At 70.5% G+C, this 54,747-nt stretch carries 58 protein-coding genes, 1 pseudogene and 1 riboswitch (2 of these 60 running past the window's edge); of the genes and pseudogenes, 20 read left to right on the top strand and 39 right to left on the bottom strand.

The window, feature by feature from the left end; all coding sequences use genetic code 11:
* Together ACFUN8_RS06170 and ACFUN8_RS06165 are read right to left on the bottom strand one after the other, a co-directional pair.
* Positions 1-549, bottom strand: partial view of a 3-hydroxyacyl-CoA dehydrogenase NAD-binding domain-containing protein gene (locus ACFUN8_RS06170; RefSeq protein ID WP_383632198.1) — the 5' portion only. It extends 441 nt beyond the left edge of the window; 549 of the gene's 990 nt are visible here — the first part of the coding sequence; the start codon lies at positions 547-549; the stop codon falls past the left edge of the window.
* 437 nt (positions 550-986) lie between these two features.
* Positions 987-1,382, bottom strand: coding sequence for a winged helix-turn-helix transcriptional regulator (locus tag ACFUN8_RS06165; RefSeq protein ID WP_383632195.1), 396 nt, complete (start codon positions 1,380-1,382; stop codon positions 987-989).
* Between the two features lie 435 nt (positions 1,383-1,817).
* Between ACFUN8_RS06165 and ACFUN8_RS06160 the strand changes: the two genes are divergently transcribed.
* The 3 genes from ACFUN8_RS06160 to ACFUN8_RS06150 all read left to right on the top strand — a co-directional run bounded on the left by ACFUN8_RS06160 (position 1,818) and on the right by ACFUN8_RS06150 (position 4,688).
* Positions 1,818-2,693 (top strand): ABC transporter permease, encoded by an 876-nt coding sequence (locus ACFUN8_RS06160; RefSeq protein WP_383632192.1) that lies wholly within the window; start codon positions 1,818-1,820, stop codon positions 2,691-2,693.
* 95 nt (positions 2,694-2,788) lie between these two features.
* Positions 2,789-3,844: an ABC transporter substrate-binding protein gene (locus ACFUN8_RS06155; RefSeq protein ID WP_383632189.1), complete on the top strand. Its 1,056-nt coding sequence runs from the start codon at positions 2,789-2,791 to the stop codon at positions 3,842-3,844.
* Positions 3,828-4,688 (top strand): ABC transporter ATP-binding protein, encoded by an 861-nt coding sequence (locus tag ACFUN8_RS06150; protein ID WP_383632186.1) that lies wholly within the window; start codon positions 3,828-3,830, stop codon positions 4,686-4,688. The genes ACFUN8_RS06155 and ACFUN8_RS06150 overlap by 17 nt, the downstream gene beginning before the upstream one ends.
* Positions 4,689-4,753: 65 nt before the next feature.
* On the opposite strand, the gene ACFUN8_RS06145 is transcribed toward ACFUN8_RS06150, so the two are convergent.
* Positions 4,754-5,554, bottom strand: a complete 801-nt coding sequence (locus ACFUN8_RS06145; protein ID WP_383632183.1) for a GNAT family N-acetyltransferase — start codon at positions 5,552-5,554, stop codon at positions 4,754-4,756.
* 128 nt (positions 5,555-5,682) lie between these two features.
* Positions 5,683-6,645 carry a threo-3-hydroxy-L-aspartate ammonia-lyase gene (locus ACFUN8_RS06140; RefSeq protein ID WP_383632180.1) on the bottom strand — a complete coding sequence of 321 codons (963 nt, stop codon included), beginning with the start codon at positions 6,643-6,645 and terminating at the stop codon, positions 5,683-5,685.
* 135 nt (positions 6,646-6,780) lie between these two features.
* On the opposite strand from ACFUN8_RS06140, the gene ACFUN8_RS06135 reads away from it, so the two are divergent.
* Positions 6,781-7,434, top strand: a complete 654-nt coding sequence (locus ACFUN8_RS06135; protein WP_383632177.1) for a transcriptional regulator — start codon at positions 6,781-6,783, stop codon at positions 7,432-7,434.
* Between the two features lie 210 nt (positions 7,435-7,644).
* Here the strand turns inward: ACFUN8_RS06135 and ACFUN8_RS06130 are convergent, their stop codons facing one another.
* From ACFUN8_RS06130 to ACFUN8_RS06115, 4 genes are all read right to left on the bottom strand, one after another.
* On the bottom strand, positions 7,645-8,019 hold the full coding sequence (locus tag ACFUN8_RS06130) for an ArsR/SmtB family transcription factor (RefSeq protein ID WP_383632174.1): 375 nt from the start codon (positions 8,017-8,019) through the stop codon (positions 7,645-7,647).
* Positions 8,016-8,462 carry an SRPBCC domain-containing protein gene (locus tag ACFUN8_RS06125; protein WP_383632171.1) on the bottom strand — a complete coding sequence of 149 codons (447 nt, stop codon included), beginning with the start codon at positions 8,460-8,462 and terminating at the stop codon, positions 8,016-8,018. The genes ACFUN8_RS06130 and ACFUN8_RS06125 overlap by 4 nt, the downstream gene beginning before the upstream one ends.
* Positions 8,459-8,923 carry a MerR family transcriptional regulator gene (locus ACFUN8_RS06120; protein WP_383632263.1) on the bottom strand — a complete coding sequence of 155 codons (465 nt, stop codon included), beginning with the start codon at positions 8,921-8,923 and terminating at the stop codon, positions 8,459-8,461. Before ACFUN8_RS06120 ends, ACFUN8_RS06125 begins: the two co-directional genes overlap by 4 nt.
* 117 nt (positions 8,924-9,040) lie before the next feature.
* On the bottom strand, positions 9,041-9,838 hold the full coding sequence (locus ACFUN8_RS06115; protein ID WP_383632168.1) for an SAM-dependent methyltransferase: 798 nt from the start codon (positions 9,836-9,838) through the stop codon (positions 9,041-9,043).
* Between the two features lie 139 nt (positions 9,839-9,977).
* Here ACFUN8_RS06115 and ACFUN8_RS06110 point away from each other — a divergent pair, with 139 nt between their 5' ends.
* The gene (locus ACFUN8_RS06110) at positions 9,978-10,796 is read left to right on the top strand and encodes an alpha/beta hydrolase (RefSeq protein WP_383632166.1); all 819 of its coding nucleotides are present in this window, start codon (positions 9,978-9,980) and stop codon (positions 10,794-10,796) included.
* A 30-nt stretch (positions 10,797-10,826) separates the two neighbouring features.
* Here the strand turns inward: ACFUN8_RS06110 and ACFUN8_RS06105 are convergent, their stop codons facing one another.
* A complete protein-coding gene (locus ACFUN8_RS06105) occupies positions 10,827-11,735 on the bottom strand; it encodes an NmrA/HSCARG family protein (protein ID WP_383632164.1) in 909 nt (302 codons plus the stop codon).
* Between the two features lie 105 nt (positions 11,736-11,840).
* Between ACFUN8_RS06105 and ACFUN8_RS06100 the strand changes: the two genes are divergently transcribed.
* The gene (locus ACFUN8_RS06100; protein WP_383632161.1) at positions 11,841-12,404 is read left to right on the top strand and encodes a TetR/AcrR family transcriptional regulator; all 564 of its coding nucleotides are present in this window, start codon (positions 11,841-11,843) and stop codon (positions 12,402-12,404) included.
* Positions 12,405-12,458: 54 nt separating this feature from the next.
* Here ACFUN8_RS06100 and ACFUN8_RS06095 read toward each other — a convergent pair whose 3' ends face one another.
* From ACFUN8_RS06095 to metF, 4 genes are all read right to left on the bottom strand, one after another.
* Positions 12,459-13,007 carry a TetR/AcrR family transcriptional regulator gene (locus tag ACFUN8_RS06095; RefSeq protein ID WP_383632158.1) on the bottom strand — a complete coding sequence of 183 codons (549 nt, stop codon included), beginning with the start codon at positions 13,005-13,007 and terminating at the stop codon, positions 12,459-12,461.
* Between the two features lie 155 nt (positions 13,008-13,162).
* The gene (locus ACFUN8_RS06090; protein ID WP_383632155.1) at positions 13,163-14,425 is read right to left on the bottom strand and encodes an MFS transporter; all 1,263 of its coding nucleotides are present in this window, start codon (positions 14,423-14,425) and stop codon (positions 13,163-13,165) included.
* Between the two features lie 249 nt (positions 14,426-14,674).
* Positions 14,675-15,142, bottom strand: a complete 468-nt coding sequence (locus ACFUN8_RS06085; RefSeq protein ID WP_383632152.1) for a GNAT family N-acetyltransferase — start codon at positions 15,140-15,142, stop codon at positions 14,675-14,677.
* Positions 15,139-16,065 carry a methylenetetrahydrofolate reductase [NAD(P)H] gene (gene metF, locus ACFUN8_RS06080; protein ID WP_383632149.1) on the bottom strand — a complete coding sequence of 309 codons (927 nt, stop codon included), beginning with the start codon at positions 16,063-16,065 and terminating at the stop codon, positions 15,139-15,141. The genes ACFUN8_RS06085 and metF overlap by 4 nt, the downstream gene beginning before the upstream one ends.
* Positions 16,066-16,206: 141 nt before the next feature.
* Positions 16,207-16,428: riboswitch (cobalamin riboswitch) on the top strand.
* Between the two features lie 159 nt (positions 16,429-16,587).
* On the opposite strand from metF, the gene metE reads away from it, so the two are divergent.
* Positions 16,588-18,912: a 5-methyltetrahydropteroyltriglutamate--homocysteine S-methyltransferase gene (gene metE / locus ACFUN8_RS06075; protein WP_383632146.1), complete on the top strand. Its 2,325-nt coding sequence runs from the start codon at positions 16,588-16,590 to the stop codon at positions 18,910-18,912.
* Positions 18,913-18,953: 41 nt separating this feature from the next.
* Here metE and ACFUN8_RS06070 read toward each other — a convergent pair whose 3' ends face one another.
* From ACFUN8_RS06070 to ACFUN8_RS06055, 4 genes are all read right to left on the bottom strand, one after another.
* Entirely contained in the window at positions 18,954-20,291 is a 1,338-nt protein-coding gene (locus tag ACFUN8_RS06070) for an enolase C-terminal domain-like protein (protein ID WP_383632143.1), read from the bottom strand.
* Between the two features lie 53 nt (positions 20,292-20,344).
* A complete protein-coding gene (locus ACFUN8_RS06065; protein ID WP_383632140.1) occupies positions 20,345-20,503 on the bottom strand; it encodes a hypothetical protein in 159 nt (52 codons plus the stop codon).
* Between the two features lie 59 nt (positions 20,504-20,562).
* Positions 20,563-21,522, bottom strand: coding sequence for a 5-dehydro-4-deoxyglucarate dehydratase (locus ACFUN8_RS06060; protein WP_383632138.1), 960 nt, complete (start codon positions 21,520-21,522; stop codon positions 20,563-20,565).
* Positions 21,523-21,704: 182 nt separating this feature from the next.
* Entirely contained in the window at positions 21,705-22,448 is a 744-nt protein-coding gene (locus tag ACFUN8_RS06055; RefSeq protein ID WP_383632135.1) for a GntR family transcriptional regulator, read from the bottom strand.
* Positions 22,449-22,635: 187 nt separating this feature from the next.
* Between ACFUN8_RS06055 and ACFUN8_RS06050 the strand changes: the two genes are divergently transcribed.
* The 3 genes from ACFUN8_RS06050 (at position 22,636) to ACFUN8_RS06040 (ending at position 25,752) form a co-directional block, all read left to right on the top strand.
* A complete protein-coding gene (locus tag ACFUN8_RS06050) occupies positions 22,636-23,925 on the top strand; it encodes an MFS transporter (RefSeq protein ID WP_383632132.1) in 1,290 nt (429 codons plus the stop codon).
* A gap of 109 nt (positions 23,926-24,034) precedes the next feature.
* Positions 24,035-25,414 (top strand): acyclic terpene utilization AtuA family protein, encoded by a 1,380-nt coding sequence (locus ACFUN8_RS06045; protein ID WP_383632129.1) that lies wholly within the window; start codon positions 24,035-24,037, stop codon positions 25,412-25,414.
* Positions 25,411-25,752 (top strand): DUF4387 domain-containing protein, encoded by a 342-nt coding sequence (locus tag ACFUN8_RS06040; protein ID WP_383632126.1) that lies wholly within the window; start codon positions 25,411-25,413, stop codon positions 25,750-25,752. Before ACFUN8_RS06045 ends, ACFUN8_RS06040 begins: the two co-directional genes overlap by 4 nt.
* A gap of 55 nt (positions 25,753-25,807) precedes the next feature.
* Here the strand turns inward: ACFUN8_RS06040 and ACFUN8_RS06035 are convergent, their stop codons facing one another.
* From ACFUN8_RS06035 to ACFUN8_RS05990, 10 genes are all read right to left on the bottom strand, one after another.
* Entirely contained in the window at positions 25,808-26,641 is an 834-nt protein-coding gene (locus ACFUN8_RS06035; protein ID WP_383632123.1) for a hypothetical protein, read from the bottom strand.
* Between the two features lie 162 nt (positions 26,642-26,803).
* The gene (locus tag ACFUN8_RS06030; protein WP_383632120.1) at positions 26,804-27,049 is read right to left on the bottom strand and encodes a hypothetical protein; all 246 of its coding nucleotides are present in this window, start codon (positions 27,047-27,049) and stop codon (positions 26,804-26,806) included.
* 8 nt (positions 27,050-27,057) lie between these two features.
* Entirely contained in the window at positions 27,058-27,903 is an 846-nt protein-coding gene (locus ACFUN8_RS06025; RefSeq protein ID WP_383632117.1) for a ribokinase, read from the bottom strand.
* Positions 27,900-28,778 (bottom strand): carbohydrate ABC transporter permease, encoded by an 879-nt coding sequence (locus ACFUN8_RS06020; protein ID WP_383632114.1) that lies wholly within the window; start codon positions 28,776-28,778, stop codon positions 27,900-27,902. Before ACFUN8_RS06020 ends, ACFUN8_RS06025 begins: the two co-directional genes overlap by 4 nt.
* 2 nt (positions 28,779-28,780) lie before the next feature.
* Positions 28,781-29,728, bottom strand: coding sequence for a carbohydrate ABC transporter permease (locus tag ACFUN8_RS06015; protein WP_383632111.1), 948 nt, complete (start codon positions 29,726-29,728; stop codon positions 28,781-28,783).
* A gap of 64 nt (positions 29,729-29,792) precedes the next feature.
* Entirely contained in the window at positions 29,793-31,154 is a 1,362-nt protein-coding gene (locus ACFUN8_RS06010) for an ABC transporter substrate-binding protein (protein ID WP_383632108.1), read from the bottom strand.
* A 33-nt stretch (positions 31,155-31,187) separates the two neighbouring features.
* Entirely contained in the window at positions 31,188-32,243 is a 1,056-nt protein-coding gene (locus ACFUN8_RS06005) for a nucleoside hydrolase (RefSeq protein ID WP_383632104.1), read from the bottom strand.
* Positions 32,240-33,559, bottom strand: coding sequence for an ADP-ribosylglycohydrolase family protein (locus ACFUN8_RS06000; RefSeq protein ID WP_383632101.1), 1,320 nt, complete (start codon positions 33,557-33,559; stop codon positions 32,240-32,242). Before ACFUN8_RS06000 ends, ACFUN8_RS06005 begins: the two co-directional genes overlap by 4 nt.
* Positions 33,560-33,573: 14 nt before the next feature.
* Entirely contained in the window at positions 33,574-34,635 is a 1,062-nt protein-coding gene (locus ACFUN8_RS05995; protein WP_383632098.1) for a LacI family DNA-binding transcriptional regulator, read from the bottom strand.
* A gap of 289 nt (positions 34,636-34,924) precedes the next feature.
* The gene (locus tag ACFUN8_RS05990) at positions 34,925-35,686 is read right to left on the bottom strand and encodes a DeoR/GlpR family DNA-binding transcription regulator (protein WP_383632095.1); all 762 of its coding nucleotides are present in this window, start codon (positions 35,684-35,686) and stop codon (positions 34,925-34,927) included.
* Between the two features lie 91 nt (positions 35,687-35,777).
* Between ACFUN8_RS05990 and ACFUN8_RS05985 the strand changes: the two genes are divergently transcribed.
* From ACFUN8_RS05985 to ACFUN8_RS05975, 3 genes are all read left to right on the top strand, one after another.
* Positions 35,778-37,040 carry an MFS transporter gene (locus ACFUN8_RS05985; RefSeq protein WP_383632092.1) on the top strand — a complete coding sequence of 421 codons (1,263 nt, stop codon included), beginning with the start codon at positions 35,778-35,780 and terminating at the stop codon, positions 37,038-37,040.
* Positions 37,041-37,131: 91 nt separating this feature from the next.
* A complete protein-coding gene (locus tag ACFUN8_RS05980; RefSeq protein WP_383632089.1) occupies positions 37,132-38,130 on the top strand; it encodes an LLM class flavin-dependent oxidoreductase in 999 nt (332 codons plus the stop codon).
* 54 nt (positions 38,131-38,184) lie between these two features.
* Entirely contained in the window at positions 38,185-38,838 is a 654-nt protein-coding gene (locus tag ACFUN8_RS05975; protein ID WP_383632086.1) for an HAD-IA family hydrolase, read from the top strand.
* Positions 38,839-38,893: 55 nt separating this feature from the next.
* On the opposite strand, the gene ACFUN8_RS05970 is transcribed toward ACFUN8_RS05975, so the two are convergent.
* Positions 38,894-39,370 (bottom strand): nuclear transport factor 2 family protein, encoded by a 477-nt coding sequence (locus ACFUN8_RS05970; RefSeq protein WP_383632083.1) that lies wholly within the window; start codon positions 39,368-39,370, stop codon positions 38,894-38,896.
* Positions 39,371-39,587: 217 nt separating this feature from the next.
* Here ACFUN8_RS05970 and ACFUN8_RS05965 point away from each other — a divergent pair, with 217 nt between their 5' ends.
* On the top strand, positions 39,588-40,067 hold the full coding sequence (locus ACFUN8_RS05965; RefSeq protein WP_383632080.1) for an RrF2 family transcriptional regulator: 480 nt from the start codon (positions 39,588-39,590) through the stop codon (positions 40,065-40,067).
* 150 nt (positions 40,068-40,217) lie between these two features.
* Here the strand turns inward: ACFUN8_RS05965 and ACFUN8_RS05960 are convergent, their stop codons facing one another.
* From ACFUN8_RS05960 to ACFUN8_RS05940, 5 genes are all read right to left on the bottom strand, one after another.
* Positions 40,218-40,655, bottom strand: a complete 438-nt coding sequence (locus ACFUN8_RS05960; protein ID WP_383632077.1) for an SgcJ/EcaC family oxidoreductase — start codon at positions 40,653-40,655, stop codon at positions 40,218-40,220.
* A 27-nt stretch (positions 40,656-40,682) separates the two neighbouring features.
* Positions 40,683-41,627, bottom strand: coding sequence for a helix-turn-helix domain-containing protein (locus tag ACFUN8_RS05955; protein WP_383632074.1), 945 nt, complete (start codon positions 41,625-41,627; stop codon positions 40,683-40,685).
* Complete coding sequence (locus tag ACFUN8_RS05950; RefSeq protein ID WP_383632071.1) at positions 41,624-41,875, bottom strand: hypothetical protein; 252 nt, start codon at positions 41,873-41,875, stop codon at positions 41,624-41,626. Before ACFUN8_RS05950 ends, ACFUN8_RS05955 begins: the two co-directional genes overlap by 4 nt.
* A gap of 43 nt (positions 41,876-41,918) precedes the next feature.
* Positions 41,919-42,539, bottom strand: coding sequence for a hypothetical protein (locus tag ACFUN8_RS05945; protein WP_383632068.1), 621 nt, complete (start codon positions 42,537-42,539; stop codon positions 41,919-41,921).
* 115 nt (positions 42,540-42,654) lie between these two features.
* Entirely contained in the window at positions 42,655-43,527 is an 873-nt protein-coding gene (locus ACFUN8_RS05940) for a helix-turn-helix domain-containing protein (RefSeq protein WP_383632065.1), read from the bottom strand.
* Between the two features lie 187 nt (positions 43,528-43,714).
* On the opposite strand from ACFUN8_RS05940, the gene ACFUN8_RS05935 reads away from it, so the two are divergent.
* Positions 43,715-44,620 carry an NAD(P)H-binding protein gene (locus tag ACFUN8_RS05935; RefSeq protein WP_383632061.1) on the top strand — a complete coding sequence of 302 codons (906 nt, stop codon included), beginning with the start codon at positions 43,715-43,717 and terminating at the stop codon, positions 44,618-44,620.
* Between the two features lie 164 nt (positions 44,621-44,784).
* On the opposite strand, the gene ACFUN8_RS05930 is transcribed toward ACFUN8_RS05935, so the two are convergent.
* Positions 44,785-45,540, bottom strand: coding sequence for an alpha/beta fold hydrolase (locus tag ACFUN8_RS05930; protein WP_383632058.1), 756 nt, complete (start codon positions 45,538-45,540; stop codon positions 44,785-44,787).
* A gap of 123 nt (positions 45,541-45,663) precedes the next feature.
* Here ACFUN8_RS05930 and ACFUN8_RS05925 point away from each other — a divergent pair, with 123 nt between their 5' ends.
* Positions 45,664-46,209, top strand: coding sequence for a TetR/AcrR family transcriptional regulator (locus ACFUN8_RS05925; protein ID WP_383632055.1), 546 nt, complete (start codon positions 45,664-45,666; stop codon positions 46,207-46,209).
* A 145-nt stretch (positions 46,210-46,354) separates the two neighbouring features.
* Here the strand turns inward: ACFUN8_RS05925 and ACFUN8_RS05920 are convergent, their stop codons facing one another.
* The gene (locus tag ACFUN8_RS05920) at positions 46,355-46,672 is read right to left on the bottom strand and encodes a hypothetical protein (RefSeq protein WP_383632052.1); all 318 of its coding nucleotides are present in this window, start codon (positions 46,670-46,672) and stop codon (positions 46,355-46,357) included.
* Between the two features lie 70 nt (positions 46,673-46,742).
* Here ACFUN8_RS05920 and ACFUN8_RS05915 point away from each other — a divergent pair, with 70 nt between their 5' ends.
* On the top strand, positions 46,743-47,609 hold the full coding sequence (locus ACFUN8_RS05915) for a LysR family transcriptional regulator (RefSeq protein ID WP_383632049.1): 867 nt from the start codon (positions 46,743-46,745) through the stop codon (positions 47,607-47,609).
* A gap of 9 nt (positions 47,610-47,618) precedes the next feature.
* Here the strand turns inward: ACFUN8_RS05915 and ACFUN8_RS05910 are convergent, their stop codons facing one another.
* Positions 47,619-47,999, bottom strand: coding sequence for a MerR family transcriptional regulator (locus ACFUN8_RS05910; protein WP_383632046.1), 381 nt, complete (start codon positions 47,997-47,999; stop codon positions 47,619-47,621).
* Between the two features lie 195 nt (positions 48,000-48,194).
* Here ACFUN8_RS05910 and ACFUN8_RS05905 point away from each other — a divergent pair, with 195 nt between their 5' ends.
* From ACFUN8_RS05905 to ACFUN8_RS05895, 3 genes are all read left to right on the top strand, one after another.
* The gene (locus tag ACFUN8_RS05905) at positions 48,195-49,133 is read left to right on the top strand and encodes an alpha/beta hydrolase family protein (protein WP_383632043.1); all 939 of its coding nucleotides are present in this window, start codon (positions 48,195-48,197) and stop codon (positions 49,131-49,133) included.
* Positions 49,134-49,408: 275 nt separating this feature from the next.
* Positions 49,409-50,569 carry an epoxide hydrolase family protein gene (locus ACFUN8_RS05900; protein WP_383632040.1) on the top strand — a complete coding sequence of 387 codons (1,161 nt, stop codon included), beginning with the start codon at positions 49,409-49,411 and terminating at the stop codon, positions 50,567-50,569.
* A 122-nt stretch (positions 50,570-50,691) separates the two neighbouring features.
* Positions 50,692-51,864, top strand: coding sequence for an epoxide hydrolase family protein (locus tag ACFUN8_RS05895; RefSeq protein ID WP_383632037.1), 1,173 nt, complete (start codon positions 50,692-50,694; stop codon positions 51,862-51,864).
* Positions 51,865-52,042: 178 nt separating this feature from the next.
* Here ACFUN8_RS05895 and ACFUN8_RS05890 read toward each other — a convergent pair.
* The 3 genes and pseudogenes from ACFUN8_RS05890 to cseB form a co-directional block, all read right to left on the bottom strand.
* Positions 52,043-52,792, bottom strand: a pseudogene (locus ACFUN8_RS05890) (D-alanyl-D-alanine carboxypeptidase family protein); the annotation flags it as partial.
* Positions 52,793-53,034: 242 nt separating this feature from the next.
* A complete protein-coding gene (locus ACFUN8_RS05885; protein WP_383632034.1) occupies positions 53,035-54,423 on the bottom strand; it encodes an ATP-binding protein in 1,389 nt (462 codons plus the stop codon).
* 1 nt (position 54,424) lies between these two features.
* Positions 54,425-54,747 carry the 3' portion of a two-component system response regulator CseB gene (gene cseB, locus ACFUN8_RS05880; RefSeq protein WP_383632031.1) on the bottom strand. The gene runs 412 nt beyond the window's last position, so the window shows 323 of its 735 coding nt (coding positions 413-735); its start codon lies beyond the right edge, outside the window; the stop codon is at positions 54,425-54,427.

The raw sequence follows: 54,747 nt of genomic DNA, 5'->3' as shown, positions 1-54,747 counted from the left end.
GCGGCGCAGTACCACGGGGTGCTTGCCGAGGCCCCGGTAGAAGTCGACGGCGCGGGCCACGAGCGCCGGGTCGGCCCCGCGGGCGCCGACGACTTCGACGAGCGGCACGATGTGCGGCGGGTTGAAGGGGTGACCGACGACGACCCGGCCCGGCTCGGCCAGTTCGGCACCCAGTTGGTCGGGCAGGAGCGTCGAGGTGGACGACAGGAGGAGCGCTCCGGGCGGCGCGGCGTCGGCCACGCGTGCGAACAGTTTCTGTTTCAGCGCGAGATCCTCGGGCGCGTTCTCCTGAACCAGGTCGGCATCGGCCACCGCGTCCCGTAGGTCGGCCACGAAGCTGATCCTGTCGAGCAGCGTCGCGGGGTCCAGCGCCCCGTCGGGCAGGGTGGCCGCGTATCCCGGGAGCGCCTCGGTGACGTACTCCGCCGCGTCGGGGCGGGTGCTGCTGACCCGCACCCGAAGGCCGCGGGCGGCGAACAGGGCGATCCAGCCCAGCGCGATCGTGCCGGTGCCGATCACCGCCGCCGTCGGGGGTTTCTGCGTGCTCATTCTCTGCTCCCGCCTCACTGAGGACCTGCCGGTCGGACAGAGCATCGGGAGGCGGACTCGAAAGCGGCTCAAGTGTGGGTGGAAGAGAGCCGCTGGAGGCGGATTCGACCGGCGCTCCAGCACCGGGGGCCAGGCTCGGCGGTGCACGGTGTCCTGCCGTGCGCGCCAGGAGCGGACGACGGGACGGGAGTTGGCCATGCGAGGAGACCGGACACGGCGGACGGCGACGAGACGCGCCCCCGGGGCGCAGGCACACCCGGTAGGTCGTCCGGACCTCGCCCTGCGGCTCGCGGGGGCTCTGCTGGGCGGCCATGATCCCGCAGTCCTGTGCGGGCTGCTGGGTCTCGACCCCGAGCCCCCGGACCGCACGCCCGAGTCGGACAACCTCGGAGGCTCACCGGGGTGGGAGAACGACAGGCCCTAGGAGGGCTGTCCGGTCAGGAAGCCGTGTCGTGGGCGCGCTGTGCCTCGACGATCGCGGGCGTGCGGGCCGAGATCCAGTCGATCAGGCTCTGGAGCGGATGAGCCAGCTCCTGGCCCAGGGGTGTCAGGGAGTAACTGACCTTGGGCGGCAGCGCGGGCTCCACCTCACGGGCGACCAGCCCGTCACGGCCCAGGATCCGCAGGTTCTGCGAGAGCATCTTCTCGCTGATCCCACCGATCCGGTCCCGCACCTCGTAGAACCGCAGCGGCCTCTCGCGCAGCGAGGCGAGGATCAACACGCCCCAGCGGCTGGTCACATGGTCGAGCACGGTACGCCCCGGGCAGTCCTCCCGGAACGCGTCGCCCGCGCCGTCGGGAAGTCGGGACGTCGTGGGTTTCTCTACGGCCATGAAGCGAGCTTAACCGCCGACCGGCTGACGGGGTCTCAGTTATCTTGCACGCTCGCCCCGTTCCGTACCAGGTCGCGGACACCCTCTGGTACCGGCCATGGCGCTGTGCTAGAAATCCTGCCGTGACCAGCGATCAGTATCTCGTGGAGTGTCTCCACATCGATCTCTGCCGTGTGACCAGCTGCTCCTGTTGAGCCTGGCCCGGCGGCGCTGAGCGCTTCCCGAATCGTGCGGCCCTGTCCGCGCGTCGGCACGGGCTGAATCCCTCCGTGTACGGCGTGCCGACCCCGCACCTCGCACATCCCGCATCTTCTCGGTGGCAACTCCCTTTCCCGCAGGCGCCGTTCGCGCCCGGCGGGAGGGCCTGCCCGTCTCCTTGTCCCCCCTCCCGGACGCGATCGTCCGCCTGGCCGCGCCCTTTCGACGGAGTCCGCCATGACCACATCCACCGCCACGGCGAAAGAGCCGTCGGGCCCGGCGCTCTCCACCGAGACCGCCCCCGCGCCGCGCCGCTCGTCGGAGAGGACCGCGCGGCTGCGCAGGGTGGGGCTCCGGCTGATCGCCTTGGCCGTCCTGCTGGCCCTCTGGCAGCTCGTGACCGCCCTGCGGTTGTGGTCACCGTTGCTCGTACCACCGCCCTCGGCGGTCTGGGACGCGCTCGTCACGACGTCCGGCACCCACGACGGCGTACGCGGCTACCAGGGCCACACCCTGATCGAGCATGTGGGCATCAGCCTGCGCCGGATCGGGATCGGAGCGGGCGCCGGCGTTCTGGCCGGGCTCGTGGCCGGGGTGCTGATGGGCACGCTGCCGTGGGTGCGGGTCGTGTTCGAACCGGCGGTCGCCTTTCTCCGTACCCTGCCGCCGCTCGCCTACTTCAGCCTGCTGATCATCTGGTTCGGCATCGACGAGGCGCCCAAACTGTGGCTGCTGGCGATCGCCGCCATGCCGCCCGTGGCCGTGGCCACCGCGTCCGCCGTCGCCTCCGCGCCCGCCTCGCTGGTGGAGGCCGCGCGGGCCATCGGGGCACGCCGCTCGCAGGTGGTCGCCTCCGTCGTCCTGCCGTCGGCGCTGCCGGAGATCCTGGTCGGCGTACGGCTGGCGTTCGGGATCGCGTACTCCTCCGTCGTCGCCGCCGAGACCGTCAACGGGCTGCCGGGCATCGGCGGGATGATCCGCGACGCCCAGCGCTACAACCAGTCCGACGTGGTGATCCTCGGCCTCTTCGCGATCGGCGTCTCGGGCCTGCTGATCGACGGCCTGCTACGGAGCGCGGAGAACCGGCTCGCGCCCTGGCGCCGACTGTCCTGACGCCGCGCGCCCTCCCCCGCCGTACCGGCCACCCCCGCCGTACGCCTCCCCGTTGCACCTCTGTACTCACCGCCCGCCGAATGAAGGACTACGCCATGCCCGCAACACGCGGTCCGCGCCGCACCACCACGCTCGTCGCGGCCCTGGGAGCGCTGATCGCCGTCACCGCCTGCAGTACCGGCGACGCCGGGGGCAGTGATTCCGAGGGCGGCGGCAAGACGATCCGGATCGCCTACCAGGCGTTCCCCAGCGGCGACTTGATCGTGAAGGAGAACGGCTGGCTGGAGAAGGCGCTGCCCGACCACACCATCAAGTGGATCAAGTTCGACTCCGGCGCGACCATCAACACCGCTTTCGTCTCGGGCTCGGTGGATCTGGCCGCGATCGGTTCCAGCCCGGTGGCACGCGGTCTGTCCGAGCCGCTGAACATTCCGTACCAGGTCACCTGGGTGCTGGATGTCGCGGGCGACAACGAGGCGCTCGTCGCCCGTGACGGTTCGGGCATCAAGGACGTCAAGGATCTAGCGGGCCGCAAGGTCGCGACACCGTTCAGCTCAACCTCGCACTACAGCCTGCTCGCCGCACTCGACGGCGCGGGCGTGGACGCCTCGAAGGTCAAGCTGCTCGACCTCGAACCGCAGGACATCGTCGCCGCCTGGTCGCGCGGCGACATCGACGCGGCCTACGTCTGGCTCCCCACGCTCGACGAACTCGGGAAGAGCGGGAAGACCCTCATCACCAGCCGTGAACTGGCCGCGGCCGACAAGCCCACGCTCGACCTCGGGGTGGCGTCGACCAGCTTCATCAAGGCGCAGCCCGAGGTGATCACCGCCTGGCGCAAGGCCCAGGCACAGGCGCTGAATGTGATCCATGACGATCCGTCGGCCGCCGCCGAGGCCGTCGGCAAGCAGCTCGGTATCAACTCCGAGGACGCCGCCGCCCAGCTCAAGCAGGGGATCTTCCTCAAGCCGGCCGAACAGGCCGACGCCAAGTGGCTCGGCCGGCCGGGCCAGGTCGGCGGGCTGGCCCAGAACCTGCGGAGCGCGGCGGAGTTCCTGGCCGGACAGAAGCAGATTCCGGCCGCCCCGGAGCTGTCGGAGCTGGAGAAGGCCGTGTACGTGGAAGGGCTCAGCGATGCCGTCACCGAATGAGCACCCCGCCGGCGCGGTCCGGCAGCACGACGGGGCGGCCGGCTCTCCGGAGGACGCCACGGCGGCCGTCACGCCGCCCGCCGTGACCGTACGCGATGTCCATCACCGGTACGGGCGCGGCGCCGACGCCGTCTCCGCGCTCGGCCCGCTGTCCCTGGACATCCCGGCCGGCGAGTTCCTGGTACTCGTCGGCCCGTCCGGGTGCGGGAAGACCACGCTGCTCCGGCTGATCGCCGGCTTCGAACAGGCCTCGTCGGGCGAGGTCGCCGTACACGGCCGGCCGCCGGAGCCGGGGCGTCAGGCGGGAGTCGTCTTCCAGCAGCCACGGCTGTTCCCCTGGCACACGGTCGGGGACAACATCTCCCTGGCCCTGCGCTACGCCGGGGTCCCCCGGGCCGAACGCCCCGCACGCGTCGAGGAGTTGCTGGAACGGGTGGGGCTGGCCGGCACCGCGCGCCGCAGGACCTGGCAGATATCGGGCGGCCAGCAGCAGCGGGTGGCGATCGCCAGGGCCCTGGCCGGCGGCAAGGATCTGCTGCTGCTGGACGAGCCGTTCGCGGCGCTGGACGCGCTCACCCGCGAGCGCCTCCAGGAGGACCTGCGCACGGTGAGCGCCGAGACGGGGACCACGTCGGTCTTCGTGACGCACAGTGTGGACGAGGCTGTCTTCCTCGGCACCCGGGCGGTCGTTCTGACCGCCCGTCCGGGGACCGTGGCGCTGGACGCCCCCATCGCCCTGCCCCGTAACGGGAGCGCCGACGACCCGGACGAGCTGCGGGGTCTGCCCGAGTACGCCGCGCTGCGCGCGGAGATCGGCGCCGCGGTACGGGACGCGGCCCGCTGACCCCGCCCCCCTCCCCAGGACCGGCGGGTCAGGGGGCAGCCCGGATCGGACCGGATCGGCCCGGGTCAGCCCTTCAAGCTGTAGAAGCGCATCGGTGAGTTCGGCACGAAGCCGATACGCGGGTACACGGGCGACCCGGCGACTGTCGCGTGCAGGGTCGCCCGGGTCAGTCCGGTGGCCCGGGCCCCCTCGTACAGCGCCTTGCGTGTCACCGCCTCGCCGTAGCCTCTGCGCTCCCACTCCGGGTCCGTGGCGACGAGTACGACGAAGAGGCGGCCGTCCGCCTCCACCGTCCCGGCGCAGGTCACCGGAGTCCCGTCCCGCATGCCCAGGTAGGCGTACACCTCGTTCTTCCACAGCGCGGAGCCGGCCAGTCCGTCGCGGCCGTCCTCCGGGGTGAAGCCGTACGCGCGCGAGTTGAGGTCCGCGTAGGCCAGCAACTGCTCGTCGGTGCGCACGCGCACGAACTCCAGGTCGGGGTGGTCCGGTTCGGGAATGGGGAGCAGGTCTCCGGCCATGCCCGTGCCGGGGAAGGCGTGTTCGAGGAGCGCCTGTCCCGCCACCGTCTCCAGCGCCGCGCGTGCCCCGTCGTCGAGGAGATCGTCGAAGACCCACAGAAAGCCCGGACGCCGCTTCGAGCGCATGATGTCCGCCGCCTGTCGCAGCCGTTGTTCGACAAGCGCGGTGTCCGCGCCGACATCGGTCAGCGTGACGCAGTTCCAGAAGGGGAACCGGCAGTCCGCCCAACGCACGGCGAGGCCGGGAAGGTCTCGTACATCCGCGTCCGCGTCACGGTCGAGCACCATGGCGCGCCAGACCGTGGCGAGTTGCCGCATCGATTCGATCGAGTCCGCAAGACCGGCCACTGAGACCCCTCAACGTGTCGCGTCCGTCATGTCTGTCGGGTCTGTCGCGTACGTAGGACCTACCCAACTGGACAACGACCCCTGTTCACGATGGTTCCGGCGGTCGTACGGTCGCGCCGGTCAGGAGGTCAGGAGGTCAGCAGTGACGCGTAGCGGCCGAGGTCGATGTTGCCGCCGCTGATGATCACGCCGACCCGTTGCCCGCGCAGTCGGGTGGCCAGGCCGCGGACGGCGGCGAAGCCGAGGCATCCGGTGGGCTCGACCACGATCTTCATGAAGGTCGCGAAGGCCCGCATGGCTTCGACGAGTTCGGCGTCCTCGACGGCGTGGAAGTCGGTGACGTCACGGCGGATGATGTCGAACGTGTAGGCGCCCAGATGCTGGTTCTGCGCACCGTCGGCGATGGTCTTCGGGGTGTCGATATGGACGACGGAGCCCTGCCGGACGGACCGCGCGCCCTTGTCGCCGACCGCCGGTTCGACGCCGTACACCCGGCAGTTCGGCGACAGGGCCTTGGCCGACAGAGCCGAACCGGACAGCAGACCGCCACCGCCGAGGGGAACGAACAGGGCCTCCAGGTCGCCGACCTCTTCGAACAGTTCCTTCGCCGCGGTGCCCTGGCCCGCGATCACATGCGGGTGGTCGTACGGCGGGATCAGCGTCAGACCTCGTTCGGCCGCCAGCGCGCGGCCGATCTCCTCCCGGTCCTCGGTGTAGCGGTCGTACGCGACGACCTGCCCGCCGTACCCCTTGGTCGCGGCCACCTTCGCGGCGGGCGCGTCGTGCGGCATCACGATCGTGGCCGGCATGTCGAGCAGCCGGGCGGACAGCGCGACCGCCTGGGCGTGGTTGCCCGAGGAGTAGGCGACCACCCCGGCACGGCGCTGGTCGGGAGTGAACCGCGACAGCGCGTTGAACGCGCCGCGGAACTTGAAGGCACCCATGCGCTGGAAGTTCTCGCACTTGAACACCACCTGGACACCGAGCCGCTCGTCGATGAGACGTGAGCGCAGCACCGGGGTGCGATGGGCGTACGACGCGATACGCGCGGCGGCGCCCTGGACGTCCTCGTAGGTCGGCGACTGAGGCATCTGCTGCTTCCCTTCCTGGGCCGGATCGACCGGACATGACTCTGGACTATACGTCCATGCCCTAGACTTTGAGTCCAGAATGCCGCATCGCCGCCGCGGCCCGGGGATCACCCCCGGAAAGAGAAGAGGTGTCAGGTGTCCGATACATCGGCCGACGCGATCCTGGCCGCGCTGATGCCGGTCGTCGACGGCCTGGCTGCCACCTTCGGCCCGTCGTGCGAGGTCGTCCTGCACGACTACCGTCAGGGTGATCAGTCGGTGGTGGCGGTCGCCGGGCAGGTGACCGGGCGCCGGGTCGGCGGGGCACTGAGCGAGATCGGGCTCTCCGTGCTCGCCCAGGGCGAAGACGCGACGAACGATCTGAACTACCTGTCGCGCGGGCCGGACGGCCGTGTCCTCAAGTCGTCGACGATGCCGCTGCGCGACGGGAACGGCCAGGTGCTCGGCGCCTTGTGCGTCAACATCGACGTGACAGCTCTGCGCGACGCGGCCGACGTCCTGTCCGCGCTCGCCGGCACGGCGCCGGTGGAGCTTCCGGCCACCACCTTCACCAACGACTTCGAAGAGGTCGTCGACGCCGTCGTACGCACCGAACAACTGGCCCGGGGCAAGCCGTTCGACGCGCTCACCCGCACCGAACGGCTCGGCCTGGTCCAAGCCCTCGACCGGCGCGGCGTGTTCAAGATGCGCAACGCGGTGCCCCGCGTCGCGGAACGGCTGGGGGTGTCCCGATCGGGCCTGTACGCGGACCTCGCCGCGTGCCGCGACGCGACACCGGACAGGGCTTAGGGCGTGTTCGCAAGGTAGCGCCGCCCGCCCGTAGGGAGCCGCTGATGTCTCGTTGGTGCGGTGCATCGCAAGGCGGAGGATCGGCCTCGCACTGGGCGCACTCGCACGATTCCGACCAGGCGGGGGGCCACCTCCCGTGGCCCCCCGGGGCCCACGGGCGAGAGGCGCCGTCCAGGCGTCGCGGGCCGGGCGTGACTTTGCGAACAGGACTCAGGCCCCGTCCGGCGGATCTGCGGGGGATTCCCGTTCCGCCGCCTCCGCGATGCGCTTGATGTTCGCCAGCCGCCGGTCCCAGTCGGCGGCCAGCGTGGCCATCCAGCGCGCCGTCGCGTCCAGCACCGCCGGCCGCACCGCGTAGCGCACCTCGCGGCCGACCCGGCGGCCGGAGACCAGTCCGGCGGCGTCCAGGACGGCCAGATGCTTGACCACCGCCTGCCGTGACACGGGCAGGCCGTCGGCGAGGGTCGTCGCGGTGACCTCTCCCCCGGCGGCCAGCAGGTCGAGCAGCTTGCGTCGCGTGGGGTCCGCCAGGGCGACGAAGACGCTGTCGACCACCGCGTCCAGGCCGCGAGGTTCGTCCGTCACGCGGACGGCTGTTCGGCGCGCTTCTTGAACGCGTCGAGCACCTGCGGCCAGCCGCCGGTGTTGTCCTTCACCGCCTGGCTGCGCAGTTCCTCGGACCCGGCCAGCACCTCGAATCCGCTCTCGACGACGCGGAGCCGTGTCGTGTCACCTTCGCGGGTCAGCGTGAACTCCACGAGCGTGCTGTTGTTCTCGCGCAGTTCCTGCCCGGGGAACGCGCTGGCCCAGCGGTACGCGAGGTACGTCGGCGGCTCGACCTTCACCACCCGCACCGGGAAGTCCCCGTACTCGGCGCTCCGCGCCACGCTCACCTCGCCCTCCTTCGCCACGGCTCCGGTCAGATTCGCCTCGTCGGTCACCCAGAAACCCGGTTCGGACACCAGTGACCAGACCCTTTCCAGGGAGGCTTCGATGGTGATCTCGCGTTCGATTCGGTTCTCGCTCATGGGGAAACTCCTTCATCGCCGCCATTGGACGCAACATGCGACCGTGCAACCCCAGAGTTGCACATGGCCCACCCCAGGTGCAACCCACAGGTTGCATGTCGCTCTCGTGGCGACGTGACCTCAGCCAGCCGGTCGCGGAGTTGGTCCCGGACTCCCGCGAGGTCATTGATACGGCGCTGGATCAAGGCGAGACGCTGCTCGAACAGCTCGGCCTTGGGTGTGGAGTCGGCGCAGGCGTGTTCGCCGACGAGTTCGTCGCGCAGGCAGCCGTCGATGAGGAGCAGGTCCTCGGTGGTGAGTCCGGCCACGAGAAGCGGCCGGATGTTCTCGACGACGCGGACCGCGTCGTCTCCGTACGCGCGACAGCCGTTGGCGGCGCGCACGGGGCGGAGCAGGCCCTGCTCCTCGTAGTAACGCGGCGCCCGGGTGGTGGTGCCGGTGGCGTGGGCGAGTTCCCCGATGCGCGTGGCACTCCCTCCCGGCCGTGGCCTGGACGTGGCCGTTCAGGGGGAGCGCAAACCTTGCCGCCCACGTGAAGGTCAAGCCCACGGCTCGACCCGCCTTCTACGGAGGGTCGTTCACCCGGTCTTGCGTGCCACGCCGCCGAAGAAGCCGATCGTCTCGGAACCCGCCGGCGGCGGAGCGTCCGGACGCCAGAAGGGGACCTGGGCCAGGCCGGGCTCGATCAGGTCGAAGCCGTCGAAGAACCGCTCGACCCTGGCGCGGGAACGGAGGTTCAGCGTCGCCGTGGCCTTGGCGTAGACGGCCTGGGCATCGCTGCGATCGGCGAAGTCACCCGTGGCGTGCGAGAGCACCAGGAAACTGCCGGCCGGGAGCGCGTCGCGCAGAGTCGCGACGATCTGCTCGGGCTTCTCCGCGTCGGTGACGAAGTGGAGTATGGCGACGAGGAGCAGGGCGACCGGCTCGTCGAAGTCGATGACCCGGCGGACGTCGGGGTGGTCCAGGACGGCCCGGGGGTCGCGCAGGTCGGCGAGCACGATGCTGGTCTCGCCGGAGCGGCTGAGCAGCGCGTTGGCGTGCGCGTTCACGATGGGGTCGTTGTCGACGTACGCGATGCGCACGTCCGGCGCCACTTCCTGGGCGGTCTCGTGCACGTTCGGCGAGGTGGGCAGCCCGGTGCCCACGTCGAGTATCTGCCGGACGCCGCTGCCGACCACGTACCGTACGGCGCGCTGCAGGAAGGCACGGTTGGCCCGCACGCCGATCCGCACCTCGGGCGCCGCGGCGGCCAGTTCGTCGCCGGCCCGCTGGTCGACCTCGTAGTTGTCCTTGCCGTCCAGCAAGTAGTCGTAGATCCGGGCAGGATGGGGCCTGCTGGTGTCGATCCGCTCGGCACGGAAGGCGTTCTGTCCCACGCTGCTGCGCTCCTCACTGCTCGCTGCTCGCCGCTTGCGGCGACCGCTCCGGATCTTCCACCTTCGAACGAGTGCCGCCAGCTTCCCACATCAACTTCGCGGCGTGCGAAGGTAGTTCCTCCTCATCATCGGAAGGCACATGTCCCACACCGAGACCGGGATACGCGATCTGACCTACCTGCCCGGGGACGGTGCGCAGCCGCCCCGGCGCCTGGATGCCTACCGCCCCGCGGCGGCCGGGCCGGTGGGCCCGAGTGTGCTGCTGTGGCACGGCATCGGCCCGGACGAGAAGGATGTTCTCGCGACGCTGGCCCGTGAGATCGCGTCCCACGGCGTGCCGGTCTTCGTCCCCGACTGGCGCTCGGACGCGCCCGACGGCGGCCGGTCGCACCTCATGGCATCGCTGCGGTACGTCCGCGACCACGCCGTCGAATTCGGCGGCGACGGGGAGCGCGTCGTACTCGCCGGCTGGTCGGCCGGAGCCGGAGCCGCCGTGGCCTTCGCACTGCGACCGGCTCTGGCCGAGGGTGTGCGACTCGCGGCCGCCGTCGGTATCGCGGGCCGCTACGACCTGCCCGCCCGCTCCACCGGCACCACCCCGCTGGACGACCTCACCCCGGCTGGCGCCGATGCCGTCCCGGTCACGCTGGTGCACGGCACGGCCGACTCCGTACTCGACGGCGGTCACTCGCGTGATTTCGACGTCGCCCTGCGCGCGAGGCGGTGGCCGGTGACCTTGCGGGAACTCGCCACGGATCACGCCGGGGTCATCATGTCGGAGTTCGACCCGGTGCTCGGACGCTGTGTTCCTTCGACCGCCGAGCACGCTGTTCGCGCGGGCGGGGACACCGCGGCGATAATCGCGGCCGCGGCGGTTCCGGCGTCGGGATCCGCGTCGCGATCGGCGTCGGGATCGGCGTCGGGATCGGCGTCGGGATCGGCGTCCCGACGGGTGTGATCGTCGGGCCGTATCGGGCCCCGGGCGAGGTCAGGCCGTGGGCCGCAGGTATGTCCGCGCCCATTCCTCGAAGGTCGTGAGCGGGATACCGAGAGCCTGCGCGAATTCGGGGCGGGCGGGCTGCGGGTACTCGTTGATGTGCGACTGCCCGAAGCCCATGTCGGGCATACCCGCGGCGGTCGCCTCCTCCTTTGTCAGGTCGGGCGCGGTCAACTCGGCGCCCAGAGTGCGGGAGAGGACCTCGGCGATGTCCGTCATCGTCAAGTAGTCGCTCGCCAGCTCCAGTTCGACCCCGTCGAACCGCTCCGGATCGGCGATGGCCGCGGCGGCCGCCTTGCCGATGTCGTCGACCGCGACGAGGGACAGCCGGGTGGTGGGCTTGAGGAGGGTCACCAGGCCGCCCTCGACACCACGGGGAAACAGAATTTCCACGGAGGGGCGGAAGTTCTCCATGAAGAAGCCCGGCTTGATGAGCGTCCAGTGCGTGAAGCCCGCCGCACGCACCCGGTCCTGGATCCCGGCCTTCGCGGCGTAGTACGGCTCCATCCAGGCCCAGTCGCCCCTGACCCAGCCGGTGTGCAGGCCGGCGCCGGAGACGGAGGTGTGCACGAACTGCGGCACTCCCGCGGCCCGCGCGCCCTCGATCAGATTGACGGCCTGGTCGACCTCGCCCTCGAAGGCGCGTCCGTTCACGTCGGGCATCTGGACCGAGAAGACGGCGCGGGCGCCCTCGGCGGCCCGCGTCAGCGAGTCACGGTCGTCCAGGTCGCCGGTGACCAGTTCGGCGCCGAGCGCTTCGACGGCCTTCGCCCGGTCGGTCGCCGGGTCGCGGACCAGCGCCCGGACCGGAACGCCCGAGGCCAGCAGGGCGCGGGCGGTGGCCCCGCCCTGCAGACCGGTGGCGCCGACGACCAGGACGGGTGCGGAATCTGTAGTCATGGGTGTTCCTCGAATAATGGCCAACAGCTAAGTGGCGAGGCCCGCCACTTAGTTTTCGGTACGATACGGAGGACCCCGCCACTTAGCAAGCTCGGAGATCACGCCATGACCGTCCAGCGCGCGGACGCCCGTCGTAACTACGCGCGGATTCTCGCCGTGGCCGAGGAGGAGGTCGCCGCGCACGGCGTCGACGCCTCCTTGGAGCAGATCGCCCGCACCGCGGGCGTCGGCTCGGCCACCGTGCGGCGGCACTTCCCCAGCCGCGCCGCGCTGCTGAACGCGGTGTTCAGCGAGCGGATCGAGGCCCTGTGCACCCGTGCGCGCGAACTGACGGGGTCGGCCGACCCACGGGCCGCGCTGCTGGAGTGGCTGGGCGCGCTCACCACGTACGCCGCCTCCGCACGGGGCCTGGCCGACGCGCTGGTCCAGGACGGGAGGCCGGACGACCCGGATCACGCGAACGCCTGCTCCGCGAAGCTCGGCGGGGCGGTCGAACCGTTGCTGGAGCACGCCGCGCGGGCCGGCGCGGTGGCGCCGGGCGTGACCGTCTCCGACCTGGTCACGCTGGTCACGGGCATCGCCCTGGCCACGGAACACCACCCGGATCCCACCGCCGAGGCGCACCGGCTGCTCGGCCTGACCGTGGCGGGGGTCAGCCCGCGGGGGTGAGAGCCCGCTGTCGTACTGACGGTGCCCGGCCGGCGTAGGAGGAGGCCCCTGTGCTCAGGAGGCCCGTGTGGTGATGCGGGTGATGGCCTCAAGCGTCAGGTCGCGGTCGTGCGGTTCGCGGGCCAGGGCGCGGTGGAGTGCCAACCCCTCGATGAGCGCGTCGAGTTGGCGGGCGGTGTCCGGGTCGAAGTGCTTTTCCAGGTGGATACGGCTGCGGCGCATCCACTCGTGGGTGAGTGCCCGGTACTCCGGCCGGCGGGCGGCGAGGGTGTACAGCTCCTGGGTGAGGACCAGCTCGCGCTGCGGTCCCTCGGACAGGGTGTGGACGAGGTCGGCCACAGCCTGTCTTGCCTGGTCACGATCGGTCGGGGCGGAGAGGTAGGTGTCGAAGACCGCGACGATGTGGTCGGTGAAGCGGCCGAACGCTTCGTGAAGCAGTTCGTCGATGCCGCTGAAGTGGTACGTCATCGAGCCCAGCGGCACGCCGGCTCGCGCCGCGATCTTGCGGTGCGAGACGCGGGGAAGGCCCTCTTCGGCGATGAGGTCGAGGGTGGCGGCGATGATGCGTTCGCGGCGCTGCGGGTCGGTGTGTCCGGTGGCCATGTCGGTGCGCTCAGAGGCTGTGGACCGGGCGGGCGGGGTCGCCGCGGAGGTCCCCGGCGGGCTTGCGTTCCACGTGTGTGCGCGGGCCTCGCCCGAAGCAGTCCATCGGCATACGTGCGAACGTACACGCTCGGTCGCCGTCCGGGGGGCGCCGCTCAACGGCGCCGGGGCCGCAGCACCCCCGCCAGCAGCATCACCATCAGCCCGGCGAGGGGCACCACCAACAGGCCCACCCGAAGGCTGGTCGTGTCCGCGACGAGTCCGACGATCGGCGGCGAGAGCAGGAAGCCGAGCCGCATGAGCCAGGAGACGATCGTGAGCCCCGATCCGGGCTTGAGACCGGGCAGCTCATCGGCCTCGTGCATCGCCGCGGGCACCAGGGTCGCCACCCCGAACCCGGCCGTGGCGAAACCGAGGATCGTGCCGGTCGCCGTGGGCATGGCCAGGGCCAGGCCCATGCCGACGGCGGCGATGAGCCCGCCGAAGCGCGCGACCGTACGCTGGCCGAACCGGTCGACGAGCCTGTCGCCGATCAGACGGCCGACGAACTGGGCTCCGACCAGGGCGATGTAGCCGGAGGCCGCGAGGGTTCCCGAGGCATGCAGCGAGTCGGAGAGGTAGAGAGCGGCCCAGGAGCTGCCCGCGTCCTCGACGAGGGCGCCGCCCGCGGCGATGAGGACGAGTGCGGCGAGCACGTACCGGGTGCGCAGGCGCGCCCTCCGACGCTCCCCTGGCGCTCGGCCTCCGGCGTCCGCCTCTTCCCTTGTCTCGGCTGCCGCAGCCGCCTCCTCGGCCACCTTCGCTCCCTCCGCTTCCTCCGCGACCGGCTCGGTGTCGGGCCCGGTCAGACAGAACCGCAGGGCGACGCAGGCGGCGATCCCGAACACCACCGCCGAGATCAGCAGGTGCTGCCCCAGCGACAGGCCGAGCGCGATGGCGCCGGCGGCCATCGAGCCACCGACGACCGCGCCGATGGACCAGATGGCGTGGAAGGAGTTGATGATCGACCGACCGTATCGACGCTGCACACGCAGGCCGTGGGCGTTCTGCGCGACGTCGGTGATCGCGTCCATCGCCCCGGCCAGGAACAGCGCCGTCGCGAACAGCACCACGGAGCCGGACAGCCCCGCGGCCAGGACACCTATGCCTGTCAGCACGGTGCCGGCCACCGCCACGCGCCCCGACCCGAACCGGCGGATGAGCACCCCGGCCGCCAGGCCGGCCGCGATGGCACCCGTCGGGAACGCCGCGACGGCCAGGCCGTAGGCGGCGTTCCCGATGCCGAGATCCGCCTTGATCTGCGGAAAGCGCGGCAGAAGGTTGGCGAACAACGCGCCGTTGGTGAAGAAGAGCACGGCGACGGCCGTGCGCGCCTGCCGTTCTGCCAGGGCAGGCGGGCGCATTACGTCAACAGTCATGGAGGGGAGCCTACAATCAGAGCGTACGAACGTACACTCCTCCCCGTGAGCTGCCGCGGCACACCGCGACGCGACAACGGCCGCCCCAGGACCCGCAGGGGTGGACGGCGAGGAATCGGCCGTGTATCCACCGCTGTTGCGGAGCGACGTCGATGAAGCGACGCGAGGACGCGAGGGAACCACGACACTCCCGGGCGATCACGGTTCACGCGAATGATCTCCACGCCCGGGAGTTGAACCCCGAGGATTTCAGCTCAAGGTGAGGAGGACTTCGTCGATCTCGCCGTCGCGGGCCTGGGCGAAGCCCCTTCCCTGTCCGGTGACGACGAAGCCGCACTTCTCCAGTACGCGGATCGAACCCGTGTTGTCCGCCGCCGCGTGGGCGTACAACGGCCGCGTTCCGGCGAGTTCGATCAGTGCCGCGAGCGCCGCCGTGGCCGTCCCCCGGCCCCAGTGCGCCCGGTCGATCCAGTACGTGACCTCGCGTTCGTCCGGAGGCCCGTACACCGCGACATGGCCGACCACCTCCTCGTCGGCGAGCACGGTACGCATCAGCACATCCGGGCGGGCCCGGATCCTCGCCCAGTGGTCGTCGAAGTGCCCCCGGTCGTAGTGGTACTTCCTGGTGACGGCGGCCACGTGCTGCGCCGCGGGGTCGGACAGGTGCTCCCAGAAGATGTTCAAGTCGCTGTCGCGCACTTCACGGAGAGAGATCATCTCTTCGGTTGCTCCCGCCGCAGGTCGAGATTCTGGTAGATCTCCGTCGTCACCTTGGAGAAGTTCATGGTCATGAAGTGCAGACCCGGAGCCTCCTCGCCGATCAGCCGACGGCACATCTCGGTGGCGTGGTCGATCCCGAGCGCCCTGACCGCCTTGGGGTCGTCCTCGACGTCGAGCATCCGCTCGGCGAGCCCCGCCGGGAAGACCGCGGTGCTGAGGCTCGGGATGCGGCGCAGTGAGCGGATCGTGGTGACCGGCATGATCTCCGGGATGATCGGCGTCGGGCACCCGGCGGCCGCGACCCGGTCGCGGAAGCGCAGGTAGTCGTCGACGTCGAAGAACATCTGGGTGATCGCGTAGTCGGCTCCGGCGCGGCACTTGTCGACGAAGTGGCGGATGTCGCTGTCCCAGTCGGGTGAGCGCGGGTGCATCTCGGGGAAGGCGGCGACGCCGACACAGAAGTTGCCGGATTCCTTGATCAGCTCGACCAGTTCCGACGCGTACTCGACCCCCTGCGGGTGCTTCGTCCAGGAGCCGAGCGGGTCGCCGGGCGGGTCGCCGCGCAACGCGAGGATGTTGCGGACGCCTTGGTCGGCGTAGTGGCCGAGGATGTTGCGCAGCTCCGCGACGCTGTGGTCGACCGCCGTGAGGTGGGCGACCGGGGTGAGCGTCGTCTCCTGGGCGATCCGTCCGGTCATGCCGATGGTGCGGCCGCGCGTCGAACCGCCCGCGCCGTATGTCACCGAGACGAAGTCCGGTGAGAGTGCTTCCAGCCTTCGGATCGCCGTCCACAGCCCGGCTTCGGCCGCCGCGCTGCGTGGCGGCATGAACTCGAAGGAGTAGCTACGGCCCCCTGCGGCGAGGAGGTCGCGGATGGACAGGGCGTGGTCCGCCCTTGTGCTGGGAATACCGAGAGCCATGAGCGCAGGTTAATGGCTGCCACTTGCGATCCGACCGTCGTCCGATTGCTGATACCCGATACGCGATACCCGCTTCCGGCAGCACGCCGGCCCCACGTCCGGATGGTGAGCAGGGGTGTGTGGGCGCCGTCCGTCCCCCGTAGGCTGTTCAGTGCAGCTGGTTCGCTCCTGTCCGCCAGGCAGGACGTCGCAAGAGGGAACCCGGTGGGAATCCGGGACTGCCCCGCAGCGGTGAGTGGGAACGACCGCCGTCATACGCACTGGGCCCGGCCGGGTCTGGGAAGCGACGGCCAGTAGGTGTCTCGTAAGCGATACGGGACGGGCCCACGAGTCCGAAGACCTGCCCGTTGCCCGTGCGCGACCGATCGCGCGCGGTCATTCCGGTGACCTCGTGGGCGGGTCGGCGTACATATCGAGCGGCACGCGTGGCATTCGCGCGAGGCGTCCGCACGATCGGTCGTCCCTTCGCGTCCGCGTCCCGTCTCCGGGATGTTCAGGACACATCTCGCGAAGGAGAGTTCCGTGACAGCGCAGTCCGCAGCCGCGGCAGCACGGGCCACCGTGTACGGCTACCCCCGCCAGGGACAGAACCGCGAACTGAAGAAGGCCGTCGAGGGCTACTGGAAGGGCCGCGTCGACGCCGACGCCCTCCGCGGCACCGCCGCCGAGCTTCGCCGTTCGAACTGGCGGCAGCTGGCCGACGCCGGTATCCACGAAGTGCCGTCCGGTGACTTCTCGTACTACGACCATGTGCTGGACACCAGCGTCATGGTGGGCGCCGTTCCCGCGCGGCACCGTGCGGCGGTCGACGCCGACGCGCTGGAGGGGTACTTCGCGATGGCGCGCGGCACGCAGGACGTGGCGCCGCTGGAGATGACGAAGTGGTTCGACACCAACTACCACTACCTCGTACCGGAGTTGGGGCCGGACACGGACTTCGCCGCGGACTCCGCCAAGCAGGTCGCCGAGTTGAAGGAAGCCCTCGCGCTCGGTCTCACCGCCCGGCCCGTGCTCCTCGGCCCCGTCACGTATCTCCTGCTGGCCAAGCCCGCTCCGGGCGTGGCGGCGGACTTCGAGCCGTTGACGCTGCTGGACCGGCTGCTGCCGGTGTACGCGGAGGTCCTGGCCGATCTGCGTGCCGCCGGCGCCGACTGGGTGCAGCTGGACGAACCCGCGCTGGTCGAGGACCGGACGCCGGCGGAGCTGAACGCCGCCACCCGCGCCTACCGCGATCTGGGCGGTGCCACCGACCGGCCGAAGCTGCTCGTCGCCTCCTACTTCGGGCGGCTCGGCGACGCGCTTCCGGTGCTCGCCAAGGCCCCGATCGAAGGTCTGGCCCTGGACTTCACCGGATCGGGTGCCGCGAATCTCGAAAGCCTCGCGGCCGTGGGCGGGTTGACCGGCAAGCGTCTGGTCGCGGGTGTCGTCGACGGACGCAACATCTGGATCAACGACTTCGAGAAGTCCCTCGCCACTCTCGGCACGCTGCTCGGCCTCGCCGACCGGGTGGACGTCTCGGCGTCCTGCTCCCTCCTGCATGTCCCGCTCGACGCCACCGCCGAGAGCGACATCGCGCCGGAGGTCGCCCGCTGGCTGGCGTTCGCCCGCCAGAAGAGCACCGAGGTGGCGACGCTGGCCCGCGCCCTGGCCGAGGGCACCGGCGCGATCACCGCCGAACTCGCCGCCAACCGCGCCGCTCTCGACTCCCGCGCGGGCTCGGCGCTCACCCGTGACCCGGCCGTGCGCGCCCGCGTCGCGGCCGTCACCGACGCGGACGGCCGGCGTTCGCAGCCGTACGCCGAGCGCACCGTCGCCCAGCGGGCGCACCTCAACCTGCCGCTTCTGCCGACGACCACCATCGGGTCCTTCCCGCAGACCACCGAACTGCGCACCGCGCGCGCCGACTTGCGCAAGGGGCTGATCGACACCGCCGGATACGAGGAGCGGATCAAGGAAGAGATCCGCGACGTCCTCTCCTTCCAGGAGAAGACGGGAATCGACGTCCTGGTGCACGGCGAGCCCGAACGCAACGACATGGTGCAGTACTTCGCCGAGCAGCTGACCGGCTATGTCGCCACGCGGCACGGGTGGGTGCAGTCGTACGGCACGCGTTACGTACGCCCGCCGGTCCTCGCCGGAGACATCTCGCGCCCGGAGCCGATGACGGTGCGCTGGACGTCGTACGCGCAGTCACTCACCGACCGGCCGGTCAAGGGCATGCTCACCGGGCCGGTCACGATGCTCGCCTGGTCCTTCGTCCGTGACGACCAGCCGCTCGGCGACACCGCCCGCCAGGTCGCGCTCGCCCTGCGCGACGAGGTCGACGACCTTGAGGCGGCAGGCACTTCGGTGATCCAGGTCGACGAGCCCGCGCTGCGCGAAACGCTGCCGCTGCGCTCCACGGACCACGCCGACTACCTGGCCTGGGCGACCGAGTCGTTCCGCCTCACCACCGCCGGCGTCCGTCCGGAGACACAGATCCACACCCACATGTGCTACGCGGAGTTCGGCGACATCGTGCAGGCCATCGACGACCTGGACGCCGACGTCATCAGCCTCGAAGCGGCCCGCTCCCATATGCAGGTCGCGGGCGAACTCGCCGCACACGGCTACCCGCGTGAGGCGGGGCCCGGCGTCTACGACATCCACTCCCCCCGCATCCCCAGCGCCGAAGAGGCAACCGCCCTTCTCCGCAAGGGACTTGAGGCGATCCCCGCCGACCGGCTCTGGGTGAACCCGGACTGCGGGCTCAAGACCCGTGGCTGGCCGGAGACCAGGGCCTCCCTGGAGAACCTCGTCACCGCCGCCCGTGAGATCCGCGCGGAGCTGGCCGCCGACGGTTCCTGACCCGACGGGCCCGGGGGCACGCGTCGCGTGCCCCCGGGCGTTCAGCGCACCAGACAGGGGCGCTTCGCGTCGAACTTCCAGTCGGGGACCAGGTAGCGCATCCCGGCGGCGTCGTCGCGGGCGCCGAGTGCCTTCTCCCGGTAGAGGTCGTGGGCCGCGAGGAGCCGGTCCATGTCGAGCCGGACGCCCAGCCCGGGAGCGTCCGGGACGGCGATCTCGCCGTCGACGATGCGCGGCGGGGCCGTGGTGAGCCGCTCCAGGCCCTCCTGCCAGATCCAGTGGGTGTCGAGGGCGTTGTAGTCGCCGGGAGCCGCGGCCCCGCAGTGGGTCACCATGGCCAGGGAGATGTCGAAGTGGTTGTTGGAGTGGCAGCCCCAGGTCAGTCCGGCCGCGTGACAGAGCTGGGCGACGCGCACCGACCCCTGCATGGTCCAGAAGTGCGGGTCGGCGAGCGGGATGGAGACCGACTGCAGGGCCAGGGCGTGGGTCAGTTGCCGCCAGTCGGTGGCGACCATGTTGGTGGCCGTGGGGAGCCCGGTGGCGCGGCGGAACTCGGCCAGGATCTCCCGGCCCGAGTAGCCGTCCTCGGCTCCGCACGGGTCCTCCGCGTAGGCGAGCGTGTCGACCAGCGGCCGGCACAGCTCGACCGCCTCGCGCAGCGACCAGGCGCCGTTCGGGTCGAGGGTGATCCGGGCCTCGGGGAAGCGGTCCTTGAGGGCGCGTACGGCCCTGACCTCCTCGGCGCCGTCCAGGACACCGCCCTTGAGCTTGAAGTCCCGGAAGCCGTACAGCTCGTGGGTGGCCTCGGCCTGGCGCACGACGGCCTCCGGTGTCAGGGCCTCCTCGTGCCGGACGCGGTACCAGTCCTCGGCCGCGCCGGGTTCGCGTACGTACTCCAGGTCGGTCCGGTCGGGGTCACCGACGTAGAAGAGGTAGCCGAGCACGCGTACGGAGTCGCGCTGCTGTCCGTCGCCGAGGAGTGCCGCGACGGGCACGTCCAGGTGCTGTCCGAGAAGGTCGAGGAGCGCCGACTCGACGGCGGTGACGGCGTGGACCGTCGTCCGCAGGTCGAAGGTCTGCCCGCCCCTGCCTCCCGAGTCCCGGCCCGCGAACCGGTCCCCGATCTCGCGCAGGACCCGCTTGTAGTCGCCGACCTTCGCGCCGAGCACGAGGGACTCGGCGTCCCGCAGCGTCTGCGTGATCTTCTCCCCGCCGGGCACCTCGCCGAGTCCGGTGCGTCCTTCGGAGTCCTGGAGGACCACCACGTTGCGGGTGAAGTAGGGCCCGTGCGCGCCGGAGAGGTTCAGCTCCATGCTGTCCCGGCCGGCGACCGGGTAGACGGAGAGCACGGTGACGGTCGGCTGGCTGCTGATGCTCATCAGGGAAACCTTACGGACGAGGGTGTACGGGGGTGGGAGGCCGCTCGGGGACTTCAGAGGTTGAGGACGTCGGGGATCCTCTCCGGCGGAATGCCCTGGACGATGCCGACGCCGACCGCCACGAGGAGAAGGGCCGCGAAGCCGTTCAGTCGCAGCCTGGTCATGAGAAGCAGCGGGATCAGGACACTGATCCCGGCGACGACGAGAGGCATGGCGGTTCCCCTTCGAACTGTGCGTCGCACTGTGGTTCGTGACGGCGCCGGCGCGTGGCTCAGGCGCGTCGTCGTACGGCGCCGACCAGGTCCAGGCCGTCGTCGAGGAGCTTCGCCAGGTCGGCGAGGTCGGCCGGGCCGGGGTCGATGAGGGGGGCGCGTACGGGACCGACGGCCAGGCCGCGCAGCCGGGCGGCGGCCTTGACCAGCGCGACGGCGTAGCCCGGCACCCGGTCGCGCAGTTCGACGAACGGGACGTAGAAGTCGCGCAGGAGCTTGTTCACGGTCGCGTCGTCACCGTCGCGCAGCGCGGCGAAGAAGGTGTTGGCGATCTCGGGGGCGAAGGCGTGGACGGCTGAGGAGTAGGCGGGGACACCGACCGTGGCGTACGCGCGTGCCTGGATCTCGGCGGTGGCGGCGCCGTTGAAGAAGAGGAAGCCGTCGGGCGCCGCCAGGGTGAGGCGCTGGAGCCGGTCGAGGTCGCTGTGGCCGTCCTTGAGGCCGATGACGGTGGGGATGTCCGCGATCCGGCGCAGCCCCTCCGGAGTGAAGGTGACCGGCCCGCGCTGGTAGGCGATGAGCGGCAGCCGGGTGCCGTCGGCTATCCGGCGCAACTGCTCCACCAGGCCGTCCTGCGGGGCCTCGACCAGATAGTGGGGCATGACCAGCAGGGCGTCGGCGCCCGCCTGTTCCGCGATCCGGGCGAACCGCAGTGCCTGCGCCCAGCCGTAGCCGACGCCGGCGACGACGGGCAGCCGGCCGTCGGCGACCTCGACGGTGGCCGTCACGACCGCACGGTACTCATCCTCGTTCAGCCCGCTGAACTCGCCGGTTCCACAGGCGGGGAACACCGCACCCGGCGTGGAGGCCAGTTGGGCGGCCAGGTATCCCCGGTAGCCCTCCAGGTCGAGCGCGCCGTCCTCGTGAAAACTCGTCACCGGGAAGGACAGCACTCCGCTCGCCATCGCATCGCGCAGTCGCTGCGCCACATCTTCGGTCCCCACGCTCAGCCCTGCCATCGATCCGGCCCTGCTTTCCCCTGTAGCTGATGTCTACGTATGAGAATGCAGGCTAGAACCATGAACAGGGCAGGTCAATGGGCGGCCCGGCACGGAGTCAATGGGGCGCCCGGTACAGACCCACGGGCCCACGACCCCACGGCGTGGTTCACCGGCCCCGGGGGCGGACCGGGCCCGGCGCGTTACGCGGTGGGGCCCGCCCGGTGCCGGAGAAGGTCCGGCTCGTGCCGCAGATCGTGGAGCCCGCCACGGGCGTCGTCGATGGCGAGTTGTTCGGAGGCGGCGGAGTCTCCCGCGCGGAGCGCGCGTACGAGGGCCCGATGGCTGTTGTACCGGTCGAGTCCGAACTGATCGTTGACGGCGACGTGCCGCAGCAGCCGGGTCCTGCGCTCACCGCGCGAGAACACCCTTGACTGGTCGAGGAGTTGGACAAGGACCGGATTACCGGCGCACGCCTCGACGCCGTCGTTGAAGTGCTGGATGACATCGAGCAGCGAGTTCAGATGCTTGTCCGTCTCGCGGCCGTCGGCATGACGTTGCTTGATGACGATGAGCAGGTCGTCCGCCCGGTCCAGAAGCTCGTCGAGCGCGTCGAGTTGACGGGGCGTCGCGTGGCGGGCCGCGAACCGTGCCACCAGACCGCGCAGCGCCACCTCGACCTCGGCGAGGTCCTGGACGGCGGCGCCGCCGATGTTCGCGACGACGACGGTACGGGGGCCGACCCGGTCGATCAGGCCGTTCTGCTCCAGTCGGCGCATGGCCTCCCGGACCGGCGTGGGGCTCATCGACAACCGTTCGGCCAGGCCACGCTCGGTGATCTTCTCGCCGGGCCGGAGTTCACCGCCGGAGATCGCGCCCTGGACGGCGAGGTAGGCGCGTTGGGCGAGCGTCTCGCGCGGCGCGGAGCCGGCTCGGTCGGTAGTCACCCGCGCATTCTATGGCCCCACAGCAAATCCCTGCACTACAGCTTGACCTCGATGCTATAGCAAAATACTCTCCTCGCAGCCCGAGCACGGCAGAGCCCCACCGGGCCCTGCCTGCCCCAACCCCGCCCCGCCCCGCCCTGCCCTGCCCTGCCCCGCCTGACGACACCGTGGTCGATGGAGGTTCGTGATGACGTCAGTGGACACGCCGCCCGATCGGCACACCGCCACCGGCCGGATCACGTTCTTCATCGCGCTGACCGTCTTCGCCCAGGAGTCCACGTGGAACTTCTACGACGCCCAGGTGCCCCCGATGCTGCGCGAGCACATCGCCAGCGCGGCGGTCGTCGGGCTGGTGATGGGCATGGACAACCTGCTGGGCATCTTCATCCAGCCCTGGATGGGCAACCGGTCCGACAACGCCCGGACCCGATGGGGCCGCCGCATACCCTTCCTGGCCGTGGGCATGCCGGTCGCCGCCCTGGTGTTCGCGGTGATCCCCCTCGCGTCCGCCCTGCCCACGCTGATCGCCGTCATCTTCCTCTACGCGGTGATCGCGAACAGCTTCAAACCGATCGGCGAGGCGCTGCTGCCCGACTTCATCGAGCCGGAGCGGCGGAGCAGGGCGAGTGCGGCGGTCAAGAGCGCCGCCGGCCTGACCGTGATCGTCTCCGCGCTGCTCAGCGCGCTGCTGGTGGACGACCATCCGACGCTGGCGTTCTCGGTGCCGTCCGCGCTGATGCTGACCAGCGCCGCGGTTCTCGTCTGGCGCGTACGGGACAACCGCTCCCGCGGCTATCAACTCGCCCTGGCCGAGGACAGGAAGCCCAACTCCGCGCCTGCCACCCGGATGCCCGACATCATCCGGGACATCCTGCGCGACAGGGACCGCAGCCGGCTGCTCACGATCGTGGCGATCCTGCTTTTCGGCGGGGCGTGGGCGGCCTCCCGCGCGCTCATCACCCCGTACGGCATGGAGACCCTCGGGCTCTCCCGAGGCGACGCCGGCGCACTGACCCTGCCGAGCGGAATCGCCTTCCTCCTCGCGGCCTACCCCGCCGCCTTCCTGGCCGAGCGCGTGGGCCGGATCCGCACCATGGCACTGGGCGTGACACTCTTCGGCGCCGCCCTCGTCGGCGGCGCACTCGTACCGACACCGACCGGCACCGTCGTCGCCCTGTCGGTGGGCGCGGTCGGCGCCGCCGGCTTCATCATCAACGCCTCGGTGGTCCTGTGGAACCTGGCGCCGTCCTCCCAGGTACTGGGGACCTACACCGGCCTCTACACAGTCGGTTGGGCCTCCGGCGGGTTCATCGGCCCCGCGCTGGTCGGGGCGATGGTCGATGTGACCGGCTGGCAGTTCCTGCTGGCGGACGTGGCGGTGCTGACGGCCCTGGCCGTCGCCGCGGTCCTGCGGGTCGCCACCCTCCGACGCCACCACGACACCCCCGCCACCGCCCCCACCACGGCCCCTCTCTGAGCCGGCCACGAGCGGAGACCGGCGGCCACGGCGGCGGCCGGGCCGCGTCGTCACCGGTCCGCGTCGTCGCCGCGCCACCTTCTCGACCGCACAACCGGAAGGACCATCTGTGAGCAGTTCCATCGACGCCGTACGCATCCTGGTACCGGCAGGCATGCTGGGCGCCGGATTCGCGCCGGCCACCGTCGACCGCGGCATCGCACTCGGTGCCGACGTCATCGCCGTCGACGGGGGATCGACCGACTCGGGCCCCTTCTACCTCGGATCCGGCACGGCCAAAACGAGCGCGGCCGCGGTCGCACGCGACCTGCGTATCCTGCTGCGCGCCTCGTCCCGGGCCGGCATCCCGCTGATCGTCGGCTCCTGCGGCACCTCCGGTACGGACTCCGGCGTCGACTGGGTCGCCCGCATCGTCGCCGGCATCCTCGACGAGGAGCGCCTCGGCCTCACCGTGGCCACGATCTACAGCGAGCAGGACACCGCTTTCCTCCTCGACCGCCTGGAGTCACGGGCGATCCACCCGCTGGCCCCCGCGAACCCGCTCGACGCGGCCACCCTCCGGGACTGCCGCCACATCGTCGGGATGATGGGGCACGAGCCGATCGAGGAGGCCCTGCGCGGCGGGGCGGACGTCGTACTCGCCGGCCGCGCCACCGACACCGCCGTCGCGGCCGCGTACCCCCTGATGAAGGGCATGCCTCCCGGCCCCACCTGGCACGCCGCGAAGATCGTCGAATGCGGTGGCCAGTGCACCACGAACCCCCGCGCGGGCGGGGTGTTCGCCGTCGTGGACCGCGACGGCTTCACCATCGAGCCGCTTGATCCGGACGCCGCCTGCACTCCCCTCTCGGTCGCCGCCCACATGCTCTACGAGACGGTCGACCCCTTCCGTATGAGAGAACCCGCGGGCGAGCTGGACGTCGCCGGAGCCTCGTACACGGCCCTGGACCACCGGCGCGTACGGGTCGAGGGATCGCTGTTCCACCCCGCCGAGCAGCACACGATCAAGCTGGAGGGAGCCCGGCTCGTCGGCCACGAGACCATGTCCTTCACCGCGATCCGTGACGACCACATCCTCGCCAACATCGAGGAGTGGGCGGCCTTTCTGCGCAAGATCCTCACCGAGCGCGTCGCCGACACCCTCGGACTCGACGCCACCGAGTACGACTTCGACATCCGGCTCTACGGCCACAACGCCGTCCTCGAAGACCTCGACCCGGCCGACCGGCCACCCCGCGAGGTCGGCGTCATGCTGCTGGTGCGCGCCCCCGCGCAGGCCACGGCGACGGCCGTCGCGAAGATCGCCAACCCGCTCATGCTGCACCTGCCGCTGCCCGACATGCCGTACCTGCCGAGCCTGGCCTTCGCCACCTCCCCCGCCGAGACCGAGCGTGGACCCGTGTACGAGTTCGCTCTCCAGCACGTCGTCGACACCGACTCCCCCACCAGCATGTTCCGCACCGTGTTCCGGAAGGGCAGCCCGGCATGACCCACGCCCCCGTCCCGACCTTCGGCGATCTCGCCATCGAGGTCCGTTCCAAGAACGCCGGCCCGTTCTGGGTCACGTTGGAGCTGTTCATGCGTGACGCCGACGGCTACGCCCTCGCGGCCGACCCCTCGATCGTCGACGAGGAGACCATCGCCTCCCTGTACGGGATCCGCGCCGATCACGTACGGATCTTCCGTATCCCGTCCCTGAACGTCGTCAAGGTCTCCTACCCACGCCCCGTCAGCCAGGGCAGCCTCCGGGATCGTGACATCCACGCGGGTCAACACCACGTTCCCCTGGCCTCGTTGGCCGCCAGGCCGCGCCGCCCGGCGCGGTGACACGGCGGGCCCGGTGGCGAGGCCGCCGGGCCCCCGGCGCTCGGACCTCTGGCGCTCAGACCTCGGCCGCGTCCTCGAAGACCACCCGCGGCTCGGGCCGGGCGGGGGCGCTGCTCGGCAGCCCCGGCGGGAGCACCGGTGCGAGGGCGCGGAACACCGCGTACATACGCCGCTCGTCGTATCCGGCGAGGGTGTCGCCGGCCTGGAGCAGCAGTCCGCCGCCGGTCAGCTCCCGTACGTCGTGGAAGGCGCCGGTCGCCGCCAGGGCGCGGGCGCCGCCGAGCCGGGCGGCCAGTTCGGCGGGGACGCCCGTGACCCAGGAGTAGCCGCGCAGCAGGGTGCGGGACTCCCTCCGGGACTTGCGCCGGGCGCGTCTCAGGGTGGCCTCCAGGTCGGTGCTCTCGTGGGAGTTGAGGTGGTCCACCCGGGCGAAGGCCGGATTGGCTCCGTCGAGGGCCTCGGCCAGGAAGTCGACGAGACCCGCGCAGAACCCGGGATCGGCGATCCGGTCACCGGCCCGGAGATCCGCCGACAGTTCGGTGTGTCCGCCGCCGCCCGTCTGTGTGCCGCCGACGCGGCCGACGACGTCGACCCAGGAGCCCGCGTCCTCGGAGGGCTCGTGGAAGCCCGCCGCCGCGTAGAACGGCAGCGGCCGCAGCGCGTCGGCGAGCTCCGGCCAGTTGGCCCGGACGTCCCTGACCCGGATCTCGCGCCCGCCGCCGATCGACGGCGTGACCAGGGCGTACGAGTCGGCCTCGGCGTCCGCCGGGAACAGCCGGTCCAGCGCCGTACGGAACCAGTGGACGAGGAGATCCCCTTTCGGCCCGCCGGCCTGCTCGTCCAGCGTGGCCCACAGGGTCACGTCCGTGCTGGGGCTCTCGTCGTCCACCGATGTCTCCTTGCGCGGGTGCCGGCCGGTCGTCCGGTGCGGCCTCCAGTATCGGCGCCCTTGCCCCGGCCCGGCTCCGAGGCCGGGTCAGCCGATCCTCCGCAGTGTGACGTCGTCGATCCGCTCCCACGCGCTCTGGCCGGCCGGATCGTAGTAACCGACTTACAGGGAGAGCTGTGTCGCCGTGCCCGGCTTCACCGTGAGGACGAAGCGCGTCCAGTCCGGGCTGCCGCCGTGGCTGATCTCGTTGATCACGGTTCCCCGGGCCGTCCTGGCACCGAGCCAGCCGTGCTCGATGTTCCCGGAGTTCTTCACCCAGGCGGTCAGTCGGTATGTGGCGCCGGCGAGGGCCGCTGCGGCGGTTCGCAGGTGTCGTGTGCGACGTGGTGTGTGGTCTCTGAGGTGCACGGGTGCTCCTATCGGCTGGACCGTGGTGTCCGGATGGCCCGGGCCGCCGCCTGGGTCGCCTGTCGCGCCGCTTCGGCGAGGCCGGTTCCGTGGGCGAGTTGAGCCGCTGTCACACCGGCGAACACATCGCCCGCTCCTGTGGTGTCGACGGGCGTCAGACTCGGTGCGGGAAGGTGGGTCGTCCGGCCCTTCTCCACGACGAGGGACCCGTCGGAACCGAGGGTGAGGACGGCGGACACGCACAGCTCCGCGAGGAGCCTCGCGGCGTCCGCCGGGGTGTCGGCGCCGGTCAGTTGCCGTGCTTCGGTCAGGTTGACGACGAGGGGATCCGCGGCGGCGAGGACGTGTTCGGGCAGGGCGGCGCTGGGGCTGGCGTTGAGCATCAGCCGTACGCCATGAGTGACCGCCCACCGTGCCGTGGCCTCGGTGGTCTCCCGCGGGATCTCCAGTTGGGTGAGAACGAGACGAGGCGCGAGGAGGTCGAGCGCCCGGGTGACGTCGGCCGGCAGCAGCAGGTGGTTCGCCTCCGGGAGCACGGTGATGCTGTTCTCACCGTCGGGCGTCACGGTGATCAGGGCGTGTCCGCTGGGTCCTTCCACGGCGAGAAACTGGGAGGTGTCGACCCCGTGCCGTACCAGCTCGGCCGCCAGCACCCGGCCTGCGTCGTCGGATCCGCGGCGGCCGACGAACGCCGTCGTGGTCATGGCCGCCGAGGCGGCCGCCTGATTGAGACCTTTCCCGCCCGGGTGTTGCCGATAGCCGGTGCCCAGGACGGTTTCGCCCGGAGCGGGGCGACGGGGGGTGTGGGCGACCAGGTCGAGGTTCGCGGATCCGACCACGGCTACGCTGTTCAATTCTTGCTCCCGGTGGTGGCGACCGATGCGACGAAGTAGCGCTGCAGGCCGAGCAGGATCACCGCGGGAATGACCGCGAGTACGGCTGTCTCGGCGAACACGCGGCCGTAGTCGCTGCTGAACGCGTTGAAGGTCTTGGCGATGGCGACGGGCGCGAGATCCTTGCCGTCGGTGGTGGTGACGAGGATGGGCCAGAGATAGGCCTGCCATTGGAAGAGAAAGAGGATCAGACCGGTACCGATGAGCGCCGGGCGGGTCAGCGGGAGATAGATCCTGAGAAAGATCCGGGGCCATCCGGCGCCGTCGACGCGTGCGGCTTCGGCCAGCTCCGACGGGATGCCGAGGAAGAACTGACGGAGTGTGAAGATCGCCAGTCCGTTCCCGAGTCCGGGCAGGACAAGAGCGGGAATGCTGTTGGTGAGGCCCCAGTCGCTGAACGTGTGGGCCAGGGGGATGGCGATGGCTTCGAAAGGTACGAGGAAACTCAGCACGACCATGCCGAAGACGAATTTACGGCCGGGGAAGTCGACGACCGCCAGGGCGAAAGCCGCCATCGCGGAGATCACGATGCCGACAACGACGGTCAGGGCGGCGACGATCACACTGTTGGAGAGGTTGCGCAGGAAGCCGTTGTCGACCGCCGATCGAATGTTCCCCAGGGTCCAGTGCTCGGGCCACAGCATGTGCCAGTTCAGGGAGGAACTGCTGGTGAAGGTCTCGTTGGCGGTGCGGAACGTACTGGCGATGAGCCAGAGCACCGGCAGCAGGAAGGCGAGGGCCACCAGGACGGCGACGACGGCCAGGACGACCCGGCCTGTCCTGCTGGGTCCCCGGGCGGGTGCGGACGCGGGATGCGGAAGCGGGGCGCGGTTCATGGTCAGCTTCCCTCCGCGCTGCGCAGCAGCCGGAACTGGACCCCGACGATGACGATCATCAGGGCGAGCAGCACGAGGAGTTCCGCCGCGGCGGTGTGCGGATCCGACAGCTCGAAGCTGTTGTGGAAGATGTCGTACATCAGGAAGTTCGACTTTCCTTGTGGTCCCCCGTCGGTGAGGATCTGCATGGGCGCGAACAGGACGAAGTTCGAGACGGTGTCGGCGACCAGCACGAACAGCAGCGGTCGGCGGAGCAGGGGAAGCGTCACCGACCAGAACCGGCGCAGGGGCCCGGCACCGTCGATCGCGGCCGCTTCGTAGTACACGGCCGGGATGTCGTTGAGCCCGGCGATCAGGAAGATCATCCAGTATCCGACGCCGATCCAGCTTGCGATGAGGATGAGGCTCGCGACGACCTGTCCCTGTCCGGTGAGGAAGGGCTGCTGGCCGATGCCGACGGAGGCGAGTCCCGCGTTGACGGGGCCGTCCGGGCGCAGGGCGATGCCCCACACCACCGCGGAACCGGTCATGGGGACCGCGGCGGGCAGAAAGATCAGTGTGCGCCAGATGCCGGTCGCCGGCAGGTTCTGGGTGAGGAGTACGGCGAGGGCGAGCGCCAGCGCGATCTGCAGCGGGTTGACGATGACGTTGAAGATCAACGTCTGCTGGACGGACGACCAGAAGGCCTCGGAGTGGAAGAGTGCCGTGAAGTTGTCCAGGCCCACGGAGCGTGGCGGCAGGGTGCTGCCGGGCAGGCTGGTGTGGGTGGCGTCGTTGACGGCCTGGATGACCGGGACGAGCCGCAGCACGATGATGAGCGCGAGAGCGGGCGTCAGGAAGATGGCCGCGGCGCTGAGATTGCCTACGAGCCTGCGCCGGTGGAGGCTGCCCTTGCCGAGTGGCGGCGGAGCTGTCCCTCCGGCTTCCGAAGGCTGGGTGGTGAGTGTCATTGCGGATGTCCCTCCCGCCGGCCGGAGTTCTGTCGGCTCGCTCCGGCCGGTCGGTTCACACGGGTCAGCGGTACTTGGCCCATGCCTGGTTGATCGTGCTGGTGGCGGAGGACAGCGCGCTGCTCGCGGAGGCGCCGTTGCTGATGTCGTCGAAGGTCTTGGACAGGGTGTCCTCGAACTCGACGTAGCCGGCGGTCCTGGCGCGCAGTGTCGCGGTGTTGGCCAGCTCGTACTTGGTCAGTTCGACGGCGCCCGCCATGCGGGGGTCCTTGAAGACCTTCTGGTCGTAGAAGGCCGCTGTGCCGGCTGTGTTGGAGGGCGGCACGGCGAGGCTGGACATGTGCTGGGCGAACCCGCCGTTGTCGAGTGCCATGTACTTCATGAAGATCTCGGAGGCGACGGCCTGCTTGCTCGCGGGATTCAGGCCGAGGGACCATCCACCGGTGGGTGTGACGGCCTTGCCGTCCTTGAAGTACGGGTAGGCGGTGACGCCGAAGTCCAGCTTGGCGTTGTCGGTGAACTTGGTCGCCCACCAGGGGCCGCCCGGGAAGAAGGCCACCTGGCCCGAGGCGAAGAGGTCGGGGGTCTGTGCCACCGGTACGCCCCGAGGGGAGATCTTGTCCTTGTACAGCGAGCCGTACCAGGTCATCGCCTTCTCCCAGCCCGCGGTCTGCAGTTCGGGAGTGAGGTCCTCGGTACCGCCGGCGCCCGAGCCGCCGCCGAGGCTCTCGGCCAGGGGCTGCAGCTGGTAGTAGCGGTTGACCTGATCGAACAGCAGTCCCCACTTGGCGCCGGCCTGCTGGGTCTTCTTGGCGTCGGCGGTGACCTTCTCCCAGGTCAGGCGGTCGGCGGGCTTCGCCGACGGGAGGGGAACGCCGGCCTTCTTAAGGAGGGCCTTGTTGTAGTAGAGAAGCTGGCTCGATGTCTGGTAGGGCAGCGCGACGAGCTTTCCGTCGCTGGTCGCGGCCTCCTGCGAGGTCTTGTCGACCTTGCCCGCCAGGTCGGGGAAGGCCGAGGACAGGTCGGTGAGCCAGCCCCGTGCCTGATAGGCGTCGGTACGGGGCATGTCGACGTCGAAGACGTCGAGGGTCGAGTCCTGGCGGCTCAGCCGGGTGCTGAGCACACTGTTGAACTGGTCGAACGGGACCGCCTGGTACTTGACGGTGATGTTCGGGTGTTCCTCGTGGAAGGCCGCGAGCACCGGCTTGATGTCGTCCGCCGAGTAGGCGGCGCCGGCGTAGGTGATGGTGACCGGCTTGCTCGGATCCTTGAGGTTGTCCGCGGCGGTGAGACCGGCGGGCCGCTGTGCGCTGCCGGACGAGTCGGACCCGGAGCCGCAGCCGGTGACCAGCAGGGCCACGGCGACGGCGCCACCGACGAGTTGTGTGGCCGCCCTGACGGGGCGGGGAAGGACGGAAAGCTTCATGACGGTCCTCTCTGACGGTCATGGGAATCGCGGTCAATCGCCGGCGGAGATACCGGTGAGGCGATCGAGGAAGAGGCGGCCGAAGCCAGGCACGTCGGTGTCGACGGCGACCGATGCGTTGGGGGGACCGGGGGGCGGGGCGAGGGCGAGTCCGCGGTCCGCCACCACCAGGCCCCGGGCGAGTTCGCTGGTGGTGTCGGTGGCCACGTGGGCGTCGGCCCAGGTGCACAGGGACGGATCGATGACGGCCGCCACGACCAGCGGGTCGTGCAGGAAGCAGGCGTCCCTGTGTTCCTCGCGCAGGGGGAAGGCCCTGGCCAGGAAGTCGATCCAGGCCAGCGCGCACTCTCCGGCCCAGCGGCCGAAGGAGTCACCGCGGGACAGGACGGCGGCGTCGTCGCGGGTCAGACGTACCCGGGAGGTCTGGTCGATGCCCACCATGCGCAGCCGGGCGCCACTGGCCAGGACCATCGCGAGCGCCTCGGGGTCGACGTAGGCGTTGAAGTCGCCGACGACGGTGATGTTCTGGGCGTACCCGGTGGCGGAACCGGCCATCATGACGATCTCCGCCACGTTCCGCGCGAACCCCGGGTCGAGGCGCAGCGCCAGCGCGAGGTTGGTCATGGGGCCGATGGCGACCACCGAGATCTCGCCGGGATGCGCCGCCGCGAGTTCCACGAGGTATGCGGCGGCGGTCAGGTCGCTGGTCGGTCCGAGCCGGTCCCGCGCTGCCGTGGGGGCGACGGGACGGTCACCGACGACATCGTCGAACAGGGCGCGGAGGGGGGCCATGTCGCGCAGCAGCGGCCGGTCGGCGCCGCGCAGGACGGGGAGGTCCGGATGGTCCAGGCGCTGGGTGAGGCGTCTCGCGACGTCGACTCCTGTGTCGACGTCGACGTTGCCGTTGACGACGGTCAGTGCCTCGACGGTCAGTTCGGGCGAGCGCAGGGCCAGTGCGATGGCCAGGCCGTCGTCGATGTCGGATCCGGGTTCGCCCAGGCCGGGGTCGGTGTCGATGACGATCCTGCGGGTGCCGGTCAGGTGCTCACCGGTCGTGCGCGTGTGGGTCGTGGGCGTGTTGGCGGTCATGCGCGTACTTCCTGTTCGAAGGCGGCGCGGACGACTTCGGTCCGGGCGGCGAGTTCGGTGACGGTGATCCGGTCGAAACCGCGGACCGCGCTGCGGACCACTCCCCCGGTCGGCTCCACTAGCCGGGCGGGTACGGCGTCAGGACCGTGCAGGGCGCCGAAGACGCTGCCGACCGTCGCCGCTGTCGAGTCGGTGTCGCGGCCGGCGCGGACGGCGAGGGCGACGCTGCGGACGAAGTCGCCCTCGCCCCACAGGAGTGCGGCGGCGATGATGGCGGCGTTGTTGACGGTGTGCACCCAGTTGTAGCCACCCAGTTCGCTGTCGATCCAGCGCTGTGCGGTTTCCTCGTCGGCGCCCCGCTCGGCGAGGCGCAGCAGTTCGGTCTGGCTCGCGTGGAGACGGGAGCGTGGCGGTACGACGGTGAGTGCGGCGCGCAGGGCGTCGATCGGCTCGGTGGAGACGAGGGCCTCGGCGACCAGTGCGGCCGACCACATGGCGCCGTAGATCCCGTTGGCGGTGTGGGAGAGGACCGCGTCGGTCAGCGCCAGCTTCGCGGCGGCGCGCGGATCGCCGGGCCGGACATAGCCGTAGACGTCCGTCCGGATCAGCGCGCCGATCCATTCACGGTACGGATTGTCATGGGTGGCGGTGTGCGGCGGCTTCAGACCGCGGATGAGGTTGCGGTACGCCGCCCGCTCCGCCGTGAACGTCTGGGTGAAGGGGACCCGGTCGAGCCACTCGCGGCCGATGTCCTCGGTCGTCAGGCCGCTGCCGTACGTCTCCAGCAGGTGCAGGCCGAGGATCGTCCAGTCCAGGTCGTCGTCACGCGGGACGGCGTCGAAGCGGCCGCCCGCCGCGTAGGGGGCCGATTCATGCAAGTGGCTGACCCCTGCGGGCAGTTCGTCCAGCAGGGGGATGTAGCCGGTCTGCGGCCACTGGCCGACGGCTCGCAGATAGATGCCGACCTCGTCCCGCGTGAGTCCTTCGACGGGCTTGCCCATCGTGTTGGCCACGCACCGCCCCAGCCAGGCGCCCGCCAGCCGGCCGGGCAGTTGTTCCGCGACGGCGGGCCGGGCGGGTGCCGCCGGGGCGAGCGCCGCCCAGATCTCCTGGGGGTCGGACGGCTCGTCGAAGTCCCATCCGGTGGAGCGCCGCAGTGTGGCGAGCGCCTCCGATATGGAGGCCAGCGCGGCGAGGTCGTCGGCCGCGGCGGCCCGACGGGCCTCGTTGAGCAGTTCCCGCGCCGCGTAGCCCGACGACAGAAGCTGTTCGGCTTCGTCGGGGACGAGATCGCGTGGGTCAAGTACGTCGTGCACGAGCGGTGAGCTCCTCAGGCAGATTCACGATTGACGAGGTGGTGTTGGACCAGGACGCGGCGGGGCGTCTCGGAGGGCGCGTCTATACGGGCGAGCAACAGCTCTCCCGCCACCCGCCCGATCTCCTGGGCAGGGACCCGTACCGTGGTCAGGGAAGGGCTGACGAGGCCGGCCGCGTCGATGTCGTCCACCCCCAGGACGGCGACGTCGGAGGGGACGGAGAGACCGAGTGAACGGGCGGCGTCGAGGGCGCCGATCGCCATGAGGTCGTTGGCGCAGAAGACCGCCGTCGGCCGGCGCTCCAGGTCCATCAGCAGGTTCATCGCTTTCGCCCCGGACTCCCGCGTCCAGTCCCCCACCGCCTCGGCCGCCCGCAGGGGCCGTAGACCGTGATCACGCAGAGCCTGCCGATAGCCGTCGAGCCGCGCCGAACCGGGAGCGACCCGGCTGGGTCCGGAGATGATGCCGAGGTTCCGATGGCCCTGACCGTGCAGGTAGGCGACCGCGTCGGCGGCGATTCTCTCGTCGTCGGAGGACACCACGTCGGTCGATGTGCCGTGCCGAGGCGAGCCGACGGTCACCACACGGGCCCCCGAGGCGAGGAGAGGCTCCAGCATGCGGTCCGGTACGTCGACGGCGGCCACGACCACTCCGTCCACGCGGCGCTGCACCGCCTCGTTGAGGAAGGCTCCGATCGGTGGCGTACCGGCTCCGACGTCCGCCAGCAGGACGACGTATTCGCGTCCGCCGACCGCCTGTTGAAGACCACGGGCGAGGGCGGGATAGAACGGGTTCGTCAGGTCCTGGACGACCAGCGCGATGGTCTGACTGCGGCGACCGGACAGGCCGAGCGCGAAGAAGTTCTGCTGGAATCCCATCTCCTCGACCGCGCGCGTCACCTTGCGCCGCGTGGCCTCGGACACGGGCCGCCGGCCGGACAGCACGTGCGAGACGGTCGTCTTGCTCACTCCGGCCCGCGCGGCGACGTCCGATATGGTCGCCGGTCCCTTCGCCCCGCCAACACCCAAACCGGTTTGCTCAGGGGTTGTCGTAGACGCGTCATCCGTCTCGTCCATCTGCGCTCCTCGCTTGCAAACCGGTTTGCGTTTGAGTGGCAACAGTCATCCAGATCGCGCCAAAAAGTCAAGGGGTGCGCTGTCTGTAATTTGACCGAGGGCGATCGATACTCTGCGTGACAGGCACAACGCCGGGCTCCGGCCCGCGCGGCGGTCTCTCGTCGGACCGTCCCGTCGAACGGGCCTCACGTCTGACAACCTCGCGTCAGGCAGTCTCCCGTCGGACGGCCTCTCGGACGGACTCGCGTCGGCCGGTCTCGCGTAAGCCGGTCTCGCGTAAGCCGGTCTCTCAGACGCTTTTGACGACGGTGCCGGCCGCTTCGAGTGCGGCCACCTCGTCGGCAGGCGCCGTGGTGTCGGTGACGAGGGTGTGCAGGAGTGCGGCGGGGCCGACGTGGGCGTGGGCGGTGTGGCCGAGTTTGCTGCCGTCGGCGGCGACGACGATGCGGCGGCTGGAGGCGATCGCGGCCTTCTTCACCGCGGCGTCGTCGAGGTCGTAGGCGGTGAGACCCTCGGCCGCGCTCAGGCCGCAGCAGCCCATGATCGCGGTGTCGAAGCGCAGCGCCGCCAGGGAGGCGAGGGTGAGGGGGCCGGTCAGGGCTCCCTCGGCGGCGCGAGGGCGTCCGCCGGGCACCATCAGCGTGGTCGGGCCCGGGGAGTCGCCGAGTGTGTGGATGGCCTGCAAGGACAGCGGCATCACGGTGATCGGCCGTTGACGTAGAAGCCTGGCGATCTCCAGACAGGTGGTGCCGCTGTCCAGGAGAACGGTCTCGCCGTCGGCGATCAGCGAGGACACCTCGCCCGCGATCCGGCGTTTGGCGTCCACGGCCTCATGGGCGCGCAGCGCGAAGGGCGGCTCCTCGCCCCTGAGCAGCAGGGTGCGCGCACCGCCGCGGACGCGTTCGAGGGCGCCTTGCGCGGTCAGCGTGTCGAGGTCGCGCCGGATGGTCATCTCCGAGGCGCCGGTCAGCTCGGCGAGTTCCTGGACCGTGGCACTGCCCGACTCCCTGACGGCACGGGCGATCAGCCTGTGCCGGTCTGCGTTGCTCATACCCGCGATTGAACACCACCCCGGAATAAACATCCACTCTGTTCATTGAGTGGATTCACAAACATAAGAACTGTTCGTTATGGTGGCTGGCATGGACCGCCCGCTTCGATCCGCCCGTGTGGCGAACTTCGTCTACTTCGCCCTGTGCGGCGGCCTCATCGGCACCTGGGTGGTGCACATCCCCGCCGTCGAGGCACGGGTGGGCATCAGCCACGCCATGCTGGGGAGCCTGCTGGTGCTGCTGGGGCTCGGAGCCTTCACCGGCATGCGGGTGGCCGGGCGGCCGGGCGACCGTCTCGGGGCGCACGTGGTGCTCCCCATCGGTGGAGTTCTGGCCGGCGCGACCCTGGCGCTGCCCGGACTGTCGCCGGATGTCTGGACGCTGGCGGGCGCCCTGCTGGTCTTCGGCTTCTGCAACGGCTGTCTCGACGTGAGCATGAACGCCCACGCCGTGCAGGTGGAGAAGGCGTACGACCGGCCGATCATGTCGGCCTTCCACGCCATGTTCTCCGTCGGCGGTGTCGTCGCCGCGCTCGTCGGAGTGGGTACGGCGAGTGCCGGCATGAGCCCGCCCATGGGCATGGCCACCGTGGGAGTCGTCGGCATCGTGATCGCGCTGGTGGCGGCACGGGCTCTGCTTGGGACCACCCCGCCGGCCGCCACCACCACCACCACCGCCACCGCTAGGAGCGCTGCGACCACTGCCGCCGTCGGCGACGGCGGGCGGGCACCTGCCGGGCAGCGGCGCAAGCCCCCCGGGCGGATCTGGATCCTCGCCTCCCTGGCCGCGATGGTCATGCTGGCCGAGGGCGCCGCCAACGACTGGAGCGCGCTGCACCTGAAGGACGTCCTCGGCGCGCCCGCGAGCACCGCCGCCTTCGCGTACGGCACCTACGCGGCGGCCATGACCACCGGAAGGCTGCTCGCCGACCGCGTATCCGGCCGGTTCGGTCCCATGGCCGTCCTGCGTTACGGCGCGGCCACGGCCGCCGTCGGGATCACGATCGTGTCCGTCACGCCGTGGGTCTGGGCGGCGTTCGCGGGCTGGGCGCTGTTCGGCCTGGGACTGTCCGGCTGCGTACCCCAGTTGTACAGCGCGACCTGGCGCGTCGACCCCTCCGCCGCCGGGGTCAACATCTCCCGCGTCGCCGGGCTCGGCTACCTCGGCATGCTCTCCGGCCCGGCGGTCATCGGCTGGCTGACCCATCTCGTACCGCTGAACCACGCCTTCCTGCTCCTCACCCTGCTGTGTGCGATCACCGCCACCGCCGCCGGAGTCCTGCGCACCGGATCCGGCGGCGCCCGCGAGGTGGCACGGAGCAGTCATCGACCGCCTGTGCGGCACGCGCCCTGACACCGTGCCGCACAGGCTTCCTTCCACCCCCGGCCCCGGCCCGCGGATCACGCCGACGCCGGGAAATCCACCACCGACGGAAAGGGCCCCGATGCCCGAGACAGACACCACCCCCGCCACCCCCGCCCGCAGCCGTGTCGGCGTCATGCTGCCCCGCGACCTGCCCGTCCAGGACGTGCTCCCCTTCGCCCGACGGGCCGAGGAGCTGGGATTCGACCAGATCTGGGTGGTGGAGGACCTCGGCTTCCGTGGCGGACTCGCCCAGGCCGGCCCCGTCCTCGCCAGCACCGGCCACATCACCGTCGGTATCGGCATCCTGCCCGCCGGCGCCCGCAACGTGTGCTTCGCCGCGATGGAACTGGCCACCCTCGCCCAGCTCTACCCCGGCCGGCTGATCGCCGGCATCGGCCACGGCATGCCCCACTGGATGCGCCAGGCCGGGGCCTGGCCCGCCAGCCCCCTGACGTTGCTCAAGGAGTACGCGACCGCGCTGCGCCTGCTCATGCTCGGCGAGCCCGGCCCGGCGAACGGCCGGTACGTGCACTGCGAAGGCGTCGTCCTCACCGAGACCCCCGACATCGTCCCACCGGTCATCCTCGGCGTCCGCGGCCCCAAGTCGCAGGCGGCCGCGGGCGAAGTGGCCGACGGACTGCTCCTGGCCGAGCCCGCCGGTCCCGCCTACATCGCCTCTTCACTGCGGCACATGGGCAACGCCTCGAACTCCGGCGGCCTCGAAATCGTCACCTACGACGCCGCGGCCGTCGACGACGACGAGGACGCCGCCCTCGACCGCGTCCGCGCGGGCCTCGGCGCCATCGGCGAACCGGACTGGGCCCCGCACATCGACCCCCTTCCCTTCGCCACCGAGCTGCGCGCGCACCACGCCGCCTGCGCCGACGCCCAGGAGTTCACCCGGACCATGCCCGCCGCCTGGATCCGCGAGCTGAGCATCGCCGGCACGCCCGACCAGGCACGCGCGGCGATCAAGGCCCGCCACGCGGCGGGCGCCACCAGCGTCGTCCTCACTCCCACCGGCCCCGACGCCCTGGCCGCCCTCGACTCGCTCGCCCGCGCACTGGACCGTGCCTGACAGATCCCGCCACGGAGCCCAAGCCCCTGCCCCTGCCCCTGAGGAAGACACATCATGAGCACCGACCGACGCATCGTGCTGTTCGACCTCTTCGGGGTCATCGCCCGCCACCAACGCCCTGGCGCCCTGGCGGAGTTGGCCGCCCGGTGCGACGTACCCACGGACACCTTCGCCGAGGCTTACTGGGCCTGCCGCCCGCCCTACGACGCCGGGCAGCGGTCCGCGTCCGAGTACTGGACGGACGTACTGCGGCGGCTCTCCCGGACTGCCGACACCGAGGCCGACACTGACGCCGACGCCGGCGTGATCGAGGAGCTACGGCTCGCCGACATCGACAGCTGGTCGCGCGTCGACGGCCGTATGGTCGCCTACGTACGGTCCCTGCGTAACCTCGTCGAGGTCGCGCTGCTGTCCAACATTCCCTCCGACCACGCGGACGCCTTCCGCGCCGCGCAGCCTTGGCTGGGCGACCTGGACCACGTGGCGTTCTCCGGAAAGATCAACGCGGCGAAGCCGGACCCGGCGGCGTTCCACCACTGCGTCACCGCGATGCGGGCCGCCGCCGGCGACTTCCTTTTCATCGATGACCGCGAGGAGAACGTACACGCGGCGCGGGCCATCGGCATGCACGGCCACGTCTTCACCGGACTCGACGAGCTGGCGGCGACCGTCGAGGGCTGGCTGCTGGCCGACAGACGTGCCGGGTAGCCAAGTGACGTACGAGCAGCGGTCGTTGGCCGAGCCGGTAATCACTGCAGGGTGATCAGAAGACGTAGGGGATGTCGTGGACGACGTCCTGGTGACGGATGCGCCAGACGCCGTCGGTTCGGCGGAGGGTGAAGCGGTAGTACCCGGACTCGATGGGCTTGATGGTGCCCTGGGCGCCGAACGTGCCGGCGGGCCACCCGCCCTCGGGCTTCCTGGTCCCGACGACGTCGAAGGTGATGAACTGGGTGTCGATGCTCGCCTCGTCGCCATCGACGGAGACCAGATGGTCGTAGGTGGTGTGGTGGCTCCAACCCAGGGGCGGGTGCGGCGCCATGGCCGTGGACATGGACGCTGCGATCTGCGGCCCTCCGGAGAGGGTTCCCAGCAACTCCGTCCCGTCGGGCCCGCGGTGGTAGTGCACCTCGACAACCGCGTCGGCCTCGTAGAGCTGCGCCAGCGCGTCACCGTCGCGCCGGTCCGCGGCCCGGGTGTATCGGGAAACGATCTCTCTGAGCTCGTTCTCGGTGCTCATGACTCTCTCCGGTTCTCTGTGGAGTGCCTGTCGGTGTCCGGGCCTGTGCGGCGGACGGCCGCCCGGTCGCTTGTGCTCAGCCGGCGGGCACCCTCGGCGATCACAATCCGCATGCGTGAAAAGTACATATCCTTCGACTTAAATGCAACTGTAAGAGTTGCTAATATGGAGACGTCGGGAGCCACCCGGACCAAGCGGCGGAAGAGGGGGTACGGGGATGCTGGACGTGAGGTTCTCCAGCGCGCTGAAGGTCATGCTCCTGCTGGGGCATGCCGAGGAGGAGGACAGTCCCGTCCTCAGCTCGACCCAGCTCGCCAGGAGCCTGGACACGAACCCGAGCCTGGTGCGCAAGCTGATGGTCCCGCTGGTGCAGGACGGTCTCGTCACGTCCATCAAGGGCCGCAGCGGAGGTGTCCGCCTGGGCCGGCCCGCGGGCCGGATCACACTGGGAGAGATCTACCGCTCATCCATCGGCGACAAGCCCCTGTGGGCACCCCGACCGGAGGGGCCCCGGGAGTGCCTGGTCACCAACAACTCCGCCGAGTACTTCGCCAGGCTCACCAACGAGACCGAGACAGCCGTCCTCGGCGCACTGGCGGACCGCACCCTCGCCGACAGCCTCGACGAACTGCGCGCCATCGACCGGGCCGGCGGCGCTCCGGCACCGGAAGGGCCGTTGCCCGCACGCAGTCACTAGCTGGGCCGGTCGCGGTTGCGGGTGGTGTCGGCTGTCGGCATCGATGAACGCCGCATCGTAGGCAGGCTCAGCGAGCATGGACCGCACCGGGCGAAAATACTTGCGCGCCGAGGTAGTCGAAGAGTCCGTCCACCCGCCCGGTTCTACTCCTTACGCGGTGGCGGCCTGGGCGTCCAGGGTCATCGCGGTTTCCAGCGGGATCAGGCGCGCGTTCTGCAGCGTCGCGATCTCCCAGCGGTCGTTCTGCCAGACGAGCGCGAGCAGTTGCATGAAGTAGCGGCTCGACAGCGGTTCCCGCTCGCCCGCCATCACCATGCCGACGCGGTGGTGCACCACGCCCCAGCCCGGACGGACGATCCGGGCGAACGGCACCTCGCTCCGTACCAGCCGGGAACCCTTCAGCACCGTGTCGAAGAGCGGCTGATTGAACGCGATCACCGCATCGCGTCCCTTGTGAATGGTCCCCTCGAAGTCCACCAGCTCGGCGTCATCCGCGAGATCGGCGGCGAACGCGGTGGCGTCACCGTGGTTCCAACCCTCGTTCATCCGGGCCGGGACGGCTCTCATCGCTTCGACCGACTGTTCCATGTGATCGCCTTTCTGCTTCTTACGCTTTCAGTCACCATCCTCGGCGGGCCGGGCGGCCGACGCATTGACCATCTGCGCACGGTTGTTGGACGTGAGCGCCACCGCGTTGTAGCCATAGGTGGCCTTGAACAGCCGGCTGAAGTGCGCGGGATCGGCGAACCCCCACTTGGCGGCGACGGCCGCGACGGTGCGGTCGGTTCCGGCCAGGTCCGCGCGGCACCGCTCCAGGCGCCGCCGGCGGATCAGGGCCGCCACCGTCAGGGGCTGGTTCGCGAAGAGCTTGTGCAGTCGGCGTACGGACATGTGGTGCGCCGCCGCCACCTTCGCCGGGGCGAGATCCCGGTCGGACAGCCTCGCCTCGATGTAGCCGACGATCCGGGTGCGCAGCGCCTCGTCGGCGACCGGTCGCGAATTGCCCAGCTGAGCCGAGAGCGCCACCGCGATCAGCTCGATCACCGCGGCGGCCGACCTGTCCGCCTCGTCGGCGCGGAACCCGTCCAGGGATCGCGCCATGTCCCGTACGAGCGAGGACACCAGAGCCGCGGGGCCGCGGTCGCCACGAATACGCACTCCGGCGAGCCGGGCGGCGTCATCCGGTCCGAGCCGCAGCGAGCCTCGCGGTACCAGCATGGTCACGTGCGTGGTCGCGGTGCTGGCGAACCGGACCGGCCGCACCGGGTCGATCAGGACCAGGTCGGCGGGCCCCAGCTCAGCGGTGCTGCCGCCCTGCTCGGCACGCACCCGTCCCCGCGTCACCAACTCGATCTGCCACAGCTCGCTGTGGTCGGCGTGCGCGGAGCGCGCGTCCCGGAAGCACTCGCCCTCCGGGGTTACCAGCTCGGCCAGCCGCAGAGGCCCCAGATCACGGGTTACGACGCCGGCGCGGAAGTCGTCGCCGATGTGCCGACGGCCGCGCAGGGGCGGCAGGCCGCTTGTCGCGAGAGTCTCCAGGAAGGCGTCGGCGCTGTTCATACGAGGTCGCCCCACGCGACGCGGTACAGGTCGCAGTCGCGGTCGCCGTCGCCGTCGCGGAACCACGCGCCCCGAACCACTCCCCCGCGGCGCGGGCCCGCCTTCTCCGGCGCACGCCGTTCGGCGATGTTCGTCACGTCCGTCCACGCCTGGGCCGGGTGGACCGCCACGCCCCGCAGGACCAGACGTGGCAGCTCACGCACTGTGACGCTGTCTGATTCCTTTTCGCGGTGCTCCGGATACTGCATGATTCCGATCATCACACAGCCCGAGTTCGGGTCGCGTTCCCCACTACTGGTCCCGGGCGTCGGGGTCGGACCAGGTCGCCGCGAGGGCGCGCAGATCCGGAAAACGGGGGCCGGAGACCGTCTCCTGGATCGTCTCGCCGTTGAGCCAGCACACCTGCTCGGGGCCGCCGTCGCCTGTGTCGAACAGGCAGCACACCCCGCCACTGGCGGCGGTGAGGCCGGTGAAAACCTCCCTGATGCCGGTCGATCGCGCGAACAAACGGCTCATACTCGACGTCGCCGCCCAGCACTCCACCGACGCGTAACCAGGGTGCAGCAAGGACTGGAACCGGATCGTCGCGTACACGTACCCGATCTGGACGCGCCCGTCCGCCTCGGGTGCGGGGCCGTACAACTCCGCGTACTCGCGCAGCGCGTCGTCGACGCCGACGCCGACGCCGACCATGATGGACGTGTCGAGTTCGAGGGTGCCGCTCGTGGAGCAGTCGACCGGCTCGCTCTTGAACTGGGACGTGAACGGGAGGACGAGCCGTTCACCACCGGGCAGAGTGAGCTGAAGCGGGGGCACGCCACGGTTCGGTGGCGCCAGCTCGGCCAGATTGGCCAGCACCCTGGCGACGTTCCGCGGACGCAGGTAGATGTCGTAGCCGTAGATCAGCCCCACGCTTCCCCCTCCACCGGACCGAACCGCACCCTCTCATGCCCCGCCCCTTACGCACCGCCGGCGGCCGGGGGCCGTTGGGCCGGGGCAGGGCCGGGACGCGTCGGGCGCGGTCCTGTCAGGAGCCCGTGGGTACGGCCTCCGGGCTCGGACGGCCGAGCGGCGGCGGCGCGGGTGCCAGGTGGAGCAGGGCGTTCGCGGTCGCTTCGTCCGCCGGGTGGAAGGCCCAGATCTTGTGGCCTTCGCTCCCCGGCAGGTCCAGGACGTGCTGGTCGAGCGCGAGCGGTCCCACTCTCGGATGTCGCAACAGTTTGTGGTCCATCGCCTTTTCGTAGAGGACGTGCTCGCTCCAGGCGGACCTGAAGACATCGCTGCGCGCGGTCAGCTCCCCCAACAGCTCCGCCAAGCGGGCCGAACCCGCCTCGGAGCCGGCCTGTGCGCGTAGGGCCGCCACCATGCAGCGGGCCAGCTCGGGCCAGTCGGTGAAGAACGACCGCGCCCCGGGGGCGAGGAACACCAAGCGCGCATAGTTGTCCCGGGGCTCCATCCCCTCGTGGAGAAGATCGCCGAGTGCGTTGCCGCCCACGATGTCGAGCCACCGGTTGACCAGCAGGGCGGGCACCGTCATGGAGCCGAGCAACTGGTGCACGGCCTCCCGGCGATCCGTGCCCATGCCGGGCGCCTCCCCGCCCGTGGCGGTCCCGGCGGAGAGTTCGCGCAGATACCGCTTCGCCACCGTGTCCAGCAGCAACGCCCTGCACAGGCCCTCCACCACCGCGTGGGACGGCCGGCGTTCCCTGCCCTGTTCGAGGCGTACGTAGTAGTCGGTGCTGATCCCGGCCAGGAACGCCACTTCGTCCCGCCGCAGCCCCGGCACCTGGCGCCGCGACCCCGCGGCCAGCCGGTGCTGTTCGGGCCGTACCTCGTTCCGTCTGGCACGCAGGAAGTCCGCCAGTGGCCCGCCTCCGCCGCGCTCCGTCGAAACCTTCATCCCACCAGCGTAACGACGGGGCGCCCAACCGAACGAAGTGTGCCGACCCTCGGGGCGAGGCGCCCGACCTGCGCCGACCGGGACTCCGTGGTGGGTGCGTCACTCATACCCGACCCGTTCGCCAGGTGGCTAACGTCTCGAACGCCTACCGGAAAAGTCCGGCACGCCAAGGAAAAGAGATACGTCGATGTTCGTCATCACCGGCGCCGGTGGCCGCACCGGACGCGCCGCCGCCCTGCACCTGCTCGCAGCCGGGTACCGAGTCCGGGCCGTCGGCCGCTCGGCCCGGCGGCTCGCCGACCTCGCCGAACGCGGCGCCGAGGTGTGGGAGGCCGACCAGACCGACGCCGCCGCACTGGCGGAAGCCTTCCGCGGCGCGGCCGGCGTCTACGCGGTGATCCAGCCCAACTACATCCCCGGCCACCCCGACTTCGGCGCCTTCCAGGACCAGGTGGCGGCCTCCCTGACCGAGGCGGTCACCGAGTCCGGCGTGACCCGTGTCGTCGGACTCAGCAGCTGGGGAGCCCAGCACGCCGCCGGCACCGGGCCGGTCCTGGGACTCCACCGCTTCGAGCAGCGTCTCTCGGCGCTCCCCGGAGTCGACACGCTGTGGCTGCGGGCCGGCTACTTCATGGAGAACCTGCTGCCCCACATCCACTCGGCCAGGGTCCACCACCGCATCAGCGCCCCCTTCGAACCCGACGTTCCCCTGCCCTTCGTCACCACCCCCGACCTCGGGGGCCGAGCCGCGGAGGAACTCGCCACCGGGACCTGGCACGGTACGGAGGTCCTGGAGCTGCAGGGCGAACGCGACGTGAGTATGCGAGAGGCGGTGGGCGTGATCGCGAAGGCCGTGGGTGCGGACGACCTCACGTACGAGCAGATCAGCATCGCCGATTTCCACGCGGGACTCCGCGCCGAAGGCGTGTCCGTCAACGTCGCGGACATGATGGCCGAGGTCGGCGCAGCCCTCAACTCCCGGCACACGCGGATGGAGCAGCCACGCACGGCCCGCACCTCCACCCCCACCTCCATCGAACGGTTCATCGAGGAGGAATTCGCTCCCCGGTACCGCGCGGCCGAATCGGAGTGAACGTCGCGGAACGGGTCTGCCGCCCGCGCGTTTTCCCGTAGTCCGGCGGAGGTGGGGACCGGCCGCACATCCGCGGTGACCACGGTGCGGATCGGTGAAGTCGTCGAGCGGCAGCTCGAAATAGCCCGCTCCGCACCGGAGTTCCGCTCGGCTCTGCGCTGTCCTCAGGCGGGAAGTGCCGCCCAGAAACGGCGCAGCACGTCTGCTGCCCGTTCGGGGTCCTGGAGCATCCAGTAGTGGGTGAGACCGTCCAGTTCCACGAGCCGGGCCCCGAAGCGTGCGGCCACTTCCCGGTCCCGCGCGGGCTGCGCCATGGGGTCACCGGTCGGGGCCAGTATCAGTCCCGGAGCGACGACGGGACGGTCGACGTTCTTGCCCCAGTCGGCATGGAAGTTGGGCCAGGCGGAGCGGTAGAGCGCCAGAATGGCGGCGCTCATCTCCTCGTCGTGTACGTCGTCGATCTCCCGCGCCAGTTCGGGGCTCAGGCCGCGGGGCTGCAGGAGATCGCCGAAGGTACGGCCACTGCCGGACGGCGACTCGCGCAGCCCGGCCAGCGATTCCTCGCCCTCCGGGCTCCGCTGCCAGTAGGTGGCCGCCTCGTGCCACTGGTAGTCGGGGTGCCAGCCGTGGGCGACGTCGGAGACCCAGCTGCGTACCGGCACGTCGTAGGCGGAGACGACCCGCATCGCGAGGTGGCCGCCCCAGTCGTGGCCGACGACATCGACCGGCCCGTCGACGGCACGCAGTTCGTCGGCGAGCCACGCCGCGTACGCCTCCTTGTCCCGGTCCCGCGGGTGAGAGGCGCGGGGGCCGCCGAAGCCGGGCAGCCGCAGGGCGACGGTCGGCTGATCGATCCGTTCCCGGACGCCGTTCCAGATGGTCGGTGTCTCCGGCACCCCGTGCACGAATACGACGGTCATGGCTGCTCCCAGCGGTTACGTGGATCGGCTAAGCGGATCGACTAAGTGGATTGGCTATCAACTTCACCGTAACACGAACCTGATAACCTATCCATCTAGCATCGTGAGCGGGAGTGAGGGAACGTGCGAGCCGACGCCGTACGGAACAGACAACGGATCTTCGACGAGGCCCACCAGGCCGTCACCGCCGGGGAGATCACGCTCACCCTCAACGAGCTGGCACGCCGGTCCGGTGTCGGGGTCGGGACGGTCTACCGGCTCTTCCCGACCCAGCGGGCGATGCTGGAGGGCGTCCTGGCGGACTCTGTACGGGGCCTCATCGACGTGGCGACCGAGGCGGAGCGGCTACCGGAGCCCGTCCAAGCCCTCATCGAGTTCCTCCACGCGGCACTCTCGGCCGCCCTCGCCCAGCCCGGCCTCGTCGACATCCTGATCACCGCGACCGACGAGACGGAATCCCTGCGCCAGGCCAAGACCGAACTGGGCGCGGCCACTTCCCGTCTTCTCGCACGTATTGAGCCGGCTCCCGCCCTCACCGCCGAAAACCTGCTGAAGCTCCTGTGCGGACTGGTCCATGCCGTCAACGAGCACCCCGCGGACCGGCGGACCGGCGCGGCCGAGGCTTACCTCCGCATTCTCCGGGGAGGGCTCTCACCCAGACACGTTTGATCTCGGTCATCAACCCGTGTCCGTCAGAAGCTTCGCCGTCGCGTACGGCCCTCGATCGGCGGCAACGCGTGCGCCCGCGTCGATGTCGAGCACGGCCACCGCGGCGCCGGCCCCGGCGACCGGGCCCGCTGTCGGGAAGCGCCGCTCATGCCAGTGCGGTGTGGTTCGCCCAGGCGACCTTGTACGGGTGCCTGGCCTGCCAGCGGCCGATGACCTCGTGCAGGCCCGGCGCGGTGAACGACTTCGCGAGGGCGTCGGTGTCGGCGACAGCGACCCGCACGATCGCGGTCGCGATCAGGGCTGGAATGGCCTCCTCGCCGGGGACGGGGATGTGGCGCCGGGACGTGACCGACTCCACGAATCCGGAGTCGAGCATGACCTTTTCGATATCCGCGAGGTATTGATCCAGCTCGGCGTCGGGCAGCGGCTGGTCGAAGGAGACAATCATCGTGTGCGTGATCATGCGGTCAATCCTGACTCCGTACGGCGCCGGCGTCCAAGATCGGTTTGCCATCCGGCGATAACCTGGAGGCATGGTTGAACTGGAGACCCGCGAGCTCGAGTACTTCATCGCGCTCGCCGACGAGCTGCACTTCGGCCGGGCCGCCGTCCGGCTCTCGATCGCCCAGCCGGCGCTGTCGAAGGCCATCCGGCGGATCGAGAACCGGCTCGGTGTCCCGCTCTTCATCCGCTCCAGCCGGCACGTCGAACTCACCCCGGCCGGGAAGGCGTTGCAGGAACACGGTCGGCACGCGCTCAACGCGGTCAGCGCCGCCGTCCGGCACGCCCAGCGGGCCGACGACGGTCAGGCCCCCTTGCGGCTCGTACTCAAACCCGGCGGCGACGCCGGCCTGCTCTCCGGCCTCCTGGCCGAATACGCGCAGCAGCCCGACGCACGTCAGGTGGACATCCTGTTCAGCGGTCCGACCGACCGGGCCGACTTCCTGCGCGACGGCCGGGCCGATGTCGGCCTCCTCTACGCGCCGTTCGACGACCTCGACGGCCTGGCCCACGAGACGCTGCTCACCGAGGACCGCGTCGCCGTCGTCCCGGCCGGACACCGGCTGGCCGGACACACTTCCGTGCGCATGTCCGATCTGGACGGTGAGCCGCTGCCGCGTTGGAAAGGGACACCGAGGAGTGATGGCACCGATCCCGAGATCGCCGACGTGGTGCAGATGTTCCAGATGATCACGGTGGGCCGGATGATCGGAATGCTGCCCCGCTCGCTGGTCGAACCCGTCCCGGCCGGCCTGGTCCGCGTCCCGGTGGCCGACGCACCGCCCAGCCGCCTGGTACTTGCCTGGACCGAGCAGGATCGCCGACCGCTGGTCGCCTCGTTCGTGGCCGCGGCACTCAGGCAGCGCCGGGAATATGCCCAGATCACCCGGACGGAGTGAGCGCCAGCCTTACGCGTCGGTCCCCTGCCGGCAGGAAGCCCCGGTGCGCATGTTGGCGGAGGCGCCGACGAAGACCGCGTCGAGCCGGTCCCGGGTTTGGATGAGGTCCGCGATGCGCCGGTCGATGTGCTCACGCTCCACAGCCAGGCGGTCGAGAAGCTCGGGTGTGGCTTTGCCTTCGACGACGCAGGGGGTGAGCTCGGCGATGGTCTTGCTGGACAGGCCGGCGGTGTACAGCTCCTGGATCAGGCGGATTCGATCGACCGCGGCTTCCGGATAGTGACGCTGACCGCTGTCGCTGCGCTCGGCGGCCAGCAGATTCTGCTCCTCGTAGTACCGCAGGGCCCGCGTGCTGACGCCTGTCCGGCGGGCGAGCTCGCCGATGCGCATTGAGAACTCCAAGTGATCTACGCCGTAAGGACTTGCCGGGCTTGCCTTTGACGTCAACGTCAAGTTTTACGGTACCCAATATGCCCTTCGCCGGACTCTCCGTCACGTTCGGCGCCGGCTCCCCCTGTGACGCCCTGAACGCCCCGAGCGCTCCGACCGCCGCGAGCGACACCCGACCCTGGAAGAAGCACTCGTATGATCACCTATCGGACGACCGGCCTCACCGGCCCCGTGCCAACCCCTGCCGTAGCCGTCAAGCCGCTCGTGCTGCCCTCGGCGCAGCGCGGCGAGGATCTGCGTGTACGGATCTCCGCCCCCGTCACCGGCACCCATCTGCCGATCGTGCTGTTCGCGCACGGATTCGGCGCGAACCTGGACGGCTACGCCCCGCTGGCCGACCACTGGGCCACACACGGTTTCGTAGTGATCCAGCCGACGCACCTCGACTCCAAGCGGTTCGACATCCCCGCAGACGACCCCCGCAAGCCCCGGATGTGGCGCTACCGCGTGCAGGACATGAAGCACATCCTGGATGGGCTCGACACCTTGGAGGCGGCCGTGCCCGGCCTGGCCGGCCGGGTCGACCACAGCCGTATCGTCGCTGCGGGGCACTCCTTCGGTGGCCAGACGGCGGGCCTTCTCGTGGGTCTGCGCGTCACGGACCCGCAGACCGGCATCGCCGAGGATCTGTCCGACTCCCGGGTCATGGCCAGCATTCAGCTGGCCACCGCCGGCAAAGGCGGAGCCGAACTGACCCCCTTCGCCCACGAGAACCTTCCGTGGCTGCGTAATCAGGACTTCTCCCACATCACCGCTCCCGGACTGGTTGTCGCCGGCGACAAGGACGACCTCCCGCTCTCCACCCGAGGGCCGGCCTGGACCAGCGACCCGTACACCCTCAGCCGTGCCAACAAGAGCCTGCTCACCGTCTACGGAGGCGAACACTTCCTCGGAGGCATCTCCGGCTACGCGGTGACGGAGACCACCGACGAGAACCCCGACCGTGTCGCTCTCGTCCAGCAGGTCACCCTCGCCTACCTGCGTCACGTCACCGGCCTGGACCACACCGACTGGGCAACGGCCCAGTCCGTCCTCACCGGCGCCCACCCGCTGGGACGGCTGGAAGGCAAGTGACCCTCGGCGGCTGAAGGCACACGCCGTCGTACGCGCTGAGCACCGGTGGCTGAGCACCGGTGATCGAACGCGACGGCCGTGCTCGGCAGGCGCGTCGCCGGTACGACGGCGGCAGCGCAGGTGTCATGTCGAGGACATCGGAGGGAGTCGATCATCGAAGTTCGGATGGCGGGCAGGAGGGCAGGAGGGCACCGACTGACACCCGAGTTCTTCGTAGTCGTGTCCGACAGATCTGCTGTCGGGCACGACCTCTTACTGAGAAGGAGGAGGAGCACATGGCCGCGGATGAGAGCATCGAGCCGTTCTCGGTGGAGGTGCCGGAGAAAGCCCTGGTTGATCTTCGCGAACGGTTGAGCCGCGCGCGGCTGCCCGAGCGTGAGTCGGTGAGCACCTCGCCGGATACGGCGGACGCCGACTGGCGCCAGGGCGTGCCGCTGGCCTACGTGAGCGAACTCGCCGACCACTGGGCCACGGGCTACGACTGGCGCCGCTTCGAGGCGGAGCTCAACGCGCACGAGCAGGGCCGCACGCGGATCTTCGATCTCGGCATTCACTTCCTCCACGTACGCTCCCCGCGCCCGGACGCGAGGCCGTTGGTGCTCACCCACGGGTGGCCCAGCTCGGTCATCGAACCGCTTGAGGTGGCAGAGCGGTTGGCGAACCCGCCTCGGGAGAGCGTGCCGGCCTTCCATGTCGTCGCCCCGTCCCTGCCGGGGTTCGGATTCAGCGACAAGCCGTCGACAACGGGCTGGTCGGTCGAGAAGACGGCCGACGCGTGGGCGGTGCTGATGTCGCGGCTGGGCTACGAACGCTTCGTGGCGGCGGGGGGAGACTGGGGCGGCAGGGTGGCGACCGCGCTCGGCGTGTGGCATTCCGGCCGGGTCGACGCGCTGCACACCTTCACGCCCTATGTGCGGGAGCCCGACGACGAGGGAGAACTCACCGAGGAGGAGAAGCGTGCCCTGGCGGCGACGCGGGAGTTCTGGCGGACCGGCGCCGGGTACTCGCTCCAGCAGTCCACCCGCCCGCAGACGCTCGCCTACGGGCTCAGCGATTCGCCGGTGGCACAACTCGCCTGGATCGTCGAGAAGTTCCAGGGCTGGACCGACTGCGACGGGCATCCGGAGAACGCGATCTCCCGCGACCGGATGCTCGACATGGTCTCCCTCTACTGGTTCACCGGCACCGCCGGTTCCTCGGCGCGCTTCTACTGGGAGAACTACCCGCCGACCCGCCGCGAGCTGGTGGAGGTGCCGTCGGCCGTGTCGATCTTCCCCGGGGACATGGAGCGCTTGCCGCGTGCGTGGGTCGAGCAGCGGTATCGCGATCTGCGTTACTGGCACGAAGCCGATCGCGGCGGGCACTTCCCGATGCTGGAGGTGCCGGAGAGTTACGTCGCCGAGTTGCGCCACGCCTTTGCCACGATGCTGCCCTGACCGGCTCGGACGGCACGGCCGCCGACCGTAAAAACGACACGGAATCGACCGTCACGACACCCCGTCATGCCAAACGCCGTTGCAGTACCAGCCATGCCCCCCCCGAGGGAAAGATCACGCCCATGACCCGCGCCGAGCACGCCGCCCCGTCCCCCGTCTCGCAAGCCGCACTCGACGACTTGCGCACCCGGCTACGGGCCTACCGGCGGGTCGACCTCCCTCAGGGATTCGGCTGGACGCGCGGTGTGCAAGGTGACTACCTCGCGGACCTGATCGCCCACTGGGCCGAGTCCTACGACTGGCGGGAGCACGAGACCCGGATCCGCGCCCTGCCGTGGGTCCTGGCCGGCGAGGGCGGCACTCCGCTCCGGCTGATCGACCTGCCCCCGGCGGACACGGACACAGACACCGACGTGGACATCGAAGCCGAGGTGGACACCGACGCGGACATCGAAACCGGCGCCGTCCCGGTGGTGCTGCTGCACGGCTGGCCCGACTCGGTCCTGCGGTTCGAGAAGGTTCTGCCCTTGCTGTCGGACCTGCACCTGATCGTTCCGGCGTTGCCCGGCTTCCCGTTCGCGGCCCCCCTCGACAGCCTCGGCATGTCGTCGGCGGCCATGGCCGAGGCCGTCGCGGAAGCGATGTCCGAACTCGGCCACCAGCGCTACGTCGTCTCGGCCGGTGATGTGGGCTGCGATGTCGCCGAGGCGCTGGCCGCCGCCCACCCCGACCGGGTCGCCGCCCTGCATCTGACGGATGTGTCCCAGAACCGGTTTCTGGTGGACCCTCCATCGGACTTGTCGGAGGTCGAGCGCGCCTACGTCGACCACGGCCACCGCTGGCAGGCCACCGAGGGCGGCTACATGCACGAGCAGGCGACCAGACCACACACCCTGGCGGTCGCCCTCGGGGACTCGCCCGCCGGGCTGGCCGCCTGGATCCTGGAGAAGCTGCGTTCGTGGACGGACTGCGGTGGCGAGGTGGAGTCGGTGTTCGCCCGCGAGGAGCTGCTGACCTGGATCACGGCCTACTGGTTCAGCGGCGCGATCGGCACCTCGTTCTCGCCGTACGTGGAGAGCGGGCCGAAGCCGGCCGGGCGGATCGAAGCCCCGGCGGCCTTCACGGTCTTCGCGAAGGACCTGGTCAACGCGCCCCGCGAGTTCGCGGAACGCTTCTTCGACGTACGCTCCTGGACCGAGGAGCCCGCAGGCGGTCACTTCGCGGCCTGGGAGCAGCCCTCCCGGTACGCCGCCGGCGTGCGGACAGCGGTGCGGTTCGACAGGTCGTCGTCCTGAGTCCTAGGTTCTGCGCGGGGTTGTTTCGTGACGCGTCCGAGGGTGCGGCTTGTGCCCTCACCGCCGTCCCCAGCGACTTCCGCGCCCCTTCGATCAGCTTCCCGCTGCTGTCGAGCGCCGCCTGAAGCCCCTCCTGCGGGCTGGTGTCCGCCCGCTGGTGAAGGACGACGCCCAGGATCAGGCGTTTCGAGGAGTGTGTCTGTGCCGTGGCCGCCCACATCAGGGCGCCTCCGGCCGGCGTGCTGGAGCCGGTCTTGAGACCGATAACGCCGGCCTGGCCCAGCAGGGTGTTGGTGTTGGGGATCGTGGCGCCCGTGGTGGGATCCACGGTGCCGGGCATGGCGACGATCTCGCGAAGCGCCTCGTCGCGCATGGCCTCGCGAGCGAGTTTCAACTGGTCGACGGCGGTACTCCGGCTCGTGGACTCGAAGCCGCTCGCCCCGGTGTACGTGGTGTTGCGCATGCCGAGCTTCGCGGCGGCGCGGTTCATCTTCCTGACGAAGGCTTCCTGGCTCCCGGCGTCCCAACGGGCCAGCAGGCGGGCGATGTTGTTACCCGAGGGGATCAACGTCAGTTCGAGCAGTTGCCGTTGGGTGAGCCGCTGCGCCTCGTAGACCCGGACGGTCGACTCGTCGGCCGAGCCGGACTCCGCTGCCGCTTTCCTGTCGACCGTGATGACCGGGCCGGGGTCCGTTGCCGGGAGGGGGTGGTCCTTGAGGATCACGTACGCCGTCATGACCTTCGTGACGCTCGCGATCGGCACCGGCTTCTGCTCCCCCTTCGTCCCGAGGCTCCCGACGCCCTCGACCCACACGCTCGCCTGGCCGTCCGCCGGCCACGGGAGGGAGCGCGCCCCGGGGCTCAGGTCGTCGGCTCCGCCGTGACCCGTGACTACCCACGTACCGCCCACCACGCCGATGACGGTCATGGCGACTGCGGCCGTCATGAGAACGATCAGGCGCTTACGGAGCGGGCGGGCGACGCGAGAGCGCGGGACGGGGTGCATGGGCGGGTACCTCCAGGGGCTCCGACGTGGCGGAATGCGCGTCGTTCGCGCATATGAGCCACCTTGGGAGGCGCTGGTTTCCGTACGGTCCGAAGCGTCTGTCCGTAGCCGCTCCGCTGCCCATCCGTCTTGTATCAGCCGATCTTGTGCCAACCGGTCTTGTGTCAGCCCGTCCGGGCGTGATCCGTCCCGGCGTGATCCGTCCCGGCCTGGTCCGTCGGCAGACGGAGCGTCGCCACCGCGCCCCCGTCGTCCGCCGCGTTGGCGAACATCAGCGTGGCACCAATGACGCGCGCCTGGCCCAGCGCGATGGTGAGGCCCAGGCCCTGGCCCCGGCCGCGTTCGGCCGCGCCCGTGCGGAAGCGCCGCGGTCCGTTCGCCAGCAGCGACTCGGGGAAGCCGGGGCCGTGATCGCGTACGACGACGACCCCGTCGGCGACCTCGACCTCGACCCTCGCCGACTCGTGTTCCTGCTCCCGCCCCTGCTCCCGTTCCCGCGCCCGCCCGTGCCGGTGCGCGTTCGTCACGAGATTGGCGACGATACGGTCCAGTCGGCGCGGGTCCGTCTCGGCCACCGGCCTGCCCGAGACCGTCAGACGCGCCACGAGCCCCGTCCTGGCCAGGGATTCGGCGACGACTTCGCCCAGGGGTACCGGCCGGACGTCGGCCCGTTCCGCGTCCGCGTCCAGGCGTGAGATCTCCAGCAGGTCCTCGACCAGCGTCCGCAGCACGCGCACCCGGTCCCTGACCAGCTCGGTCACCTCGCCCTCCGGGAGGAGACCGCTGGAGGTGACCAGACCCATCAACGGGGTGCGCAGCTCGTGGGCGACGTCGGCGGTGAAGCGCTGTTCGCTCAGCAACCGGTCCTGGAGGCTGTCGGCCATGGCGTCGACGGTGGCCGAGATCTCGGTGATCTCGTCGCCCGCCCGGCCGCCCACCTCGGTCCTGGCGGCGAGATCACCGGAGGCGATGCGCCGCGCGGTCCGTGCCACCCGGCGCAGCCGCCGGTTGGGGAGTTCGGCGGCGACGGCGGAGAGAGGGACGATGACGGCGAGCGCGGCCAGCGAGTACTTCCACATGTTCCGGTCCAGGGCGCGGCGGCTGAGCTGGTCGGGGGTCATGTCGATCGAGACCGCCGCGAGGCCGCCGTCGGCCTGTCGCTCCGCGACCCACATGCGCGGGCTGTACGTCCTGCTCTCGTCGTACAGGTCGGCCTGCCCGTGTTCCCGGGCCTTGCGCACCAGTTCGGCCGGCATCTCCGCCGGGCTGTGTACGACATCTGCGACGTTGTCGCCACCGCTGTCGATGCTGTCGGGACTGTCCGATCCATTCGGGCTGGCCGGGCTGTCCGGGCTGTCGGTGCTCGACGCGAGAGCGTTGTCCAGGGCGGTGTACGCCCTGGCCGCGCCGTCGTTCATGGACCGCTCGTACGTGCTGCCGTGCACCAGCAGGCCGACGATGAACGCGATGGAGCAGCACGCGACGGCCACCAGCAGGGCGATCTTCCAGCGCAGGGAGCGCCAGTTGAGGAGAGTCGGAGGGGAGCCGCCCATGTCAGCGCCGCAGCTTGTAGCCGAAGCCGCGGACCGTCTCGATCCGCTCGGCCCCGATCTTCCTGCGCAGCCGCTGTACGCAGAGATCGACCACGCGGCTGTCCCCGTCCCAGCCGTAGTCCCAGACGTTGCGCAGCAGTGTCTGCCTCTCCAGCACGATCCCGGGGTGGGCCGCGAACTCCAGCAGCAGGCGTAGCTCGGTGGGCGCCAACGCGACCGGTTTACCGGCCCGGAACACCTCCAGGCCGCCGGTGTCGATGCTCAGGTCGCCGAAGACGAGCAGGCGGCGCTCGGCGACGGCCGGACCGTTCGGCTCCCTCGGCC

Origin of the sequence: Streptomyces sp. NPDC057307, from assembly GCF_042667665.1 — a bacterium.
Lineage (GTDB): Bacteria > Actinomycetota > Actinomycetes > Streptomycetales > Streptomycetaceae > Streptomyces.
This window is presented reverse-complemented; position numbering and strand designations above follow the sequence as displayed.

Coding starts and splice junctions, on each gene's coding strand:
- ACFUN8_RS05965 (WP_383632080.1), top strand. CDS start 39,588: ATGCTGGACGTGAGGTTCTCCAGCGCGCTGAAGGTCATGCTCCTGCTG.
- ACFUN8_RS06140 (WP_383632180.1), bottom strand. CDS start 6,645: ATGCCTCAGTCGCCGACCTACGAGGACGTCCAGGGCGCCGCCGCGCGT.
- ACFUN8_RS05910 (WP_383632046.1), bottom strand. CDS start 47,999: ATGCGCATCGGCGAGCTCGCCCGCCGGACAGGCGTCAGCACGCGGGCC.
- ACFUN8_RS06015 (WP_383632111.1), bottom strand. CDS start 29,728: ATGACACTCACCACCCAGCCTTCGGAAGCCGGAGGGACAGCTCCGCCG.
- ACFUN8_RS05995 (WP_383632098.1), bottom strand. CDS start 34,635: ATGGACGAGACGGATGACGCGTCTACGACAACCCCTGAGCAAACCGGT.
- ACFUN8_RS06090 (WP_383632155.1), bottom strand. CDS start 14,425: ATGACTGTTGACGTAATGCGCCCGCCTGCCCTGGCAGAACGGCAGGCG.
- ACFUN8_RS05950 (WP_383632071.1), bottom strand. CDS start 41,875: ATGCAGTATCCGGAGCACCGCGAAAAGGAATCAGACAGCGTCACAGTG.
- ACFUN8_RS06110 (WP_383632166.1), top strand. CDS start 9,978: ATGTCCCACACCGAGACCGGGATACGCGATCTGACCTACCTGCCCGGG.
- ACFUN8_RS05915 (WP_383632049.1), top strand. CDS start 46,743: ATGGTTGAACTGGAGACCCGCGAGCTCGAGTACTTCATCGCGCTCGCC.
- ACFUN8_RS05940 (WP_383632065.1), bottom strand. CDS start 43,527: ATGAAGGTTTCGACGGAGCGCGGCGGAGGCGGGCCACTGGCGGACTTC.
- ACFUN8_RS06160 (WP_383632192.1), top strand. CDS start 1,818: ATGACCACATCCACCGCCACGGCGAAAGAGCCGTCGGGCCCGGCGCTC.
- ACFUN8_RS06040 (WP_383632126.1), top strand. CDS start 25,411: ATGACCCACGCCCCCGTCCCGACCTTCGGCGATCTCGCCATCGAGGTC.
- ACFUN8_RS06050 (WP_383632132.1), top strand. CDS start 22,636: ATGACGTCAGTGGACACGCCGCCCGATCGGCACACCGCCACCGGCCGG.
- ACFUN8_RS05955 (WP_383632074.1), bottom strand. CDS start 41,627: ATGAACAGCGCCGACGCCTTCCTGGAGACTCTCGCGACAAGCGGCCTG.
- metF (WP_383632149.1), bottom strand. CDS start 16,065: ATGGCTCTCGGTATTCCCAGCACAAGGGCGGACCACGCCCTGTCCATC.
- ACFUN8_RS05895 (WP_383632037.1), top strand. CDS start 50,692: ATGACCCGCGCCGAGCACGCCGCCCCGTCCCCCGTCTCGCAAGCCGCA.
- ACFUN8_RS06085 (WP_383632152.1), bottom strand. CDS start 15,142: ATGATCTCTCTCCGTGAAGTGCGCGACAGCGACTTGAACATCTTCTGG.
- ACFUN8_RS06100 (WP_383632161.1), top strand. CDS start 11,841: ATGACCGTCCAGCGCGCGGACGCCCGTCGTAACTACGCGCGGATTCTC.
- ACFUN8_RS06125 (WP_383632171.1), bottom strand. CDS start 8,462: ATGAGCGAGAACCGAATCGAACGCGAGATCACCATCGAAGCCTCCCTG.
- ACFUN8_RS05970 (WP_383632083.1), bottom strand. CDS start 39,370: ATGAGCACCGAGAACGAGCTCAGAGAGATCGTTTCCCGATACACCCGG.
- ACFUN8_RS06095 (WP_383632158.1), bottom strand. CDS start 13,007: ATGGCCACCGGACACACCGACCCGCAGCGCCGCGAACGCATCATCGCC.
- ACFUN8_RS05990 (WP_383632095.1), bottom strand. CDS start 35,686: ATGAGCAACGCAGACCGGCACAGGCTGATCGCCCGTGCCGTCAGGGAG.
- ACFUN8_RS05920 (WP_383632052.1), bottom strand. CDS start 46,672: ATGATCACGCACACGATGATTGTCTCCTTCGACCAGCCGCTGCCCGAC.
- ACFUN8_RS05900 (WP_383632040.1), top strand. CDS start 49,409: ATGGCCGCGGATGAGAGCATCGAGCCGTTCTCGGTGGAGGTGCCGGAG.
- ACFUN8_RS05980 (WP_383632089.1), top strand. CDS start 37,132: ATGCCCGAGACAGACACCACCCCCGCCACCCCCGCCCGCAGCCGTGTC.
- ACFUN8_RS06020 (WP_383632114.1), bottom strand. CDS start 28,778: ATGAACCGCGCCCCGCTTCCGCATCCCGCGTCCGCACCCGCCCGGGGA.
- ACFUN8_RS05930 (WP_383632058.1), bottom strand. CDS start 45,540: ATGACCGTCGTATTCGTGCACGGGGTGCCGGAGACACCGACCATCTGG.
- ACFUN8_RS05905 (WP_383632043.1), top strand. CDS start 48,195: ATGATCACCTATCGGACGACCGGCCTCACCGGCCCCGTGCCAACCCCT.
- ACFUN8_RS06150 (WP_383632186.1), top strand. CDS start 3,828: ATGCCGTCACCGAATGAGCACCCCGCCGGCGCGGTCCGGCAGCACGAC.
- ACFUN8_RS06165 (WP_383632195.1), bottom strand. CDS start 1,382: ATGGCCGTAGAGAAACCCACGACGTCCCGACTTCCCGACGGCGCGGGC.
- ACFUN8_RS06155 (WP_383632189.1), top strand. CDS start 2,789: ATGCCCGCAACACGCGGTCCGCGCCGCACCACCACGCTCGTCGCGGCC.
- ACFUN8_RS06060 (WP_383632138.1), bottom strand. CDS start 21,522: ATGGCAGGGCTGAGCGTGGGGACCGAAGATGTGGCGCAGCGACTGCGC.
- ACFUN8_RS05935 (WP_383632061.1), top strand. CDS start 43,715: ATGTTCGTCATCACCGGCGCCGGTGGCCGCACCGGACGCGCCGCCGCC.
- ACFUN8_RS06065 (WP_383632140.1), bottom strand. CDS start 20,503: ATGCCTCTCGTCGTCGCCGGGATCAGTGTCCTGATCCCGCTGCTTCTC.
- ACFUN8_RS06005 (WP_383632104.1), bottom strand. CDS start 32,243: ATGACCGCCAACACGCCCACGACCCACACGCGCACGACCGGTGAGCAC.
- ACFUN8_RS06010 (WP_383632108.1), bottom strand. CDS start 31,154: ATGAAGCTTTCCGTCCTTCCCCGCCCCGTCAGGGCGGCCACACAACTC.
- ACFUN8_RS05960 (WP_383632077.1), bottom strand. CDS start 40,655: ATGGAACAGTCGGTCGAAGCGATGAGAGCCGTCCCGGCCCGGATGAAC.
- ACFUN8_RS05975 (WP_383632086.1), top strand. CDS start 38,185: ATGAGCACCGACCGACGCATCGTGCTGTTCGACCTCTTCGGGGTCATC.
- ACFUN8_RS05985 (WP_383632092.1), top strand. CDS start 35,778: ATGGACCGCCCGCTTCGATCCGCCCGTGTGGCGAACTTCGTCTACTTC.
- ACFUN8_RS05885 (WP_383632034.1), bottom strand. CDS start 54,423: ATGGGCGGCTCCCCTCCGACTCTCCTCAACTGGCGCTCCCTGCGCTGG.
- ACFUN8_RS06070 (WP_383632143.1), bottom strand. CDS start 20,291: ATGAGCATCAGCAGCCAGCCGACCGTCACCGTGCTCTCCGTCTACCCG.
- ACFUN8_RS06105 (WP_383632164.1), bottom strand. CDS start 11,735: ATGACTACAGATTCCGCACCCGTCCTGGTCGTCGGCGCCACCGGTCTG.